General features: G+C 67.3%; 51 protein-coding genes and 2 tRNA genes (1 of these 53 running past the window's edge). 29 read left to right on the top strand and 24 right to left on the bottom strand.

All coding sequences use genetic code 11. The features are described from left to right. Positions 1-1,026 carry the 5' portion of a hypothetical protein gene (locus K7W42_RS09120; RefSeq protein ID WP_224574106.1) on the bottom strand. Its footprint begins 624 nt before the window's first position, so 1,026 of the gene's 1,650 nt are visible here — the first part of the coding sequence; its start codon is at positions 1,024-1,026; its stop codon lies off the left edge, out of view. A gap of 106 nt (positions 1,027-1,132) precedes the next feature. Then, complete coding sequence (locus tag K7W42_RS09115) at positions 1,133-1,681, bottom strand: DUF2721 domain-containing protein (RefSeq protein ID WP_224574102.1); 549 nt, start codon at positions 1,679-1,681, stop codon at positions 1,133-1,135. Positions 1,682-1,953: 272 nt separating this feature from the next. Between K7W42_RS09115 and K7W42_RS09110 the strand changes: the two genes are divergently transcribed. Together K7W42_RS09110 and K7W42_RS09105 are read left to right on the top strand one after the other, a co-directional pair. Beyond that, the gene (locus K7W42_RS09110) at positions 1,954-2,349 is read left to right on the top strand and encodes a hypothetical protein (protein ID WP_157459412.1); all 396 of its coding nucleotides are present in this window, start codon (positions 1,954-1,956) and stop codon (positions 2,347-2,349) included. Between the two features lie 79 nt (positions 2,350-2,428). Next, the gene (locus K7W42_RS09105; RefSeq protein WP_224574101.1) at positions 2,429-3,586 is read left to right on the top strand and encodes an aminotransferase class I/II-fold pyridoxal phosphate-dependent enzyme; all 1,158 of its coding nucleotides are present in this window, start codon (positions 2,429-2,431) and stop codon (positions 3,584-3,586) included. A gap of 46 nt (positions 3,587-3,632) precedes the next feature. Here the strand turns inward: K7W42_RS09105 and K7W42_RS09100 are convergent, their stop codons facing one another. Continuing rightward, a complete protein-coding gene (locus K7W42_RS09100; protein WP_224574097.1) occupies positions 3,633-3,941 on the bottom strand; it encodes a hypothetical protein in 309 nt (102 codons plus the stop codon). A 110-nt stretch (positions 3,942-4,051) separates the two neighbouring features. Here K7W42_RS09100 and K7W42_RS09095 point away from each other — a divergent pair, with 110 nt between their 5' ends. The 5 genes from K7W42_RS09095 (at position 4,052) to K7W42_RS09075 (ending at position 14,890) form a co-directional block, all read left to right on the top strand. Further along, on the top strand, positions 4,052-4,825 hold the full coding sequence (locus tag K7W42_RS09095) for an exodeoxyribonuclease III (protein ID WP_224574093.1): 774 nt from the start codon (positions 4,052-4,054) through the stop codon (positions 4,823-4,825). 239 nt (positions 4,826-5,064) lie between these two features. Then, positions 5,065-9,006 carry a ribonuclease R gene (rnr, locus tag K7W42_RS09090; protein WP_224574091.1) on the top strand — a complete coding sequence of 1,314 codons (3,942 nt, stop codon included), beginning with the start codon at positions 5,065-5,067 and terminating at the stop codon, positions 9,004-9,006. A gap of 466 nt (positions 9,007-9,472) precedes the next feature. Next, positions 9,473-11,293, top strand: coding sequence for a malto-oligosyltrehalose trehalohydrolase (gene treZ / locus K7W42_RS09085; protein WP_224574088.1), 1,821 nt, complete (start codon positions 9,473-9,475; stop codon positions 11,291-11,293). Continuing rightward, positions 11,290-14,103, top strand: coding sequence for a malto-oligosyltrehalose synthase (treY, locus tag K7W42_RS09080; protein ID WP_224574085.1), 2,814 nt, complete (start codon positions 11,290-11,292; stop codon positions 14,101-14,103). The genes treZ and treY overlap by 4 nt, the downstream gene beginning before the upstream one ends. A gap of 97 nt (positions 14,104-14,200) precedes the next feature. Next, the gene (locus K7W42_RS09075; protein ID WP_224574083.1) at positions 14,201-14,890 is read left to right on the top strand and encodes a Bax inhibitor-1/YccA family protein; all 690 of its coding nucleotides are present in this window, start codon (positions 14,201-14,203) and stop codon (positions 14,888-14,890) included. Positions 14,891-15,075: 185 nt separating this feature from the next. Here K7W42_RS09075 and K7W42_RS09070 read toward each other — a convergent pair whose 3' ends face one another. Both K7W42_RS09070 and K7W42_RS09065 read right to left on the bottom strand, forming a co-directional pair. Next, positions 15,076-16,152, bottom strand: coding sequence for a hypothetical protein (locus K7W42_RS09070; RefSeq protein WP_224574080.1), 1,077 nt, complete (start codon positions 16,150-16,152; stop codon positions 15,076-15,078). 18 nt (positions 16,153-16,170) lie between these two features. Beyond that, a complete protein-coding gene (locus tag K7W42_RS09065) occupies positions 16,171-16,923 on the bottom strand; it encodes a metallophosphoesterase family protein (RefSeq protein WP_224574078.1) in 753 nt (250 codons plus the stop codon). 170 nt (positions 16,924-17,093) lie between these two features. Here K7W42_RS09065 and K7W42_RS09060 point away from each other — a divergent pair, with 170 nt between their 5' ends. The 6 genes from K7W42_RS09060 to K7W42_RS09035 all read left to right on the top strand — a co-directional run bounded on the left by K7W42_RS09060 (position 17,094) and on the right by K7W42_RS09035 (position 21,060). Beyond that, positions 17,094-17,600 carry a GNAT family N-acetyltransferase gene (locus K7W42_RS09060; protein WP_224574075.1) on the top strand — a complete coding sequence of 169 codons (507 nt, stop codon included), beginning with the start codon at positions 17,094-17,096 and terminating at the stop codon, positions 17,598-17,600. A 74-nt stretch (positions 17,601-17,674) separates the two neighbouring features. Then, complete coding sequence (locus K7W42_RS09055) at positions 17,675-17,899, top strand: hypothetical protein (RefSeq protein WP_198170607.1); 225 nt, start codon at positions 17,675-17,677, stop codon at positions 17,897-17,899. Positions 17,900-18,156: 257 nt separating this feature from the next. Beyond that, positions 18,157-18,564, top strand: a complete 408-nt coding sequence (locus K7W42_RS09050; RefSeq protein WP_224574072.1) for a DoxX family protein — start codon at positions 18,157-18,159, stop codon at positions 18,562-18,564. Between the two features lie 9 nt (positions 18,565-18,573). Next, on the top strand, positions 18,574-19,743 hold the full coding sequence (locus K7W42_RS09045) for an acetyl-CoA C-acetyltransferase (RefSeq protein ID WP_224574069.1): 1,170 nt from the start codon (positions 18,574-18,576) through the stop codon (positions 19,741-19,743). 60 nt (positions 19,744-19,803) lie between these two features. Next, complete coding sequence (locus tag K7W42_RS09040) at positions 19,804-20,478, top strand: ankyrin repeat domain-containing protein (protein WP_224574067.1); 675 nt, start codon at positions 19,804-19,806, stop codon at positions 20,476-20,478. 69 nt (positions 20,479-20,547) lie between these two features. Then, positions 20,548-21,060, top strand: coding sequence for a hypothetical protein (locus tag K7W42_RS09035; RefSeq protein ID WP_224574065.1), 513 nt, complete (start codon positions 20,548-20,550; stop codon positions 21,058-21,060). 56 nt (positions 21,061-21,116) lie between these two features. On the opposite strand, the gene fabF is transcribed toward K7W42_RS09035, so the two are convergent. The 9 genes from fabF to K7W42_RS08990 all read right to left on the bottom strand — a co-directional run bounded on the left by fabF (position 21,117) and on the right by K7W42_RS08990 (position 28,165). Next, positions 21,117-22,361, bottom strand: a complete 1,245-nt coding sequence (gene fabF / locus K7W42_RS09030; RefSeq protein ID WP_224574063.1) for a beta-ketoacyl-ACP synthase II — start codon at positions 22,359-22,361, stop codon at positions 21,117-21,119. A gap of 102 nt (positions 22,362-22,463) precedes the next feature. Further along, on the bottom strand, positions 22,464-22,694 hold the full coding sequence (acpP, locus tag K7W42_RS09025; RefSeq protein ID WP_157459399.1) for an acyl carrier protein: 231 nt from the start codon (positions 22,692-22,694) through the stop codon (positions 22,464-22,466). Between the two features lie 265 nt (positions 22,695-22,959). Continuing rightward, positions 22,960-23,721, bottom strand: coding sequence for a 3-oxoacyl-[acyl-carrier-protein] reductase (fabG, locus tag K7W42_RS09020; RefSeq protein WP_157459398.1), 762 nt, complete (start codon positions 23,719-23,721; stop codon positions 22,960-22,962). Further along, complete coding sequence (locus K7W42_RS09015; RefSeq protein ID WP_224574061.1) at positions 23,718-24,242, bottom strand: DinB family protein; 525 nt, start codon at positions 24,240-24,242, stop codon at positions 23,718-23,720. The genes fabG and K7W42_RS09015 overlap by 4 nt, the downstream gene beginning before the upstream one ends. Continuing rightward, the gene (gene fabD, locus K7W42_RS09010; protein ID WP_224574059.1) at positions 24,239-25,156 is read right to left on the bottom strand and encodes an ACP S-malonyltransferase; all 918 of its coding nucleotides are present in this window, start codon (positions 25,154-25,156) and stop codon (positions 24,239-24,241) included. The genes K7W42_RS09015 and fabD overlap by 4 nt, the downstream gene beginning before the upstream one ends. Beyond that, the gene (locus K7W42_RS09005) at positions 25,153-26,211 is read right to left on the bottom strand and encodes a beta-ketoacyl-ACP synthase III (protein ID WP_224574056.1); all 1,059 of its coding nucleotides are present in this window, start codon (positions 26,209-26,211) and stop codon (positions 25,153-25,155) included. The genes fabD and K7W42_RS09005 overlap by 4 nt, the downstream gene beginning before the upstream one ends. Before the next feature lie 121 nt (positions 26,212-26,332). After that, complete coding sequence (gene tig, locus K7W42_RS09000) at positions 26,333-27,685, bottom strand: trigger factor (RefSeq protein ID WP_224574053.1); 1,353 nt, start codon at positions 27,683-27,685, stop codon at positions 26,333-26,335. A gap of 237 nt (positions 27,686-27,922) precedes the next feature. Then, positions 27,923-28,008, bottom strand: a tRNA-Leu gene (locus tag K7W42_RS08995). 80 nt (positions 28,009-28,088) lie between these two features. Then, positions 28,089-28,165: transfer RNA gene (locus K7W42_RS08990), tRNA-His, on the bottom strand. 105 nt (positions 28,166-28,270) lie between these two features. Between K7W42_RS08990 and K7W42_RS08985 the strand changes: the two genes are divergently transcribed. Next, positions 28,271-29,413: an acyl-CoA dehydrogenase family protein gene (locus tag K7W42_RS08985; protein ID WP_224574051.1), complete on the top strand. Its 1,143-nt coding sequence runs from the start codon at positions 28,271-28,273 to the stop codon at positions 29,411-29,413. A 4-nt stretch (positions 29,414-29,417) separates the two neighbouring features. Here the strand turns inward: K7W42_RS08985 and K7W42_RS08980 are convergent, their stop codons facing one another. Then, the gene (locus K7W42_RS08980; protein ID WP_224574048.1) at positions 29,418-30,254 is read right to left on the bottom strand and encodes a DUF72 domain-containing protein; all 837 of its coding nucleotides are present in this window, start codon (positions 30,252-30,254) and stop codon (positions 29,418-29,420) included. Positions 30,255-30,307: 53 nt separating this feature from the next. After that, entirely contained in the window at positions 30,308-30,733 is a 426-nt protein-coding gene (locus tag K7W42_RS08975; RefSeq protein ID WP_224574046.1) for a response regulator, read from the bottom strand. A 294-nt stretch (positions 30,734-31,027) separates the two neighbouring features. Between K7W42_RS08975 and hisF the strand changes: the two genes are divergently transcribed. The 6 genes from hisF (at position 31,028) to K7W42_RS08945 (ending at position 35,955) form a co-directional block, all read left to right on the top strand. Further along, positions 31,028-31,828: an imidazole glycerol phosphate synthase subunit HisF gene (gene hisF / locus K7W42_RS08970; protein ID WP_224574042.1), complete on the top strand. Its 801-nt coding sequence runs from the start codon at positions 31,028-31,030 to the stop codon at positions 31,826-31,828. Positions 31,829-32,049: 221 nt separating this feature from the next. Continuing rightward, positions 32,050-32,721, top strand: coding sequence for a bifunctional phosphoribosyl-AMP cyclohydrolase/phosphoribosyl-ATP diphosphatase HisIE (gene hisIE, locus K7W42_RS08965; protein ID WP_224574039.1), 672 nt, complete (start codon positions 32,050-32,052; stop codon positions 32,719-32,721). Between the two features lie 135 nt (positions 32,722-32,856). Next, entirely contained in the window at positions 32,857-33,732 is an 876-nt protein-coding gene (locus tag K7W42_RS08960) for a DUF4394 domain-containing protein (protein ID WP_224574037.1), read from the top strand. A 173-nt stretch (positions 33,733-33,905) separates the two neighbouring features. After that, entirely contained in the window at positions 33,906-34,697 is a 792-nt protein-coding gene (locus K7W42_RS08955) for a phosphodiesterase (RefSeq protein WP_224574034.1), read from the top strand. Positions 34,698-34,705: 8 nt separating this feature from the next. Then, complete coding sequence (locus tag K7W42_RS08950) at positions 34,706-35,254, top strand: 5-formyltetrahydrofolate cyclo-ligase (RefSeq protein ID WP_224574032.1); 549 nt, start codon at positions 34,706-34,708, stop codon at positions 35,252-35,254. Further along, positions 35,251-35,955, top strand: a complete 705-nt coding sequence (locus tag K7W42_RS08945; RefSeq protein WP_224574029.1) for a lysoplasmalogenase family protein — start codon at positions 35,251-35,253, stop codon at positions 35,953-35,955. The genes K7W42_RS08950 and K7W42_RS08945 overlap by 4 nt, the downstream gene beginning before the upstream one ends. Here K7W42_RS08945 and K7W42_RS08940 read toward each other — a convergent pair. The 3 genes from K7W42_RS08940 to K7W42_RS08930 are packed head-to-tail and all read right to left on the bottom strand — an operon-like array spanning position 35,928 to position 37,780. Next, positions 35,928-36,563 carry an SDR family NAD(P)-dependent oxidoreductase gene (locus K7W42_RS08940; protein ID WP_224574026.1) on the bottom strand — a complete coding sequence of 212 codons (636 nt, stop codon included), beginning with the start codon at positions 36,561-36,563 and terminating at the stop codon, positions 35,928-35,930. The genes K7W42_RS08945 and K7W42_RS08940 overlap by 28 nt on opposite strands. A 46-nt stretch (positions 36,564-36,609) precedes the next feature. Next, complete coding sequence (locus K7W42_RS08935; RefSeq protein ID WP_224574024.1) at positions 36,610-37,233, bottom strand: NUDIX hydrolase; 624 nt, start codon at positions 37,231-37,233, stop codon at positions 36,610-36,612. Positions 37,234-37,243: 10 nt separating this feature from the next. Next, on the bottom strand, positions 37,244-37,780 hold the full coding sequence (locus K7W42_RS08930; protein ID WP_224574021.1) for a 2'-5' RNA ligase family protein: 537 nt from the start codon (positions 37,778-37,780) through the stop codon (positions 37,244-37,246). 150 nt (positions 37,781-37,930) lie between these two features. On the opposite strand from K7W42_RS08930, the gene gcvT reads away from it, so the two are divergent. From gcvT to K7W42_RS08905, 5 genes are all read left to right on the top strand, one after another. Continuing rightward, positions 37,931-39,001, top strand: coding sequence for a glycine cleavage system aminomethyltransferase GcvT (gene gcvT / locus K7W42_RS08925; protein WP_224574019.1), 1,071 nt, complete (start codon positions 37,931-37,933; stop codon positions 38,999-39,001). Between the two features lie 107 nt (positions 39,002-39,108). After that, complete coding sequence (gcvH, locus tag K7W42_RS08920; RefSeq protein ID WP_224574018.1) at positions 39,109-39,471, top strand: glycine cleavage system protein GcvH; 363 nt, start codon at positions 39,109-39,111, stop codon at positions 39,469-39,471. 151 nt (positions 39,472-39,622) lie between these two features. Beyond that, positions 39,623-42,490, top strand: a complete 2,868-nt coding sequence (gcvP, locus tag K7W42_RS08915) for an aminomethyl-transferring glycine dehydrogenase (RefSeq protein ID WP_224574016.1) — start codon at positions 39,623-39,625, stop codon at positions 42,488-42,490. Positions 42,491-42,796: 306 nt separating this feature from the next. Continuing rightward, positions 42,797-43,246 (top strand): hypothetical protein, encoded by a 450-nt coding sequence (locus K7W42_RS08910; RefSeq protein ID WP_224574015.1) that lies wholly within the window; start codon positions 42,797-42,799, stop codon positions 43,244-43,246. Further along, entirely contained in the window at positions 43,243-43,422 is a 180-nt protein-coding gene (locus K7W42_RS08905; protein WP_224574014.1) for a hypothetical protein, read from the top strand. Before K7W42_RS08910 ends, K7W42_RS08905 begins: the two co-directional genes overlap by 4 nt. Before the next feature lie 209 nt (positions 43,423-43,631). Here the strand turns inward: K7W42_RS08905 and K7W42_RS08900 are convergent, their stop codons facing one another. Beyond that, complete coding sequence (locus K7W42_RS08900) at positions 43,632-44,207, bottom strand: type 1 glutamine amidotransferase domain-containing protein (protein ID WP_224574013.1); 576 nt, start codon at positions 44,205-44,207, stop codon at positions 43,632-43,634. Between the two features lie 127 nt (positions 44,208-44,334). Beyond that, positions 44,335-44,652 (bottom strand): cupin domain-containing protein, encoded by a 318-nt coding sequence (locus tag K7W42_RS08895; protein ID WP_224574012.1) that lies wholly within the window; start codon positions 44,650-44,652, stop codon positions 44,335-44,337. 218 nt (positions 44,653-44,870) lie between these two features. Here K7W42_RS08895 and dnaG point away from each other — a divergent pair, with 218 nt between their 5' ends. Beyond that, positions 44,871-46,646 (top strand): DNA primase, encoded by a 1,776-nt coding sequence (gene dnaG / locus K7W42_RS08890; protein ID WP_224574142.1) that lies wholly within the window; start codon positions 44,871-44,873, stop codon positions 46,644-46,646. Between the two features lie 560 nt (positions 46,647-47,206). Here the strand turns inward: dnaG and zapE are convergent. Together zapE and K7W42_RS08880 are read right to left on the bottom strand one after the other, a co-directional pair. Further along, positions 47,207-48,211, bottom strand: coding sequence for a cell division protein ZapE (zapE, locus tag K7W42_RS08885; RefSeq protein WP_224574011.1), 1,005 nt, complete (start codon positions 48,209-48,211; stop codon positions 47,207-47,209). Positions 48,212-48,213: 2 nt separating this feature from the next. Next, positions 48,214-48,912: a S4 domain-containing protein gene (locus tag K7W42_RS08880; RefSeq protein ID WP_224574010.1), complete on the bottom strand. Its 699-nt coding sequence runs from the start codon at positions 48,910-48,912 to the stop codon at positions 48,214-48,216. A 48-nt stretch (positions 48,913-48,960) separates the two neighbouring features. Here K7W42_RS08880 and K7W42_RS08875 point away from each other — a divergent pair, with 48 nt between their 5' ends. From K7W42_RS08875 to K7W42_RS08865, 3 genes are all read left to right on the top strand, one after another. After that, positions 48,961-49,359 (top strand): DUF3197 domain-containing protein, encoded by a 399-nt coding sequence (locus tag K7W42_RS08875; protein ID WP_224574009.1) that lies wholly within the window; start codon positions 48,961-48,963, stop codon positions 49,357-49,359. 134 nt (positions 49,360-49,493) lie between these two features. Continuing rightward, on the top strand, positions 49,494-52,130 hold the full coding sequence (locus K7W42_RS08870) for a sensor domain-containing protein (protein ID WP_224574007.1): 2,637 nt from the start codon (positions 49,494-49,496) through the stop codon (positions 52,128-52,130). A 236-nt stretch (positions 52,131-52,366) separates the two neighbouring features. Then, on the top strand, positions 52,367-53,383 hold the full coding sequence (locus tag K7W42_RS08865; protein ID WP_224574003.1) for an MBL fold metallo-hydrolase: 1,017 nt from the start codon (positions 52,367-52,369) through the stop codon (positions 53,381-53,383). Positions 53,384-53,440: 57 nt separating this feature from the next. Here K7W42_RS08865 and K7W42_RS08860 read toward each other — a convergent pair whose 3' ends face one another. Next, entirely contained in the window at positions 53,441-56,356 is a 2,916-nt protein-coding gene (locus K7W42_RS08860; RefSeq protein WP_224574002.1) for an insulinase family protein, read from the bottom strand. Positions 56,357-56,527: the final 171 nt, after the last annotated feature.

Raw genomic sequence — 56,527 nt, 5'->3', positions numbered from 1 at the left:
GGCCACATGGACGTTCGGGGCAGATTGCTCGCCCTGCACAGGGCAGTCAGCATCCAGAAATGGGAACAGTTGGCTGGTTTCCTGACCTTGCAGAGACAGATCAATGCTCCCTGTTGCCGCAACTGGAACGGTGCGCCGCCTGAGCCATCCAGACTCAGCCATATACTCCTCGCTGAGCTCATAGCCTGCGCCCCTCGTCCAGCCCTGCAGGGTGCCGCGCACCACCGCCGGGTCGGCGGGCAGGCCCACCTCACTGCTCGTCACGTCCTGCGCGGCGGTGAACATCAGACTGAAGCTGAACGCCTGCCCACGGGTATTGCTGCGGTCAATGGGCAGGTCCACGGCAAAGGTCACCGGCACGGTGGCCCCCTGCGCCAGCGTCTCTGCGGCCAGCCAGCCCTGATTTTGTACCGTCATGCTCAGGCCAGCGGGTGGGGTGGCCCCCAGACTCGCCACGTTCAGGCCCGACAAGAACAGGGTCGCGGCGGGGTTATCGGTGCTCTCGCCCGTCTGCACATTGACCTGCTGTCCCTGCACAGGACGGATAGAGGCGGCCTGACCTGAGGCGTCGCTGCCGTCAAACAGACGCACGCTGCGAAAGGGTGTCCCCGCCACGGTAGGCGCGGTGGCGTTGTTCTCCGGGTCGCCGTCGGTGTCGGTGAGGACCACCGGCAGCAAGGTCAGATTCTGCAGCGCCGAAGCCGTCACATTGGTCGCCGCAAAGGTCGTGCTGATGTGCCGGATATCCGCGCCGTTCTTCCGTGTGGTGAAGGTCTGGGTGGTGATGGCCTGCGCGCCCAGTTGCACCGGGTCGCCAGCAGCGATGAGTGCCTGGCCGCTCAACAGGCCGCCGGGGTCCACGCGGCGCAAGCTGGCCTGCCCCACGCCCTGATCGGTCACGCGCAGTTGAAGTTCGTACAGGCCCGCTGGGTGAGAAGCGGCCGGGGTGGGGGCAGCAGGAAGAGGCGTGGGAGCACAGGCCGCGAGCAGCGCCGTCAAGCCGGTCAGCAACATACGTTTGGTCATAGGGGTCCTCAGGAAAACTGGAGCAGAAAGAAAAACAGACGCCTCCACCCTAGCCCAGCGGCCAGGGCTGAGCACGCCAGTTTGCCAGCGCCGCCAGTGGGGGTTCCTACGCCCCTCTCCCCTCTTGCCCGATCTGCTCACTGACCTCGCGCAGCAGGCGTTCGTCGTACAGACCGGCGTAGTGGCCACCCAGCGTGACCAGAAACTTCATCTCTTCCCGAGTGGTGCGGGCCGAGAGCCGGGTTTCAAAACTTAGCAGCAGGGCACCGTAGGCCAGAGCGGCGGCTCCAGCAATCGCCAAGACCACCGGCACCGGCCCGGCCTCCTGATGAAGCAGGGCGCTGCCGCCGATTAGGATGCTAGTCAGCACCAGTAGGGCCACCGCGAGATACAGCGCGGTCATCGCCTGCACAATGATGCGGCTGCGGCGGGCCAGGCGCGGCAACTGCTTGACAATCAGGCGTTTTTCTTCGCGGGCCAGCGCTTCCTGCCGCCCCTCTTCGGTCACCAGCACCTTGAAGCGCGCTGTGAGGTGGCGCACGCGGTCAGTCACGCGGCCCAGGCGACTGCTGGTGCTCATCAGGAGGGTGCCGGCCCCGCTGATCAGGACCGCTGGCGTAATCATGGCGGTCAGAACCGCAGGGGCGTCGGCCATGCCCCCAGGCTACTGGGCCCAGGGACACCACACCGGTCTTCCGCAGCATTGAGCGCGGGACAGCGTCATCAGCCAGTCTTCTTCACCCATCCCTGACGGCCATCCCCCGCTCTGCGGCGCCTTGCACCTCCACCCGGTCCAGGGACCCCTCGTCAGAGAGGCTTCGAGAAATCTGCACATACCCTGCAAAGCCTCTACACAGCCGGGCCGCATCCTCTGGGCAGGAAAGGGAAGCGGCCACAGCGCCGCACCCCGGAACGAAGGAGAACCCCATGAAAAAGCTGCTGCTGACCGCCATTACCCTGCTGAGCTTCACCGTTTCCACCGCCTCGGCCACCCGCGCCTACGCCACGGACGGCAACGGTATGCAGTACGAAGGGCTTTACACCGAATCAAGCTGGCTGGCCATCGAAGTGCCGCTGACCGCCATGAACGGCACGCTGCCAGACGACCTGACGATTGCCGTGAGTGGTCTGCGTGACGGCACCACCATCACACTGGACAGCGTGGAGCGTCAGGGCGACACGGCCCTGCTGTACGTGACGGTGGCCCGCGACGACACTAGCGTCCTGGTCAACGAGGTGGCCAGCATTGCGGTCAAGTCCGGCGAACAGGTGCTGACCACCGTGAATATTCCGGTGTACGGCGGCGTGGACATGGGCAATTAAAGACAGCACCGACGCGCAGCGCCCCAGCCTTCTGGCCCGGGGCGCTGCTTCGTGCGGGCCATGCTCTACCCTGGGCAGCATGTGGGCTTCACAGCGGGCAGGAGCGGTGCCGGGCAGCGTCTTTGCACTCATGGACGCGGCCAAAGCGCGGGCGCGGGCAGCGGGCCGGGCCATCATTGACCTGAGTATCGGCAGCAGCGACCTGCGGCCCCCGGCCCCAGTGCTGAACGCGCTGCGCGAGGCCACACACGACCCGCTGAATGACCGTTATCCCCTCTTCAGCGACACGGCCCCGCTGCGGCAGGCGGCGGCGGCTTACCTGGCCCGGCGCTTTGGGGTGACGGTCAACCCCGACACCGAGGTGCTCCCGCTGATTGGCGCGCAGGAAGGGCTGGCCCACCTGCTGCTGGCCGTCACCGACCCCGGTGACACTCTGCTGCTGCCCGACCCCGGTTATCCCCCGTATCTGGGCGCGGCGGCCGTCGCCGGCCTGAAGGTGGTGCCGCTGCCGCTCCGTGCCGAGAACAGCTTTTTGCCTGACCTGAACGCCGTGCCCGCCAGCGTGCGCCCCCGCGCCCTGCTGCTGAATTACCCCAACAACCCGACTTCAGCGGTGGTGGACCCGGCCTTTTTTCCGGCGGTGGCCGCGTGGTGCCGTGAGCGCGGCACGCTGCTGATTCATGACCACCCCTACGCCGAACTGACCTTTGGTGCTTACCGCGCGCCCAGCGCCCTGCAAGCCGAGCTGACCGGCGTGGTCGAGCTGCATTCCCTGAGTAAGACGCACCACATGGGCGGCTTCCGGGTGGGCTTTGCGGCGGGGGACGCGGGCGCCATCGCCGCCCTGGCCCGCGTGAAGGGCAGCGTGGATTTTCACCCGTACCTGGGCATTCAGCGCGCGGCGGCCTGCGCCCTGACCCTGCCGGACGAGGTGGGCCGCGCGGGCGCCGCCGTGTTCGAGGCCCGGCGCGACGCGCTGGTGCCGGCCCTGCGTGACCTGGGCTGGACAGTGGCCTGGCCCCAGGCGAGCATGTACGCCTGGGCGCGCGTGCCCGGCCTGACCGACAGCGTGACGTTTGCTGTGCGCGCCGCCGAAGACACCGGCGTGGCCGTGAGTCCCGGCGCCGCCTTTGGCCGTCAGGGCGAGGGCTTCGTGCGGTTTGCCCTGGTGCAGCCGCCCGAGGTGCTGATTGAGGCAGCGGGGCGCTTAAAGAAAGTGGGAAGTGGGAAGTGGTAAGTGGAGGAAAAGCCCTGCCCACTCACCACTGCCCACACTCCACTCCCTATTTATCGAACTTCCCGTACCCCGCCGCACTCCGGCGCTGGGCGCCACGGGCGTAGTCCATCTGCATCTCGACGGTGTCGTGCTTGCCCTCGGTAAAGGTGCTGTCGTGAATCCAGTAGTTCAGGCGGTCGTCGCCCAGCTGCACCCAGAGCTTGTGGGCGTCTTCGGGGTCACGCCAGAACACCACGTGCTCGAAGGCGTTGAGCTGCGCCCAGGCCTGAATGTCGCTCAGGACGCGGGCCGCCTTGGGATGGGTCATCTCGAATTCCTGACCGTCACTCTCGTTGCGGAACTTGATCTCGACCATAGTGGCCGCAGCGTAACAGACCCCCCAGGCGCCGCATCTCTATGTTTCCTGAAGACATCCTCAGGAGGAGGTGAAGGTCCGGCGCACCCTGCTCTATGCTGCCCCCTGCCATGACACAGGCCGCAACACTCAAGGTCACCACCCTGAATCTCAATGGACTGCGCAGCGCCCTGCGCCGGGGCCTGCGCGACTGGCTGACCCAGGAAGCGCCGGACGTGCTGCTCCTTCAGGAGGTGCGCGCCGACCCCATGCCAGACGCCCTGGCGGACCTGGGCTACAGCGGGGCGTGGTTTCCGGCGCAGAAGGCCGGCTACAGCGGCGTGGCGATCCTGGCGCGCCAGCCGCTCAGTGACGTGCGCGTGGGCCTGCCCCACGCCGAGCTGGACGCCGAGGGCCGCGTGCTGAGTGCGGTGGTGGGCGGCGTGCGATTTGCCAGCGTATACCTGCCCAGCGGCAGCAGCCGCCCTGAGCGGCAGGGCTTCAAGGAGCGCATTCTGGAGGACTATCAGGCCTGGACGGCCGCCCTGCTGGCCGAGGGGCGGCCCCTCATTCTTGGCGGCGACTACAACATTGCCCACCAGAACCTCGACCTCAAGAACTGGCGCAGCAACGGCAAAAGCAGCGGCTTTCTGCCGCAGGAGCGCGAGTGGATGACCCGTCACCTGGCCTGCGGCCTGACCGACACCCACCGCGCCTGCCTGGGCGAGGCGGCGGCGTACACCTGGTGGAGCAACCGTGCAGGCGCCTATGCCAACGATGTCGGCTGGCGCATTGATTACCTGCTGGGCGCGGGGGTGGAGGTCAGCGGCGTTCAGGCGCACCGGGACGCCCGCCTGAGTGACCACGCGCCGCTGAGCGGCTGGGTCCACCTGCCTGAAGCGTAAACTTCACGTCAGACCTGCCCAGGGCACTCATGTTATGCTGAGCGGGCTGCCGGGTTCAGGACAGCGCCCCCAGACAACACGCGCGCAGACAGCGCCTGTTGCCGGGCCGGGCGCCACCCGAGGAAGCGAAAACACCAGTCCCCGTGGGCGGATGGCGCGCGCCAGATGCCGGGTAAAGGCCCAGCAGGCCGCGCACAGGTCACCCTCACGGGCACGTCTCTGAAGTACCAGGAACGTTCATGCCGAAACCGAAAAAAGCGGAAACGGTGCCGGGCACCGCGAATACCGGCACCGAGCAGAGTCAAACCACCCCGAAGCGGCGCAAGGCCGCGTCCCCCGCAGCAGATGCTGCCCCCACCCCGGCCAAGCGCCGGAAAACACCGGTCCAGCCGGCCGAAGTCGAGCAGGCGGCCCCAACCCGCACCCCCCGCGCGCCGCGCCGGACCACGAAACAGCCTGAGCCGGAAGCCGAAGTCCTTGCAGCGGCGCCGGCCGAGACGCTCCCTGCGGTCACCGAGCCGGCCCCGACCCCACGGGTCACCCCGCGCCGCGCCAAGCAAAAGACCGCTGTGGCCGAGGCGCAGCAGGTTGAACCTGTCGCCGAAGCCCAGCCTGAACCCCAGGCCGTGCTGCCCACGCCCGAACCCACCGAGTCAGAGCCGACCTCAACCCCCGTACCCCGCAAAACTCGGGGGCGGAAAGCAGCCCAGGCGGCTTCTGAGCCAGTGACGTTGACGGATGCGGAACCGGCCGTGTTGACCGAGCCAGACCCAGCGCCGCCAGCAGCTCTGCCCTTGACCCCACCAGCGCGCCGGGGGCGCCGCAAGGCCGCCGACCTAGCGACCGCCGCGCCAGCGGCGGAGACCCACCCAGACGCGGCCGAGACTCCCCAGGCCGAGGCCCCCAGCATCACCGAGGCGCTGGAGCCGCCGCCCGTGCCTGACCCCGTCATTCTGGCCGTGCCCAAGCGGCGCGGGGGGCGCAGGCCCAAGGCGGCCCTGCCCGACGCCCTGCTGGACGAGGTGCTCAGCGGCGTCGAAGCCGTCACCCCTGAGGCCGAGGCCCGCACGGAACCGGTCGTGGAGACGGTCCCCGTAACGCCCCTGGACCCCGAGCCCGTCACGCTGCCCACCAAGCCGCGCCGGGGCCGCCGTAAGGCTGCTGAGGCGGCCACAGACGTGGCCGAAGCCCCCGCCCGCCCGGCTGCTGAACCAGCTCTCCCCGAACCGCAGACCGATGAGCCTGCCAGCACCGCCGAAGCCTCAGAGGAGGCCACCGCCAACCCCGAGCGCGACATCGTGGTGGCACAGCTGCGCAAACTGGGCCGCCCGGTGCATGTCCGTGACCTGGAACGCACCTTTACTCGCCAGACCATTCAGCGTCTGGGGAACTGGCGTGACCTGACCGATCTGCTGGAAAACTTGGTGGACAGCGGCGAGGTCATCCGCACCCGCAAGAAAACTTATGGCCTACCGGAAGCCATGAGCCTGGTGCGCGGGCGCTTTCAGGCGTCATCGGCAGGCTTCGGCTTTGTGGTGCCCGACAGCGGCGGCGAGGACTTTTATATTCCGGCTGAGCAGACGCTGGAAGCCTGGAACGGCGACATCGTACTTGTGCGGATGGAAGGGCGCGGCGACAGCCGGGATGACCGGGGCCGAGGCAGTTCCCGCCGGGGCCAGCGCGGCGACGGCAACCCGCGGGCCAGCGTGGTGCGAATCGTACAGCGCGCCTACAAGCAGCTGGTGGGCACCCTGGAGTACCACCACGGCCACCCCATCCTGAAACCCGACGACCACCGTGCCCGCCACCGCATTCTGGTGCTGCCCGAGGGCCTGGACGGCCTGGAAGCCGGCGCCCGCGTGGTGACCGATCTGTTCTGGCCGGAAAACACCGGCGAAGACGAGGTCTTTGGCCAGGTCACGCGCGTGCTGGGCGAGCAGGACGACCCGGTCACCGAAACCGAAGCCGTGATCGTGAAGTTTGGCCTGCGCGGCGACTTCCCGGACGAAGTGGTGGAGCAGGCAGGCGCCATCCCCACTCAGATTCCCGAAGAAGCCCTGGTGGGCCGTCTGGACCTGCGCGGGTTCAACATCTTCACGGTGGACGGCCGCGACGCCAAAGACTTTGACGACGCCATTCACATTCAGCCCACGCCCGAAGGCACCTTTGTGGTCGGTGTGCATATCGCAGACGTCAGCCATTACGTGCAGGAAGGCACGCCGCTGGACGATGAAGCCTATGCCCGCGCCACCAGCGTCTACCTGCCGGGCCGTGTGCTGCCCATGCTGCCCGAACACCTGAGCAACGGCGTGTGCAGCCTGGTGCCCTACGAAGACCGCCTGACCATGACGGCGATGGTCGAGCTGTCCGCCGAGGGCGAGATTCTGAAGGTACAGCTGGCCCCCAGCGTCATCAATTCCAAGGCGCGGCTGACCTACGACGAGGTGCAGGCTTACAGCGAGGCCACCGCCACGCTGCCCGACCACGCCCGCCACCTAGAAGGCGACCTGCACCTGCTGCTGAAGATCACGACCAAGTTGCGTCAGAAGCGGCTGCGCGAAGGCGCGCTGGACTTTAAATTGCGGGAAGTCAAGGTGGATGTGGGCCCAGACGGGCGCATGGAACTCATTCCTATCCGCGAGGAAACGGCGCGCGGCATGATTGAGGACCTGATGCTGCTGGCCAACAAGGTCGTGGCTCACGAACTCCTCCAGCGCGAGATTCCGGCGCTGTTCCGCATCCACGAAGAGCCCACCCTGCAGCGCTTTCAGGAGGTCAGCGGCGCCATCGGACGGCTGGGCCTGGCCTTTCCGGGCGGCGAACCGACCCCGCAGGCCTACCAGGCAGTGCTCAAGCAGGTGCGCGGCACCCCCCGCGAGAGCGTGGTGAACACGCTGCTGCTGCGCTCGATGCAGCAGGCGAAGTACGCCGGAGAGAACCTGGGGCACTTCGGGCTGGCGTTTGAGGAGTACCTGCACTTCACCTCGCCCATTCGCCGTTATCCCGACTTGCTGGTTCACCGTGTCCTGAAAGGGATGCTGGGCGGCGAACTGAAAGCGGGAGGCCGCGAAGTCGCGCAGCTTCAGGCCCGCCTGCCCGGCATGGGCGACCACACCAGTGAGCGCGAGCGCGCCGCCAGCGAAGCCGAGCGCGACCTGACCAAGTACTACCAGGCCAAGTGGGCGCAGGAACACCTGGGCGAGTCGTTCTTCGGCAACGTGTCGGGTGTGGTCGCCAGCGGCCTGTTCGTGGCGCTGGACAACGGCGTGGAAGGCAAACTGCACATTTCCCACCTGGACGACGACTACTACGTCTATCTGGAAGACGCGCAGATTCTGCGTGGGCGCAGCCGGGGCCGCAGTTACCGCCTGGGCGACCCGGTTCACGTCACCATTCACGCCGTCAACCCCCTGGCCCGGCAAACCGACTTCACCCTGGCCGACCCCGAGAGCCCGGACTTCCGACCCGGCGACATTCATCAGGAGACCGATATGGATTCACCCGTTAAGCCGCGCGCCCGCCGCCGCGAGGACCGCGAGCAGGAAAAGCGCGAGAAGTTGCAGAGCGTGCCCGTCAGCGAGCCCAAGAAATTCACGCTGGACGACCCCTCACCCCGGCCCACCCTCTCGCCCTCAGCCGGTGGCGCGCGGCCCAGCCGGGGCCGCAGCCAGGGGCAAGGGCAGGGCGGCGCTGTCCAGGGTCAAGGAGGCCGCCCACAGGGCCGCACCTTCGGCGGGGTCGGCATGGGCGGGGGCCGGGGGCCCCGGCGCGTGATTACCCTGGAGCGCCCGCGTAACGAACATCTGCGCCCGGTGAACATCACCGTGCAGCGCATGTACTTTGGCGACTGGACCCTGGAGAACATGCCGCCCGAGGAAGGTCAGGGCGGCGGAGGCTACAGCCGCAGTGGGGGCCGTCCCCTGAGCGGCCGGACCGAACGCGGTGGGCGGGGCTACACGCGCGGCGGCAGTGACCGGGGCGCCGCAGGCCGGGTCAACGGGCGCACCCCGAACAGTGGGGGCCGGCCCCAGCAGGCCAACCGTGAGGAAGTGCGTGACGAGGCCCGCGCCCCTGTGCGCGAAGCCGCCGCCCCGCAGGACAGCGCCGCCCAGGCCAACAGCGAGGACGCCAAGCGCCGCCGCCGCCGCCGGGGCCGCCGGGGCAACACCAGCCAGGGCTAAAGAGACGGTGTGGGCGCCCACTCCCAGTTGGGGGTGGGCGTTTTTGTGATTCTGCCTGATGAGGAGTGGCCCAGCGCTCTGTCCAGAGGTTCGCTAGATGCGACTGAAGCGAAACCTGGTGGGAGCTGAACCCTCCAGAGCAGATTTTGTCAGCCCACCGATATTGCGTTGCCGAACAAGCCTCCCGTCTCGGCTGCTGGGAGGTACTGCGCTAAGACAGGTGGCTCTTGCGTTTCGGCGGAGCCCTCTGCGCCTGAATAGCCGTTCGCCGGGCACTTTCCCGCTACCGAACGAGGCATCTCTGCAACATGCAGTGCGGAAAGACTTCGCTTGAGCTGAACTGTTCCTGTCTCTCAGCGCTGTGGCCTCCCTGTCTTGAGGCTGCTCTCACAGGGAAACCGGGCCTGTTCCTTACCCTGACAGGGTTGCTGTGCCGACAGGTGCAGCGGTTCAAGGAGGGGGCTTCATGACGACCTCAGAGGTGCCGAACACGGCGAGGCAACGCTCCCGGTTGGGCGCACAGTTACTGCCAGATAAACACCGCACGCGCTTTAGGGTGTGGAGTACGCGGGCCAAGGACGTGCAGGTGCGCGTCGGCGGCCAGGACCACCCTCTGCAAGCTCTGCCGGACCACATGTTCGAGGCCGTTCTGCCCGTGGGGGCCGGCACCCGCTACCTGTTCATGCTGGACGGCCTGGCCCTGCCCGACCCCTACGCCCGCTTTCTGCCGGACGGGGTTCACGGCGAGGCCGAGGTGGTGGACCTGGATGCCTACGCCTGGCAGTACCCCAACTGGACCGGCCCGGAACTGGGCGACTGCGTGTTCTACGAACTGCATGTGGGCACCTTTACCCCGCAGGGCACCCTCCGGGCGGCGCAGGACCGCCTGCCCTACCTGCGTGACCTGGGCATAACGGCGGTGCAGGTCATGCCGGTCGCTGCCTTTCCGGGGGGGCGCGGCTGGGGCTACGACGGCGTGGCCATGTACGCCCCCTACGCCCCTTATGGCCGTCCAGAAGACCTGATGGCCTTTGTGGACGCCGCGCACGGCCTGGGACTGGCGGTGTTTTTAGACGTGGTGTATAACCACTTTGGCCCGGACGGCAATTATCTGAGCGCCTACAGCCCTTCGTATTTTACCGACCGCTTTCACACGGCCTGGGGCCAGGGCCTGGACTACGCCGAGGCCCACATGCGCCGCTACATCACCGGCAACGCGCGGATGTGGCTTCAGGATTACCGCTTTGACGGCCTGCGACTGGACGCCACCGCCAGCATGCAGGACGACAGCCCCGAGCACATCCTCTCGGAGCTGGCCCGCGAGGTGCATGCGCTGGGCGGCCACCACCTGATGCTGGCCGAGGACCACCGTAACCTCCCCGACCTGGTGACCGACTCTGGCCTGGACGGCATCTGGGTGGACGACTTTCACCATGAAGTGCGCGTGACCCTGACCGGCGAACATGAGGGGTACTACGGCGGCTACCGGGGCGGCGCGGCCGAACTGGCCCAGCTGCTCAACCGGGGCTGGCTGTACGAGGGCCAGTTCTGGAATGTCACGGGCGAGGAGCACGACCGGGGCCGCCCGGCTGACGGACTGGAGGCCCCCAGCTTCGTGTACTGCATTCAGAACCACGACCAGATTGGCAACCGCGCCCTGGGCGACCGCCTGCAAGACCACGAGGGCGTCACCGTAGCGGAGGTACGCGGGGCCAGCACGCTGCTGCTGTCGCTGCCCATGACGCCGCTGCTGTTTCAGGGCCAGGAATGGATGGCGGGTACGCCCTTTCCCTTTTTCAGCGACCACCACGGCGAACTCGGCCACATGGTCTCGGAGGGCCGGCGCAAGGAGTTCGCGTATTTCTCGGGATTCAGCACCCTGGACGTGCCCGACCCGCAGCAGGAGGCCACCTTTGTCAGCGCCAAGCTGAACTGGGCCGAGCGGGAGGAAGGTGACCACGCCCGCACCCTGGCGCTCTACCGCACGCTGCTGCGGCTGCGGCGCGAGGACCCGGTGCTGGCCTGGCGCTCGCGGCGGGGCCTGTCGGCCGGCACCTTTGGCGTCAGCGGCGCCGAGGCGCAGGGCCTGTGGGTGCGCTGGCAGACCCCGCAGGGCGAGCGGGTCTTGGCCTGGAACCTCACGCCGCAGCCCGTCCCCGCCCATCTGCTGGCGCTGCCGTTTAACCTGCCGGCCGGGGTGCTGCTGCACTCGGAAGGCGACCCGGCCAGACCCACGCCTCTAAGCGACCTGACGCTGCAGCCCGGTGAGGCGGCGCTGTTCGCATGACCAGCCCTGCACCGCACATCCCGCAGGCCACCTACCGCCTGCAACTGCATGCCGGGTTTGACTTCGCGGCGGCGCGCCGGGTTCTGCCGTACCTGAGGCGCCTGGGCATCACGGACATTTACCTCTCGCCCATCTGGACCAGCACGCCGGGCAGTCCTCACGGCTACGACGTCACCGACCACTCGCAGATTAACCCCGAGCTGGGCGGGCTAGCCGGGCTGCGGCGCCTGTCTGCGCGGGCGCGCGAGTTGGGCCTAGGCCTGATTGTGGACTTCGTGCCCAACCACATGGGCATTCAGGGCGGGCACAACCCGTACTGGGAAGACGTGCTGCGCCACGGGCAGGCCAGCCGTTACGCGCACTTCTTCGATATCTCCTGGCACCCCCTCAAGCGGGCGCTGGACGGCAAGGTGCTGCTGCCGGTGCTGGGCGACCAGTACGGCCGGATTCTGGAGCGCGGCGAATTGACGCTGGAGCGGTCCGGCGGCACCTTCTCTCTGCGCTACTGGGAGCGGCGGCTGCCGCTGTCACCGCGCAGTGTGGCGCTGCTGCTGGCCTGGGTGCAGGCGGCGCTGGACCCCGGTGTGGAGACCGCTACGCTGGGCGAACTCGCCAGCATTCGCCGCTCGGTGGACAACCTGCCGCGCAGCACCGAGCCGGCCCTGACCGATACCGACCGCGCCATCCGCGCCCAGGAGGTCGAGGTGATGACCCGGCGTGTGGACGCGCTGCTGGCCAGCAGCCCAGCGGTACGCGCCGCCGCCGACCGAATGCTGGAGGGCGTGAACAGCGACCAGACGCGGCTGGACGCCCTGGTCAGCGAGCAGAACTACCGCCTGGCTTCGTGGAAGGTGGCCGCCGAGGAGATCAATTACCGGCGCTTTTTTGACATCAACGACCTGGCCGCGCTGCGCGTGGAGGACCCGCGCGTCTTTGCCTGGGCGCACGCCACCCTGTTTGACCTGCTGCGCCAGGGCCTCGTGCAGGGGGTGCGGCTGGACCACACCGACGGCCTGTACGACCCCGCCGGTTACTTCCGGGCGCTTCAGGCGGGAGCGGCGCACGCGCTGGGCGTGGACCCCGCTGTGACCCTCACGGGCGAGCGGCCCCTGTACGTGGTGGCCGAAAAGATTCTGGAACCCGGCGAGACACTGCCCGCCAGCTGGGCCGTTCACGGCACCACCGGCTACGACTTTCTGGCGCAGCTGGGCGGCACCTTTGTGGACCAGAGCAGCGAGGAAGAACTGAGTGCCATCTACCGCCGCTTTACCGGCGACCGCACCAGTTACGGCGAGCACCTGTACCGGGGCAAGCACCTGATTCAGCGCGTCAGCCTGCCCGGCGAAGTCAACGTGCTGGCCGAACACCTGGAGCGCCTTTCGGAGGCCGACCTGCGCGCCCGCGACTTCACCCTCAGCACGCTGCGGGCGGCCATCCGCGAAGTCATCGCCAGCTTTCCGGTGTACCGCACCTACCTGCGGCCCGACGGCAGCCGTGAAAGCGGGGACAACGCCAAGATTGAGCGCGCCATCCGCGACGCCGCCGCCCACAACCGCCAGGAGGGCGCCGCGCTGGACCCCAGCGTCTTTGAGTACCTGCAAGCCGTGCTGACCCTGGACGCCCCCGATGAGGCCACCCGCGCCGCCTACGCCGAGTTCGCCCTGAAGTTTCAGCAGCTGACCGGCCCCGTGACGGCCAAAGGCGCCGAGGACACGGCCTTTTACCGCTACAGCCGCCTGGTCGCACTGAACGAGGTGGGCGGCGACCCTGCGCTGTACGGCACGCCGCTGACCACCTTTCACCAGGCCGCCCAGGCCCGTGCCCGCCACTGGCCACACGCCATGCTGGGCGGCAGCACCCACGACACCAAGCGCGGCGAGGACACCCGCGCCCGGATTTGCGTACTGTCCGAGATGCCCCAGACCTGGGCCGCCTACCTGAGCCGCTGGTCGCCCCTGATTCGCAGCCTGGAAACCGACCTGGACCTGGGCCGGGCGCCTACCTCTCTGGACACCTATACGCTGCTGCAAAACGCCCTGGGCGCGTACCCGCTGCGCGGTGACCTGGGGGGCTTTGCCGACCGTCTGAGCGCCTACATGCTCAAAGCGGCCCGCGAAGCCAAGCTGCGCACCAGCTGGGCCGCCCCTGACAGCGAGTACGAGGCCGCGCTGGAACGGCTGGTGCGGGGCCTGCTGGACCACAGTGACTTTCTGGCCTCGCTGCGCGAACTCCACGACCGCATCAGCCCCTATGGCGCGCACAATGGCCTCTCGGCAGCGCTGGTGCGCCTCACCGCCCCCGGCGTGCCCGACACCTATCAGGGCAGTGAGGGCTGGAACCAGAGCTTGGTGGACCCCGACAACCGCCGGCCGGTGGACTACCCGGCCCTGAGCCGCACCCTGGGCCGACTGGAACGCGGCGCCGACCCGGCGCGGTTGCTGGCCGCCTACCCCACAGGCGATGTGAAGGTCATGGTGACGCGCGCCGCCCTGCACGCCCGCGCCGAGCAGCCCGATCTGTTCCGGCACGGCAGTTACGCGCCGCTGGGCGGAGGCCGGCACATGCTGGGCTTCGTGCGCGAACACGCGGGCCAGCGGGCCATCACGGTTGCTCCCCGCCTGACCCTGACCCTGACCCGCGAGCGGGTGCCCTGGGCGGTGGGCGACGTGTGGGGCAACCGGCAACTGAGCCTGCCGGCCGGCACCTACCGCAACGCCCTGACCGGACAGCGCCTGCGTGTGCACGGCGACAAGACCCCGCTGGCCAAGATTCTGGAGGATTTTCCTCTGGCCCTGCTGCTGAGCGAGTAGTCCCGAGTTCTCCGCTCCCGACACGGGGCCCCAAGACTTCAGAATCTTGAGCAAATCTGGGGAACGCGCCGTCGTCTCACCCCGTATTCTGAGGTGTATGCAAACGTACCCCACCACTGCCCATACGACGGACATCGTCCGGACGTTCATGGCCCGCACCTATTCGTGGATGGCGGCCGGCCTGGCGCTAACGGCCGGCGTCGCCTTCCTGACGGCGCAGAACGACGCCCTGGCGTATCAGGTGTACCAACTGCGGATGCCGCTGTTTCTGGCCCAGCTGGCACTGGTGTTTGTGCTGAGCCTGTTTTCCGCCCGGCTGAACAGCGCGGTGGCCGGCGCCCTGTTTATCGGGTACGCCGCGCTGACTGGCCTGACCTTCTCGGGTCTGCTGCTGGCTTACGACGCCAGTGCGGTCACGGCGGCGTTCGCCACCACAGCCGGCACCTTCGGCCTGATGAGCGTGGCCGGCTTTATCATCAAGAAGGACCTGAGTGCGATGGGCCGCTTTTTCATGTTCGCGGTGCTGGGCCTGTTCGTGGCCATGATCGTCAACCTGTTTGTGGCCAGCACGGGCCTGACGCTGATCATCAGCATCGTGGGCGTCTTGCTGTTCGCTGGCCTGACTGCCTACGACACCCAGATGCTGCGCAACATGGCCCTGAGCGGCATTCAGGGCGAGATGGCCGAGCGGGCCGCCATCAACGGCGCCCTGGCGCTGTACCTGGACTTCATCAATATGTTCCTGTTCATCCTGCGTCTGTTCGGGATCGGCAGCAGCCGCGACTAAGCGGTTACCCACAGCCCGCCCCGTGAGCCCAGCGCTCGTGGGGTTCTTTCTTTGCCGTGGCTGGCTCCCGTCTGTCGCGCCAACACAGCGGAACGGGACTGGAGGACACCCTTCACGCCCGTCAGCCTGCTTTCCCTTCGCTTCGTTGGGATCGAACCGCTGCTCCAGGTGATTGAACCCGAGTCTTATCTGGCGTACAGGCTCTGGGCATAGACCGACGCCATGTTGGCTTCGGCGCGCAGGGTGGCGTAGGGCAAGGTGGCCGTCTCAGCACACGCCGCCACCACATGCGGCAGGCCCGAGGGGGTCAGGGCCAGGCCAGTTGCGGTCAGGTGGGCCGTGAAGGAGGGGCCGGCGCTTTGCAGCACCTCCAGACATTCAGGGTCCAGGCGACTGTTCAGGGCCTTCAGGTGCAGCACCTTTTGCCGGGCCGGGGTCAACGTGGGCCAGATGGCGCTGACAGGCACCGGCTGTCCAGTGGCGCGGTCCAGAATCAGCCCTTCGGTGTAGGCATCGGGATAGGCGCCGCCACAGTAGTACGACACCGATTCCTGCACGCTGACTAGCCGCGCGCCCTGCAGCGTCACAGCCGCCCCAAAGTCATAGCCCTCGGTGATTTGCAGGTCTTCAGGCAGGGCGGCGCGGCAGGCCAGGGCCGCCGCCGCGTGCTTCAGCTGCCGGTCTTGCAGGGCGGCATTCAGCCCCGCGCTGGCGCCGGGCAGGCGCGGGTAGGTCAGGCGGCTCAGGGGCTCACGGACGCTGCGGCCATCCGCTGACTTCACCCACGCGCGGTTCAGCTTCAGGAACGCCAGCGGGTCCTCGGCGCGCAGGGCCAGCAACCCAGGCGAGCTGGGCAGGTTGAGGGGCACCTTGCTCAGGTCTGCGCGCGTCAGCCTGACGGCAAGGGCCGCCTTGCCCGGCGCGCGCCAGGTGCCCTGCAATCCGCCGGCTGTAGGAGTCAGGGCGAAGCAGCCCGTGACCACGGCCGGCTCGGCCAGGGCCCGGCGCACCATTTCTTCCAGTATCAGCGTGGCGCCGCTGCGGCGCACCTCCAGCCACAGGTCGAGGTTTCGGCGCTCGTAGAAATACCCACTCTCGCCCGCTGGATTGAGGTGCAGCGCCACGGGTAGACCGCCCACCGTGCCCCGAAAGACGCCTGGCTTGACGCCGACAGGCAGGCCCTCTGTTCCGCCGCAGGTCTGCGCCCCAGCCCACCCCAGGGCCATGACCATTGCCACTGCCGCCCACTGCCGCATTCGCATGGTCCCAGCGTAGCGCGCTTAGCCCACGGCCTCACCGTCGCCGCGCCCGTCCATCGTGCCGGTGCGCAGCAACTTCGCCTCGCCCTCGCCAAAGGGGGTGTGGGCGCAGGACCAGGCCACCGCCGCTTCAATGTCATAGGCCACCGCGTGAAAACTGACCTGCCAGGCGCCGCCCACCTGGTCCAGCCGGGTCCAGCGGGCGCGGGGATCGCCGTCCACCTGATCGCTGACGGCGCCCGCATTAACGACCAGGGTGTCGCCGACCCGTGTCGCCCCGGCCCGGTGGGTGTGCCCGCACAGCACGACCTCGGCCCCCAGAGGCTCAACCAGTGCGCGCAGGTCTCGCGGTTCGCGGGCGCGGTAGAAGCCAGCCGGGTCCCAGACCCACAGCAGGCTTTCCCAGGCACTGTGCGGCGTGCCGTGACAGGCGTAGACAGCGCCGTCCAGGGCGCGGGCTTCCAGTGGCAGGCCCGCAATACGGGTCAGGGCTCCGGGCGGCGTCTGGGCGGCCAGCCACGCCCCGTAAGCCAGAGAGAGCGGCGAGCGCCGCCCACCCGGCCACAGTTTCTCCTCGTTGTTGCCGCGGACCTCTACGGCGCCCCCGGCCGCCAGCTCGGCCTGCAAAGCCAGGGCGCGGGCAGGGTCGGCGCTGCCCTCGGCCTGGTCGCCCAGATTGATGGTCAAGTCAGGCGCATGGCGCTGAATGTCGGCCAGCACTGCTGCCAGGGCAAAAGCGTTGCCATGCACGTCTCCTAGAATCGCTAGCCGCATCAACGAGCAGCGTAGCTCACCCCCGCAAACCTCGGAGAGAACCTAAGTGTCAATGGCCCTGACCTGGCACCAGTGACCCCGGGTCTCACCACAACCACTCTGCACCGGGGCGGCCTGCTGGACTCTGAAACCGCCCACCCTTAGGAGAGCAGAGGGGCTAGAGTGGCCGGGTGGTCTCCCCTGCCCTGACCTTGCGCCCCCGGCAAGACAGTGACCTGCCTGCACTCGCGTCGGCCCTGCGCGCCGTACACGAAGCCCAGGCCTACCCCTCGCTGTGGCCAGATGACCCTCAGGCTTTTGTGGCCGGGCGCGGCGACGGCTGGGTGGCGTGCCTGGGCGGGCACAGCGTGGGGCAGGTAGTGCTTTCTCCTCTGAGCAGTCCGGCCCCCGACTGGCTGGCGGCCGTCACCGTGCCGGGGCCGTATCTGGAGGTCAAACGGCTGTTCGTCACGCCAGCCGCTCAGGGGCTGGGGGTGGCCCGCGCGATGCTGGGGCACGCGGCGGCGCAGGCCCGGCAAGCCGGCGCCCAGGCCATCTTGCAGGTCAACGAGCGCAGCGCCCCGGCCGTTGCCCTGTACCAGCGCGGGGGCTGGGTGCAGCTGGGCAGCGCTCAGGGCGGCTGGCGGGAAGCAGACGGCACCTCGCCGCGCGTGCTGGTGTTCGCCGCGCCCGCTTGAGGCTCGCTTCATCTCTGAACAGCTGTTTACGTCATTCCGGGGTTTCTGTGTGGCCCGCCTGTCAGCCTGAAGCCATGCCAGACAAAGACGACAAGAACAAGGGCCACACCAGCCAGCCCCAGGACTACGACCGCAACAAGAAAGAGGTCCACGAGATCGAGCACGACAACCAGCCTTCGTTCAAAAGCGCCAACGACCGCGAGGCGATGGCCCCCCGCAACAACGACGACGGCCTGAGCGACAAGGAACTGCGCGACCGCGAAGAAGCGCGCCAAGTCCCAGCCACCAAGCAGGGCTAACCTGAGCAGAAAGGAGAAGGAGCCGACGCGCTCCTTCTTTTTTGGTCTAGCAGAAGGATTCGGTCCAAGCCACGCCGTCTCTAGCGCTTGCTCGTTGCCTCTCTGGGCTCCTCTCCGTTGGGGCGCCTCTCTCCACGAGTTCAGCGGACCTGAAGACCACCTAGAAAAGCAGTGGCGGCTCGCCAGAACCCGCGCTGGCCAGCAATCTCCCGCTTGGGTCACGAAACCGAGTCCCCTCGTGTGACAGGTTGAGGGGCATGAACGCCCGCCGAGTCTCTCCTGCGGTGCTGCTGCTGGCCACCGTTTTTATCGTGGCTGGAACGCTGCACTTTCTAGCCCCGAAGCCCTTTGACCGGATCGTGCCGCCGTGGGTGCCCCTCGGGCCACGCGCCGCCACACTGCTGAGTGGCGCGGCCGAGATCCTGGGCGGGCTGGGGCTGCTGCACCCGGCGACCCGGCCAGCGGCCCGCTGGTGGCTGCTGGCCCTGCTAATCGCGGTGTTTCCAGCCAACGTCTACATGGCGCAGGACAGTGACCGGTTTCAGGTCAGCTCGGCGGTGGCCTGGGGCCGCCTGCCCCTACAACCGCTGCTGATGTGGGCTGTCTGGCGGGCAGGCCGGCGGTCACCAGGCCAGTACACCCCGCCTGTGCCTAACGCCCGTTAGACTCCGGGCATGAGCAAACTGGTGATTGTGGCGGCGCGGCGCACGCCGATTGGCAACTTTATGGGCAGTCTGAAAGACGTATCGGCCGCTGACCTGGGCGTCACAGCAGCCAAGGCGGTGCTGGAGGGCGTGGACGGCGCAGACATTGCCGACGTGATTGTGGGCAACGTCCTTCAGGCCGGGCAGGGCATGAACGTGGCCCGCCAGATTGGCATTGGCGCGGGTCTGCCCCACGATGTGCCGGGCCTGACGGTCAACCGGGTGTGTGGCAGCGGCCTGCAAGCCGTGGTCAGCGCGGCGCAGGGCATCCGGGCCGGGGACGGGCAGCTGTATCTGGCCGGCGGCACCGAATCCATGAGCCGCGCACCGTACCTGCTGCCCCGCGCCCGCGAGGGCTACCGCCTGGGCCACGCCCAGGCCCTGGATTCCATCATCAGTGACGGCCTGACCGATGTGTTCGGCGGCTACCACATGGGCGTCACCGCCGAGACCATCGCCGCGCAGTGGCAGCTGAGCCGCGAGGACCAGGACGCTTTCGCCCTGGAGAGTCAGACCCGCGCCGCCGCCGCCCTGGCCGGCAACTTCTTTGCCGACGAACTGGTCAGCGTGGAAGTGCCGGGCAAGAAAGGCCCCACGACTTTTGCCAGCGACGAGTATCCCCGCGCCACCTCGGCCGAAGCGCTGGCGAAGCTGAAACCTGCCTTCAAAAAAGACGGCACCGTGACGGCCGGCAATGCCAGCGGCATCAACGACGGCGCGGCCATGCTGCTGATTGCCAGCGAGGCCTACGCCCAGGCCCATGGCCTGCCGGTGCTGGCTGAGGTCGCCAGTTACGCCGCCATCGGCGTGGACCCCGCCGTCATGGGCATTGGACCCGCCAAGGCGGTGCCGATTGCCCTGGACCGCGCCGGCCTGAGCGTCAGCGACGTGGACCTGTTCGAGCTGAACGAGGCCTTCGCCGCGCAGTCGCTGGCCGTGGTGCGCGACCTGGGGGCCGACCCCGCGCGGGTAAACGTGACGGGCGGCGCGGTGGCGCTGGGCCACCCCATCGGCGCCAGCGGGGCGCGCGTGCTGGTCACCCTGATTCACCAGCTGCGGCGCCTGGGCAAGGAAACCGGCGTGGCCAGCCTGTGCATCGGCGGCGGCATGGGCATTGCCGTGGTGGTGCGCGCCCAGTAACCCTGTGCTTCTCAGGCGGCCCCGCTTGGTCTTGACCGGGCGGGCCGTTAGCCTTGATCCATGACTGACCACGCCCCCACCGACCAGGAAGCGGCCCTGTTTCTGGCCATCAAGACCCAGGACGCCGCGCTGCTGCGTGAGCTGGTGCGCGCTGACCCGGCGCTGCTGACAGCCGCCAGTCCCATGGGTGTCTCGCCGGTGCTGTTCGCCACCTATTACGGCCGCCACGAGATGGCGCTGGTGCTGCTAGAGGAAGGCGCGCCGCTGACGGTGTTCGAGGCGGCGGCGGTGGGCAACGTCCCAGCGCTGCAAAACGCCCTGGACGCCGACCCCGAGGCCGCCCACCGGGTCAGTCCCGACGGCTTTTCGCCGCTGGGGCTGGCCGCATTTTTTGGCCGCGCCGAGGCCGCTGAGCTGCTGCTGACGCGCGGCGCCGACGTGAACGCTGTCAGTCAGAACGCTATGCGGGTCCAGCCGCTGCATTCGGCGGTGGCGGGACGCCACGCGGCCCTGGCCCGCGCGCTCGTCATGGCCGGGGCCGACGTGAACGCCGCGCAGCAGGATGACTTCACGCCCCTGATGGCCGCTGCCCAGAACGGGGACAGTGAGCTGGTGGCCTTCTTGCAGTCACACGGGGCCGACGCTGGGGTCACCACCGCCGATGGCCGCCGGGCCGCCGACTTTGCGCGCGAGGAAGGGCACGCGGCCCTGGCCGGGCGCCTGGCAGATTCCTGAAGATTCCTGCCGGAGTGCCTCAAGAAAGCCCGAAGGCAGGGGCAAGCGCCACAGGCGCACACTGGACGCATGAGCAACGACCGCCATGATCCCCCAAGCGAGCTGGCTGGCACGAACGTGCAGACCGGCTTCGAGACCCCTGACCCCAAGGACCATGCCCAGACGGTCTACACCACCACGCCGGCCGACGATCACGTCAGCAGCGCAGACGAGGGCAAGTACGTGCCCGTGGAGGTGCCCAGCGCGCGTGAAGTCACGGGACAATTTGACCACCTGGCCACGCGCGACGTGGTGGCCATGGAACACGAACCCCAGGACGCTGAATTTGCCGGCGCCCAGACGGTCGCAGGCCTGGGCGGCGAGAATCTAGACGCCTTGGTGCCTTCCTCTGGCCTGGGCATCAACGCTTCGACCGCCACGGCCACCGAAGCTCGCCTGAGCAGCATTGACCCCAACCCCGGCTACACGCCCCCCAGCGAGAAAGGCCCGCCCCACGTCAGCCAGCGCCCTGGCGACCTGCCTTCCGGCGAGACCAGCGAGTTACAGCATCAGGTGCACGGCGACGGTGACCGAGGCCTCTAAAGCCAGAACAGCACCGCCGCGCCCAGGTCGATCACTGGGCGCGGCTTTCTTGGTCCTTACACCCGCTTGAACAGCAGGGCCGCGTTCTGGCCGCCAAAGGCAAACGAGTTGCTTAGGGCGTACTCCACCTGGGCCTCGCGGGCCCCCTCGGGGATGTAATCCAGGTCCAGCGCGGGGTCTGGGTCGGTTAGGTTAATGGTGGGCGGCAAAATCCCATCTTTCAGGGCCTGCGCCACCGCAATCGCCTCAATGGCTCCCGCCGCGCCCAGCAGATGCCCGGTCATGCTCTTGGTGGAGCTGATGGCCAGTTTGGCCGCCTGATCGCCAAACACCGCCTTGATACCCTGGGTTTCGTGCAGGTCATTAAAGTATGTGCTGGTGCCGTGCGCGTTGATGTAGCCCACCTGATCAGGGTTTACGCCAGCGGTGGCCAGGGCCATACGCATGGCGACCTGGGCCCCCCGGCCTTCGGGCGCCGGCATGGTGATGTGGTAGGCGTCCGCGCTGGTGCCGTAACCCACCACCTCGGCGTAGATGGTCGCGCCGCGCGCCTTGGCCTTCTCGTACTCTTCAAGGATCACCACGCCCGCACCCTCGCCCAGCACGAAGCCGTCGCGGGTGGCGGAAAAGGGCCGGCTGGCAAGTTCGGGTTCGTCGTTGCGGGTGGACAGAGCCTTCATGTTGGAAAAGCCGCCGATGGCAATCGGCGTGATGGCCGCCTCGCTGCCGCCCGCAATCATGGTGTCGGCCAGGCCCAGTTGGATGTAGCGCGCCGCGTCGCCAATCGCGCCCGTGCCCGTGGCGCAGGCCGTGACCACCGTGCTGCTGGGGCCAGTGGCGCCGTACTGCATCGCCACATGCCCGGTGGCCATGTTGGCAATCTGCATGGGAATGAACATGGGGCTGATGCGCCCCGCGCCACGCGAATGCAGAATCCCGGCCTGGTCTTCAAAGGTCTTGACGCCGCCAATGCCGCTGCCCAGCAGGGTGCCGGTGCGTTCACCACGCAGTTCTTCTTCACTGAGCCCACTGTCCTGCACCGCCAGCGCCGCGCCAGCCAGGGCCAGCTGCACGTAGCGGTCAAGTTTGCGGGCCTCACGGGGGTCGACATAGGCCGCAAGGTCACCCTTGACCTCTCCGGCAATCTTGCTGGCCACGTCGGCCGGGTCAAAGCGCGTGATGGTCGCAATGCCGCTTTGGCCCGCGCGCTGGGCCTCTGCAAAGGCGCCCGCCCCCACCCCAATGGGCGTGACCGGTCCCAGCCCTGTAATCACCACCCGCTTGAGTCCTGAAACGCCCATCTGTGTGCCTCCTGATGAATCGGAGGCGGGAAACGGCACCCAAGCGCCGCGTCCCGCCTCACGTCCTCGCTGCTTGTCCCTGTTCAGGGAAAACAGGCGGGTTTACTGCTTGCTTTCGATGTACTCGACGGCTTTTTGCACCGTACGGATGCCCTCGGCGTCCTCGTCACTGATCGTAATCCCGAACTTGTCTTCCAGGCCCATGATCAGTTCCACGGTTTCCAGGCTGTCGGCGCCCAGGTCTTCCACAAAGCGCGCCTCGGGGCTTACCTTGTCGGCGTCCACACCCAGCTTGTCCACAATCACGTCTTTCACATCGTCAAAAGTCGCCATAAATTCATACCTCCTGCGTGCTGAAGTCTGCGCCAGTCTACACGTGGCGCGTCAAAAGGGGCCGGGGCTTTGAACGGAGTTCAAGGGAAGAGGGGTCAACAGGAAGAGGCAGTGGCTGGCCCGGCCCGGCCCTGACGGTCAATCCCGGTACACCAGAGGGCTTTCTGGCCGTCCTCGACGTAATTCTGAGGTATTGAAACGGCAAACGTCATCTTTGAAGCCGTCCTCTGGCCCTTCTCCATCAATCCTTCACTGTTCCATATGCTCAGTGGGGATTCAGGCCGCCGTCCACCCCGATCGTCTGCCCCGTGATGTACGCGGCGCCGTCGCTGGCCAGAAAAGCCACCAGGGACGCGACCTCTTCGGGCTGACCAAAGCGGGACAGGGGGATGCTGCCCAGGTACGCCTGCTGCACGTTGTCCGGCAGCTGCGCCGTCATGTCGCTCTGGATAAAGCCAGGGGCGATGGCGTTCACAGTAATGCCGCGCCCGCCGTACTCCTTGGCCAGCGCCTTGGTCAGGCCAATCAGGCCCGCCTTGCTGGCCACGTAGTTGGCCTGTCCCGGATTGCCCGTCAGGCCCACCACCGACGCCACATTGATAATCCGCCCGGCCCGCGCCCGCATCATGTGTTTAATGGCAGCGCGGCAGGCCACAAAGGCGCTGGAAAGGTTGGTCTGCAGCACCACGTCCCAGTCCTCGTCTTTCATGCGAATGGCCAGCGTATCGCGGGTGATGCCGGCGTTGTTGACCAGCACGTCCAGTCGGCCCATCTCCTTGATCACCGTTTCGACCAGTGTGCCAGCGTTGGCGGGGACGGTCAGGTCGGCGCCGTAGACCTCGGCGCGGGCGCCACTCTGACGGGCCTCGGCGGCCACCGCCTCGGCCTCAGCAGCATTGCGGCCGTAATGCACAGCCACGTCAAAGCCGGCACGGGCCAGGCCCAGGGCCATAGCGCGGCCAAGCCCCCGGCTGCTGCCCGTGACCAGGGCGACTTTGCGGGAAGGCGGGGTAGACAGGTCGGTCATAGAGGCTCCTGTGCGGTCAGGCCGCGAAGATGATGTTCGTTGTGGTACAGCGTAAAGAGGAGCATCTCACGCACACTCAGCTCTCCCAGCACCGGGTGGGGCAGGGTGGCCGTGTCCAGTTCAGCCTCGTTCACATAGGCCATAAGGTGATGGGCCAGCAAGTCGACGGACTGGCGGTACTGGTCTAGCTGCTCATACTGCGCGCCATGCGGCTGCGGCACAAAGCGGCCTGTGGCCTTGACGCCCTGCTCACGCAAGCGCCGCAGGTACTCGTCTCTGAGGGTGTCGTAGGCTTGCCCTGGCGTCCCTACCGGGCGGGTCCCCCACCCGAAACGGTCCCGCGGCATGGACAGCGCCATCGCCAGCACTTTATGCGACCGGGTCAGGTGGTCCAGGTGATGAGCGGGCGACCACTGGTCAGCTCTCCCACGGGAGAAAGCTTCCGTCTCCAGGGCTTCAACAACCGCCGCCACTTCCTCGGTGCGCGCCGCCAGAGCCTGCCGCAGCTCGTCGCGGCTCACAGAGAAAAGCTCTGGACCTGCTCCACCGTGCCCACGTTGAGCGTACGGGCGCCCGGCAGAATGCGCCCCACCAGACCAGTCAGAACCTTACCAGGGCCAAACTCGATAAAGACCTCGGCCCCGGCCGCCGCCAGCGCCTCAATCGTCTCGACCCAGCGCACAGCACCCGTGATCTGCCGGGTCAGCAAGTCTGGCAGCGGGGCCGCGTCGGTAGTGGGCTGAGCGGTCACGTTGGCGTACACCGGAAAAGCCGGCGGCGCGTACCGGACGGTGTGTAGGGCGGGCGCCAGGCCCTGCGCCGCCGGGTCCATCAGGGTGCAGTGAAAGGGCGCGCTGACCTTGAGCGGAATGGCTTTCAGGCCGCGCGCCTTCAGCTCGGCGCCGGCCGCCTCGACAGCCGCCCTGGTCCCCGAAATCACGGTCTGGGTGGGGGCATTGAAGTTGGCAGGCTGCACCCCAGCGTGTGCGGCGCAGACCTCCTGCACCACAGCCGGGTCGCCCATCACGGCGCTCATGGCGCCCTCGCCCACGGGCACCGCCGCCTGCATCAGCTCGCCTCGCTGACGGGTCAGGCGCAGGGCGTCTCCCAGACTCAGGGCGTCGGCCGCCACGAGCGCGGAATACTCGCCCAGCGAGTGCCCCGCCGCGAAGGCAGGGGTCAGGCCGGTGTGGGCCCGCCACGCCCGGTAGGCCGCCACCGACGCCGCCACCAGGGCCGGCTGCTGGTTGGCGGTCAGGGTCAGGTCGTCCAGCGGCCCGGTTTCTATCAGGGCGCGCAGGCCGGGCAGCACCGCGTCAGCCTGGGCGTAGACCTCGGCCGCCTCGGGGAAGGTGGCGGCCAGGTCAGCCCCCATGCCCACGGCGTGCGACCCCTGGCCCGGAAAGAGGGCGGCGATTCTCACGTCTGGCGTCATGCCCAGGCCCCCACTTCTTCAGGGGTGCGGGAATGCAGGCTGGGCGCCCCTGCCCACCACTTCATGGTGCCGGCCACCCACGACAGGCCGCCGCCGAAGGCAATCAGCAGCAGCTGCTGACCGTCCTGAATGCGGCCGTCGTCAATGGCCTCTCGCATCACCAGCGGCACCGTGGCCGAACTGGTGTTGCCGTAGCGGTCCAGGTTCACGGTGGCCTTGCTCATGGGCAGGCCAAAACGCTCCATCGCGGCCTCGATAATGCGCACGTTGGCCTGATGGGGAATCACCCAGTCCACGTCGGCACTCGTCAGGCCGCTCTTGGCCAGCGCCTGGGTGCCGCTTTCACCCAGCACCCGCACGGCGAACTTGAACACCTCACGGCCGTTCATGCCGACCGACTGGGACATCTCAAAGCCGCCCGGCAGGCGCGGCGCCACGCAGCGCAGGTACAGGCTGGCACCCCCATTGCCATCGGCCCCCAGCACAAATTCCTGAAAGCCGTAGCCGTCAGGCACCGGCCCGACCACCGCCGCGCCCGCGCCGTCCCCAAACAGAATGGCGGTGTTGCGGTCGTTCGGATCCACGATTTTGCTCAGGGCCTCGGCGCCCACCACCAGGACGCGCCGGGCGCTGCCCGCCAGGATCAGGCCCTGGGCCACGCTCAGGCCGTACACAAAGCCGCTGCACGCGGTACTCAGGTCAAAGGCCGCCGCGCCCACCAGGCCCACCTGCATGGCAATGAGGGCGGCCGTAGAGGGCATCAGGGCGTCGGGGCTGACGGTGGCGCAGATCACGGCGTCCACCTCGCGCAGGGCGTCCGGGTCACGCCGCAGCAAGTCGCGCACGGCCAGCACGCCCAGGTCGCTGGTGTACTGGTCGGGCCCAGCAAAGCGCCGCTCGCGGATGCCGGTGCGCGACTCGATCCACTCGGCCGTCGTGTCCATGCGGGTTTCGAATTCACTGTTGGGCACCACGCGTTCGGGGGCGTAGGTGCCCAGCGCCGTGACGCCCAGACTGGGCCGGGCCGTCAGGGCCGAGACAGAAGGATCACTCATGTCACCCACCGTAACATTCTTTGAACGCCTGTTCAATGAATCGAGTTCAGAGTTTGTGGGAAGGACCAAAAGAAACCGGGGAAGCGCCACCTGCACGCTTCCCCGGTCCGGCCACAGCCGCTTAGCTTTCGGTGATGTCCGCCTGCTCGGTCGCCTCGGTGCTGGCCGATTCAGGTGCAGTCGGCTCGGCGCTGTCTTCAGCCGTGTTGGCTTGGGCGGTGCTGGCCTGCTCGCTCTGGCCACCGGCCAGCTGCGTCATGGCCTGCTGAAGGCCCTTCTCGCGGGTCAGGCTGATGTAGTACGAGTTGATGCCATTCGGCCCCAGCTGCTTGCTCAACTCGGCGGCGCTCAGGCCGTTGGCCTGCGCCAGCGCGTTCATGGTCTGGTTGAACTCGGCGTCGCTGACCTGAACTTTCAGGTCCTCGGCCAGGCGCTCCAGTACCAGGTCGCGCTTCACGCGGGTCTCGGCGTTCTTGCCCAAGTCGGCCAGGAAGTCGTCCAGCTTGCCCTGCTCCTGCATGAAGCTCTCGTACTCGTCCCACTTGACGCCCTGGCGGCCCAGGTCGTCCTTGATTTCTTCCATCATAGACTCGCGGCGGCGGTCCAGCAGCGCCTGGGGAATATCGGCTTCCATGCCTTCCACCAGCGCCGTGATGAACTCTTCGCGGCGGCCAGCGTCGCCTTCCTGCTGCGCGCGGCGCTCCAGCTCGGCCTTCAGGTCGGTGCGCAGACGCTCCAGCGAATCAAAGTTCAGGCTGCTGGCGAACTCGTCGTTCAGCTCCTGCAGCTGCTTGGTCTTCACGTCCACCACCGTGACCGTGACCGTGTGCTCGGGGTGTTCATGGTCGCCGTGGCTGTGCGCGGGCACCGTGATGGTCACGGTGTCGCCCTTGGTCTTGCCCAGCAGGGCGTCACGCACATGCGCCTCGGCCACGTCGAGGTAGACGGGGTAGCTGCCGCCGTCCTCGCCCTCTTCTTCGATGGTGACCTGATCGCTGGCCTCGATGGGACGCTCGGCACTCTCGAAGGTGGCGTTGCGCTCGCGCAGGTCGCTGAGGGTGCGCTCCAGGACCTCGTCGGTAATTTCAGGAGCGGCGGCGCTGAGCTGCAGCCCGCTCCAGTCGGCCAGTTTGACTTCAGGGTAGGTTTCGCCCTTGACCATGAATTCAAAGGACTGACCGCTTTGCAGGGTCTGGGGGTCAATGGTGGCGTCCACCAGGCTCAGCTTCAGTTCGCGGGCGGCCTGGGTGTAGTGGGTCTGCAGCAGGCGGTCACGCACTTCCTGCTCGACGTAGCCCTTGCCCACGCGGCCTTCGATGACCTTGCGCGGCGCCTTGCCGGGGCGGAAGCCAGGCACGCGCACGTCGCGCGCCAGGCCGGCCCACACCTGGTCATATGCACGGTTCACTTCGGCGGCGGGCACCGTGACCTTGAATTCCACCTTGTTGCCTTCTCTGCTCATCAGCTCTGCCATTGGGTCTCCCGTCTGCGCCGCGTTCCGGCTGCCCAGACCCTCCTCCAGCTGGACGGAGGGCACCAGGCAGGGCCGGCAGGCGCATTACCTCTTGATTCTTCTGCCGTGCCGCGGCCATGCCCAGGGGAGGGACAGGCGCGCGGCATGCCGCCGAGCATCATAGTGCATTTGCAGCGGCAGGCGCAGACAGAGGCGCGGCCCTGAACAAAGGAGTTCAGGGCCGCCTCTTTTGCTGTGTGGTGCGAGGAAAGGGACTTGAACCCTCACTCCCTACGGGAACCAGATCCTAAGTCTGGTGCGTCTACCAATTCCGCCATCCCCGCACACGGTTGCCTGCCTGACACTTGTGGGTACCTGCTGAAGAAAGCGCCGGCCCCAGGCGCGAAACCTGGGGCCGGGCGGCTGGGGTGGATTATGGGATTTGAACCCACGACCTCCGCTTCCACAGAGCGGCGCTCTAACCGACTGAGCTAAACCCACCGCGCGCCCACGTCTTGCAGGCCCACACAGCTTAATGGGGAGGGCGCAGGGTGTCAATGGCTGCCGGCCGGTGGCCCTGGCCAGCAGGTCTACACTGGGCCGCACATGGACTTCGAGCTGCCCAGCGACCTGCGCGAGTTGCAGGCGACCATCCGCGACTTCATGCTGCGCCGGGTCGAGGCCCGCGCCCACGAGATCGAGGCCGACAACCGCGTGCCGCAGGAGCTGCTGCGCGAAGCCGCCGCACTGGGCCTGTTTGGCCTGAGCATTCCAGAAGAGTACGGCGGCGCCGGCCTGAACACCCTGGGCCGCTGCGCCGCCTACGAGGCGCTGGGCCAGGGCCATATGGGCTTTGGCGGGGTCATCAGCGCGCATGCCAGCATCGGCACGGGCGGGCTGGTGCGCCTGGGGACACCAGAGCAAAAAGCGCGGTTTTTGCCCCGCATGGCCAGTGGCGAGTGCCTTGCCGGCTTTGCCCTGACCGAGCCCAGCAGCGGCTCGGACGCCGCCAGCATCCGCACCCGCGCCCAGAAGCGGGGCGACACCTACGTCCTGAACGGCACCAAGCACTACATCAGCAACGCGCCCACTGCGGGCCTGCTGACCGTTATCGCCGTCACGGACCCCGACCAGGGCACGCGCGGCATGAGCGCTTTTCTGGTCGAGCCGCACGCCACGCCGGGGGTCAGCATCGGCAAAATTGACGAGAAGATGGGCCAGAAGGGCGCCCTGAGCGCCGAGGTCATCTTTCAGGACGCCGAAGTCCCGGCCGCCAACCTGCTGGGCCCCGAACATCAGGGCTACCGTGAGGCACTGGGCATCCTGACCGCGGGCCGGGTGGGCATTGCCGCGCGCGCCACCGGGGCCATGGCGCGCCTGCTGGCCCTCTCGGTGGCGCACGCCCAGACCCGCGAGCAGTTTGGCCAGCCGATCGCCAACTTTCAGGCGGTGCAGTTCATGCTGGCCGAGATGGACATTGCCGTGCAGACCAGCCGCGTGCTGTGGCAGAAGGTGGCCTGGCTGGCCGACCAGGGCCAGGACGTGCGCCGCATGGCGAGCGTGGCCAAGTACCACGCCACCGAGGCCCTGTCGAAAGTGGCCGATCAAGCGGTGCAGGTGGCCGGCGGCATGGGCTACATGAAAGACTCGCCCTTAGAGCGCTTTTACCGCGACCAACGCCTGCTGCGCATCTATGAAGGCACCAGCGAAATTCAGAAGCTGATTATCGCCCGCGACCTGCTGGCATGAGGCCTTAAAGCAGCCGGTCCTCGCCTGAGCGCTGCGCTGGGTCGGGTGTTGCCACCGGCACGCCGTGGGCGTTCAGGGCCTCGCGCAGCACCGGAATGTTTTTCAGGGCGTGGCCTTTGGTGGTGTTCTCGAAAAAGATGTACAGCTCCGAGAGGTCTTCGGCCACCAGGGCAATCTTTTGCGCCCACTCGTCCAGTTCAGCGCGGCTGTAGCGGTAGTCGTGGCGCTCGGCGGCGCTTTGCCCTTCCCACCAGCTGCCGGCGTTGCGGCCGTGCAGGCGCAAGTAGCCCACGTCGCCCGTGGCGTGCAGCTGCGGCTCGGGCAGGCCGCCCGCCGGTGGGTAATCGGGGCTGACCCACAACAGGCCGTGTTCGGCCATGCCTTCACGCACCTCGGGTTTGTCCCATTCGGTGTGCCGGAACTCGACGGCCAGTTCGTGCCCGGCAAAGCGCTCGGCTAGGCCCAGCAGGTATTTGCGGTTGGCCGCCGTGCGGTGAAAGGAATAGGGAAACTGCGCCAGATACGGCCCCATAAGCCCGGCCTCGCGCAGCGGCTCTGGGCTTTGCAGCATCCGGTCAAAGTCGGCGTCGGTGGGAGCGCGGTCGTGGGTAAAGACCTTGTTCAGCTTCACGGCAAAGCGGGTGTGACCGCCACTTTTGCGCGCCATGCCCTCAAAGGCCTTCAGCCCCGGAATGGCGTAGAAGGGACTGTTCAGCTCCACGGCGTCAAAGTGCGCGGCGTAGGTCGCCAGATAGTCGTCCTTGCGCACGCCTTCGTACAGCAGGCCAGGCGCGGCCCAGTCCTCGTTGCTGTACCCTCCACAGCCGATATACACACGCATAGCGTCAGGGTACGGGGTGGCGCCGGCAGACTGCCGGAAGTCTGAATGTTTGGTCAGGAGGGCCGGGGCACGCGGTTGAGCGTGGTCCAGAACGCCTGAATGGTGCGCAGGGCTTCCCGGAACTGCGTGAAGTCCAGCGGCTTGACCACGTAGCCGCTGGCGCCGTGGGCATACGACTCGCGGATGTCGCGGCCTTCGCCGCTGGTCGTGAGCATCACCACGGGCAGCGTTTCCAGGCCCGGTTCAGCGCGGATGGCGTCGAGCACCGCCAGGCCGTCCATCTGGGGCATCTTCAGGTCTAGCAGCACGAGGTCGGGCAGGGCGCCCTCGGTGCGGGCCCGGCGCAGCAGCCTCAGGGCTTCCTGGCCCCCCAGGGCCACACTCACCTGTGCGGGCGCCGTCTCCGTGTCCCCCAGGGCCGTCAGGGCCAGCTCGACATCGTTGGCGTTGTCGTCAATCAGCAGAATATGGCGGCTCACAAAACCCCCCAAACAACAGCTTTGAGTTGGAGCGGAATGCGCCGCCGACCAGGCAGAAGACGAGCGCAGTATCCACCGCAGAGAAGAAGAAAAGGAAAATGGTGGTGGCGTGAACAGCGGCAGGTCCACAAGGGAAAGCGGCCTGTGACCCAGAGTCTAGCAAAGACCATGAGGAAGCGTTAAAGATTGTTTAAGAAAGAGTGGTCCAGCGCTGCTGGATTCACGCCGCATGTGGGGGGCGTCTTCTTGACAGGCCCGGTCCGGGGCGCCGCCGCGCCGCGTAAACTGGTCCGCATGTTGACCAAGCGCATTATCCCCTGCCTGGACGTGCAAAACGGGCGGGTGGTCAAGAATGTCCGTTTTTTTGAGAACCACCGCGACGCCGGGGACCCCCTGGCGCTAGCCCAGGCCTACGAGGCGCAGCAGGCCGACGAACTGGTGTTCTACGACATCACCGCCACCCATGAGGGCCGCAGCCTGATGCTGGACGTGGCCGCGCGGGTCGCCGAGCAGGTCATGATGCCGCTGACGGTGGGCGGCGGCGTGAACCACCTCTCGGATTTCCGGCAGTTGCTCCTGGCTGGGGCCGACAAAATCAGCGTGAACAGCGGGGCCATCACCCGCCCCGACCTCATCCGGGAAGCCAGCGACCACCACGGCGCGCAGTGCGTGATGCTGAGTATTGACGCCAAGCGGCGTCCCGGCGGCGGCTGGAACGTCTACCGCGCGGGCGGACGGGTGGATACGGGGCTGGACCTGCTGGAGTGGGCCGCGCGTGGGCAGGCGCTGGGCGCGGGCGAGCTGTGCCTGAACATCATGGACGCCGACGGCACCCGCGCCGGCTTTGACCTGGAGGCCACCCGCGCCGTGGCCCGCGCCGTGGACATTCCTGTGATTGCCTCAGGCGGGGCGGGCCGCTTGGAGGACTTCCGGGACGTGCTGAGCGGCGGCCCAGCGGGCGGCCACGCCGACGCCGCCCTCGCCGCCAGCGTCTTTCATTTCGGCGAGCTGACGGTGCCGCAGGTCAAGACGTACCTGAAGGGTGAAGGGCTGGCTGTACGCCCGGAATGGCGAGAAGGGAGTGGTCAGTGGTGAGTGGGCGGAGGCCGTTAGCTTTTCCTCACTGCTCATACGGATTCCGTTTGTTTCGTTAACAAATCGGGAAGACGCCGATTTGCCAACTCCACGTCCGGAACCCGTTTTTCTCCTTCTCACTCTGCTGCGGAGCTTTGCAAGTCCGCTCGGATTTCATCGTTTTTGCAAACGATTCAATCGGAGTCCGTATCACTCTTTACTCCCTGCCCGGAGGGCACCCCATGACTGCTGAACTCCTCTCACCTGACACCCTGACCTTTGACCCCCAGAGCGGCCTGATTCCGGTCGTGACTCAGGACGCCCGCAGCGGCGCCGTGCTCATGCAGGCCTGGGCCGACCGCGCCGCCGTGGAACGCACACTGGCGACCCGCGAAGCCACCTACTACTCCCGCTCGCGCCAGGAACAGTGGGTCAAGGGCGCGACCAGCGGGCACACCCAGCAGGTCGTGTCCGTGCAAACCGACTGCGACGGTGACAGTCTGCTGTACCGCGTGCAGCAAAGCGGCCCTGCCTGCCACACTGGGGCGTACTCCTGCTTTCACCGGCCGCTGCTGGAGGGCCGCACCCCGGACACTGGCCTGGACGGCACCCTGGAGCGCGTTTACGCCACCATCACCGAGCGCCTGGCCACCCTGCCCGAACAGAGCTACGTGACCCGGCTGCACGCCGGCGGCCTGGACCGCGTGCTGAAAAAAATCAGCGAGGAGGCGGGCGAGGTGCTGCTAGCGGCCAAGAATGGGGACCGCGCCGAGCTGGCGACCGAGGCCGCTGACCTGCTGTTTCACACGCTGTTTGCCCTGGCTGAAGTAGGAGTCACGCCTGCTGATGTGGCAGCGGTGCTTCAGGAACGCGAAGGCAAAACCGGCCTTAAAGGCCCCAAAGAAGTGGGGTAGGATTCGCCGACCATGAAGAAGAAATGAACAGGAGCCGCAATCTAATGAGCTCCGGCCAGCTTAACTGTCTGCAGAGGAGCGCTCCGGTCGTCTGAGAAAAGGCTGGAGCATCCACCATCCTAGGAGGATTGAAAAATGAAAAAAACTGCTCTGTTGGCCCTGATTTCGGCCCTCGCTCTGGCATCCTGCACCCGCACCCCTACTCCTGTTGCGCCCGTCGCCCCTATCGGTCAACTGGTCTACGGCCTCACCGCAAGCGGCCAGCTGGTCACCTTCGGTCTGGACAACGCCAACGCCAGCCTGACCACTATGAGTGTGTCGGGAATAGGCAACGGCGAAACACTGGTCGATCTGGACGTCCGCAATACTGACAACCGCCTGTACGGCTTCAGCAACACGGGTACGGTGTACAGGTTCAACGTCACCGCTGGAACGACCACCGTGACTGGCACGGCCGTCGACGACAGCACCGTCGCCCTGAGCGGCGCTACCGTGGTCGCCGCCGACTTCAACCCAGTGGCCAACCGCCTGCGCGTGGTGGGGACCAGCGATCTGAACTTCCGTCATACGGTGTCCAGCGCGCCTGTGAATGCGACTGGCGGCACCACGGCGGACGGCACCTTCGCTTTCGTGGACGCCAACGCGACCAAGAACCCCAACATCGCGGCGGCGGCCTACACCAACTCGTTTAACAACAGTGCCAACCAGGCGGTCAATGCCGGCACCACGACCGACCTCTACACAGTGGACGCTGACCTAGACGTGCTGGTCAAGCACAGCGTTGGCCCGCAGTTCAACGCCATGACCGCCGTGGGCGCCCTGGGCCAGAATGTTTCGGTCGGCTCGACCGGCTTTGACATCGCCGGCGCCAGTGCCGCCTACCTGAGCTCCAACGCAGGCAGCAACACCACTTTCTACACGGTCAACCTGCAAACGGGCGCCGCCACCCTGAAAACCACCGTCAGCGGCGTGAGCCTCAAGAGCTTTGCCCTGGGCCTGGCCACCCAGTAATCTTCCCTTTCTTGAATCGCGCGCTCTGGCTGTCATGGCCGGGCGCGCGATTTTCTGGAGACGGCTCGCACCGGGCCTTCTGGGCTGGCACAATGCAGCCACGTTCCTGCCGACTCGTGGCCTGCCCTGTAGGCCCATCTCCCCCGTTTCGCCCCTGTCAGAGGTGTTCCGCCATGCTTCTTGCTCAGCTCAGTGATCCCCATGTCGACCGCACTCGGCCCCACAAGGCCGCCGCCCTGCGCCGCGCCGTGGCCTTCCTCCTGGCCCTGCCCCAGCCGCCCGACGCGGTGCTGATCACGGGCGACTGCACGGACCACGGCCACCCTGACGAGTACGACGAATTCGAGGCGGCATTAGAGCCGCTCCCTATGCCGGTCTTCGTGGTGCCGGGCAATCATGACGACCGCGCCGAACTGCTGTCGCGCCGGCCCCCGCCCGGCGAAGCTTGCGAGGGCTTCATGCAGTACGTCGTCGAGGACTTTCCGCTGCGGCTGATCGGTCTGGACACCCACTGGCCCGGTCAAGGCGGCGGCGAACTGTGTGCCCGCCGCCTGACCTGGTTGGACGAGGTGCTGACCCAGGCATCCGCGCGCCCCACGCTGCTGTTCATGCACCATCCGCCGGTTCAAACCGGCCTGCAGGTGCTGGATGACATTGGCCTGCGGGGTCACGCCGAGTTCTGCGCGGTGGTGGCGCAGCACCCCCAGGTGGTGCGGGTGGTGGCCGGCCACGTTCATCTGCCGCTGACCGCCAGTTTCGCCCACACTATCGTCATGACCTGCCCCGGCACCGACGCCACCTTTCAGCCGGACTGGGCGCAGCCAGACAAACTGGTGATTCAGTACCAGCCGCCGCTGACGCTGCTGCACCGCTGGACCGCAGCCGGGGGCCTGACCTCGTTCACGGCCGTGCCCGAGTCGGCACCTTGGGTGACGCTTCATGACGGGCAGAGGTGGGCCGACTGAGCGCTTCAGTGGTCCCTATCACCAAAGCCGAGTGGCGGGCCTGGGCCAGGCAGGTCCGCGCGGCGCAGCCAGACGTGTCGGCTACTATCACGGGTCACCTCCGCACTTTTCTGCGCGCCCACGGCGCCCAGCGGGTGCTGGCCTACCGCGCCCTAAGCGGCGAGCCGGATGTGGCAGGGCTGGCCGACGACTTCGAGCTTCTCACCACCCGCGCCCGCTTTCGGCCGCAGCCGCATCTGACCCTGCACCCCTGGGACACCGCCACCGAACTCAGCCGCTTTGGCGCCTGGCAACCGCCGGCCAACGCGCCGCAGGTGCCGCTGGCCAGCGTAGACGCGGTGCTGCTGCCCGCCCTGGCTTATGACCGGCGCGGCGTGCGCCTGGGCTACGGAGGCGGCTTCTATGACCGCCTGTTACCCAACTTTGCCGGTCTGACGGTGGGGGTCATCCCCGTTGCGCTGCTGGTGCCCGCGCTGCCCACCGAGCCACATGACCGCCCAGCGGCGTGGCTGGCCACCGAGCACGGCGTGCAGGCGGCTCAGGGACTCTCCCCATGACCAGCTGGCCTTTTCGCCTGAGCGCTGCTGCCACCGTGGCGGCGGGTGCACTCGACCAGGCGCGCGCTCATCAAGTGGCCGAGGTCAGCCTGATCCTGACTCTGGCCGCTGAGGTCCTAGCGCGCGCCCCTGAGCGACACCCCCGCGACACCGCCCTGCTGCTGGGCGCCCTGAGCGCGTCGGGGCTGGGCGGGTTCCAGATCGCTACCGCGACGCATCTGCCGGACCCGCAGGGCCACCCCGCCGGTTTCCAGCGCGGCGCGGCGTGGTACGCGCTGGCTCAAGCTCTGTATATCGGTCTGCTGTGGCGACGCGGTGCCCGGCCCCACACGGAGCACTGGCCGCTACGTGTGACCGCAGCTGGGGTCGGTTTAGCGCTGCTGTGGCGCCATGACCGCGCCAGCCTGCCGGTCCTCAGCGGCTACGGCGCCCTATTGTCGCTGATGGCGCTGCTGGCCGCTGACCCGCGCCTCCCCCCAGAGGCGAGCAGCCATCTGCGCGCGGGCGGTTGGCTGTTTGTGGCGTCGGACCTGCTGATTCTGGTGCGGCGCTATCTTCTGCGAGGTGGCCTGAGTCGCGCCCTGACCGAAGGGCTCATGCTGGCTCTGTATGCCGCTGCCCAGCGTCGTCTAGTGGACGGCCTGCTGATCCTAACGCACCAGGAACAGACCGCTCAGGATTCCACCCGCAGTTCAGCCTGAGGCGGCCCGGCGCGGTCGGCCACAATGGCCTGGGCCACGGCAGCCGGGGCCAGTGCTCCTTTGGGTACGCGGCCCACCTGCGTCCACAGCCCTGTGTCCACCGCTGGGGGCAGCACCAGCGTGAAGCCCAGGCTGCGGTGTTCCAATCGCGCTATATCAGCAGCGCGGGCCAGGGCCGCCTTGCTGGCGGCGTACTGGGCAAAGCCGCGGGCCGTAGTCAGTTCGGGGCGGGCGCCCAGGAGGTACACGCGCCCGCCGGTGTTCAGATGCCGCAGCCCATGCTTAAGCATCCATAGCGCTCCAAAGTAGTTGGCATTCCAGACCGCGCGCACCTGGGCAGGGTCAGCCTCGGCCAGCGGGCCAGGGAGGGCGGCGCCCGCCGCATAGACCAGCGTGTCCAGCGTTGCGGGCAGCCCTTCAAACAGGGCGCGCACATGGCTTTCGTAGCCCAGATCGGTGGCCCTGGCCTGCGCCCCCAGTTCACGGCTGAGGGTCAGCAGGCGCGCTTCATTCCGCCCCGAGAGAAAGAGGGTGTCCCCCGCCGCCGCAAACGCGCGGGCGGTTGCCGCGCCGATTCCGCCCGTTGCCCCCAGCACCATGACCGTCATGGGGTCAGTCAAGCCCAGACTGGCCCAGGAAACGGTACGCCTGCGCTCAGTCCACGTCCACTCCCAGCGCCGGATTCTGGACCAGCGTAACGGCGCGGCGCACTTGCTCGGGCAGGTTGCGGCTCAGGCTCAGAGGCGGCAGGGCGTCCAGCGGAAAAAACCCGCTGTCGGTGGTTTCGAGGTTGGCCTGATGCACGCCGGCCCCGGCGCCGACCAGCTCGCAGTGCAGGAACAATTTGTACACAGCCCACAGATCCGGCGGGTGCGGATGCTTGGCCTTGTCCACGACAGACAGCAGCCGCAGGGCCCGCACCTCCTGGCCCGTTTCCTCGCGGACCTCGCGCACCGCTATTTCACGGGGACTCTCGCCGGGGTCGGCCCAGCCGCCCGGTAAACTCCAGCGCCCGTCCGAAGCCTCACGGGTCAGCAGCACCTCACCTTGGTCGTTGAGTACGACGGCCCGAACATCCACCTTGGGTGTGAGATACCCCTCCTCAACCCGGAGCAGGCCCGCCACCGCCGCTGGGGTCTGCCCGGTCTGCTCGGCCAGCAGCTCAGCGGTCAGGTCGCGTAGGCGCGCGAAGCGTTCGCGGTCGTAGGGGTCTCGGGTGTAGGTCAGCCCCGCCTGGGCGATGCTCTGGAGTTCTCTCAGCTGGGCCAGGGTGGGCATAGACGCGACTTTACCCGCCGCCCAGCGGCCACGCCTCCACCGGAAGATAGACGGCGCCCGGCCCAGGCTTACGCAGCCAGACCAACTCAGAGGCGGTCCAGGTCAGCGACGTGGCTGCCAGATCGGCAAACTCGCGCTGAGCAGCCATGAACAGCGAATTGAGGTCCACGCCCCGCCGGCCCAGTGCCAGGGTGAGATGGGGCGTCATCCCCGGTCCTTCTGAACTGAATTGCTGCTCGGGCTTCAAGGCGGCCAGCAGCGCCAGGTGTAAGGCCAAGGCACTGGGACTCTGCACCGTCAGATAGAGCGCGCGTCCACCCCCGAACAGCCTCAGTCCGCCAAAGGTTAGGGACACCGGCACCGTTTCAGCTGCCACGGCACACGCCAGACCCAGCCAACTCGGGGGATCGCCCAGGCCACTGCGGGCCTTGACCGTGACATGCGGCACCGCCGCTGCGTCCTGAATCCCCTGTGCGGCGCGGAATGCCTTCACCCGCCCGGCTAGTTCGGTCGGGGGCAGCAGCGCCAGGAGGTGTGAGGCTGTCACGGCCCATCCGGCAGGCACAGAGGCGAGTTCAGAAAGAGCGTAAATTCTCTCTCTGGCTGCAGCTTTTCCACTCCTTGACTTGACATTGCCCGCCCTCCCGTCGTCCAGACGGCCCGGACGCCCAACCACCTCTTCCGGTACGATTTTCCCATGACCGACACCCCCCAAGAGCCGCTGAAGCGGACGCCTCTGCACGCCGCGCACCTGCGCGCCGGGGCCCGCATGGTGCCCTTTGGCGGCTGGGATATGCCGGTGCAGTACAGCGGCCTGAAAGCCGAACACGACGCCGTCCGGACCGGCGCGGGCGTCTTTGACGTGTCGCACATGGGCGAGTTCCGCGTTACCGGCGAAGGCGCCCTGGCCTTCTTGCAGAGCGTGACCACCAATGACGTCAGCAAATTGAAAGCCGGCCGCGCCCAGTACAACTGGCTGCCGGGCGTGCAGGGCGGCCTGGTGGACGACATCTACATCTACATGGTGCGGGACGGCGAGTACCTGATGGTGGTCAATGCGGGCAACATTGCCAAAGACTGGGCACACCTGAACGCCCACACCCAGGGCTTTGACGTCACCCTGACCGATGAAAGCGACCGCTGGGGGCTGCTGGCGGTGCAGGGGCCCAAAACCCCCGAACTGCTGCAACCCCACACCGACACCGATCTGAGCGCCAAGAAGAAGAACGCCTTCTTTCAGACCAAGCTGTTTGGCTTCGACGTCTGGCTGGCCCGCACCGGCTACACCGGCGAGGACGGCTTTGAGGTCTTTGCCGTCGCGAGCGAGGCTGAAACCGTCTGGGACAAGTTGCTGGCCATTGGCCTGACCCCGGCTGGCCTGGGCGCCCGCGATACCCTGCGCCTGGAAGCGGGTTTCCCGCTGTACGGCCACGAGTTCAGTGACACCATTCATCCCCTGTCGAGCACCTACGCCTGGGTGGTCAAAGACAAGGCCCATGTGGGCCGGAACCACATCAGCCTGGCGCCGTCGCAGAAGCTGGTCGGCCTACGGCTGGAGCGCGTGCCGGTGCGCGAAGGCTACCCCGTCAAGGTGGCCGGGCAGGTCGTGGGCCACGTGACCAGCGGTACCAGCAGCCCCACCCTGGGCCACCCGATTGCCATGGCGCTGGTCGAAGCCGCTTACGCCACCGCCGAGACCTTTGAAGTCGAGGTGCGCGGCAAAGACCATCCGGCCACGCGCATGGAATTGCCGTTTTATAAGGCGTAGTGGAGTGCGGGAGGCGGTGCGCGCTCAACACTCTGCGTCCCGCCTCTCCGATTCCTGCGCGCCCTTTCCCACACATTTCCCCTCCCAAACCCCGGAGAATACACATCATGACGAACACCCCCTCTGACCTGAAATACGCCGCCTCGCACGAATGGCTCTCTGCAGACGGCACCGTGGGCATCACCGACTTTGCGCAGGAACAGCTGGGCGACGTGGTGTATGTCGAGCTGCCCGAAGTGGGCCGTGTGATTGAAGCCGGCGAGACCATTGCGGTTGTAGAGAGCGTGAAGACGGCCAGCGATATTTATGCCCCGGCCAGCGGCACCGTGGTCGCCGTGAACGAGGACCTGAGAGGCACCCCCGAACTGGTCAACAGCGCGCCCTACGAAGGCGGCTGGCTGTTCAAGCTGGACGTGACCGGCGAAGGCGACCTGATGGACGCGGGCGCCTACACCAGCGCGAACAACTGAACGCCTGGGGAAGGTTCCCTAGCCGCGCGCTGGCCGACCTTCCCCTCAGCCTGGCCCTCCCCTCCAGAGCTCTCTGAGCTCTTTGCCCCGTGGGAGGGCGTGTCCTATTGCCCGCCGGGTCTCTGGTGGGCCACCCACCCCAGGAGTCCCTATGACCCCCAATCTTCAGAGAACCAGCCTCACCGACCTGCTGCAAACCGCCGACTTTACGGACCGCCACATTGGCCCCACCGACGCCGAACAGGACGAGATGCTTCAGGGGCTGGGTGTAGGCAGCCTGGATGAACTGAGCGATTCCACCCTGCCCGAAAGCATCCGCTTTGACGGCGAGCTGCAGGTGGGCGGCCCCGTGACCGAGGCCCAGGCGTTGGCCGACCTGAAAGCCGTGGCGCAGAAGAACAAGGTGTTCCGCAGCTACATCGGCATGGGCTACCACGGCACGCACACGCCGGGCGTCGTGCTGCGCAACCTGCTGGAAAACCCCGGCTGGTACACCGCCTACACCCCCTACCAGGCCGAGATTTCGCAGGGCCGCCTGGAAATGCTGCTGAACTTCCAGCAGGCCATCATGGACCTGACCGCCATGCCGGTGTGTAACGCTTCTCTGCTGGACGAGGCCACCGCCGCCGCCGAGGCCATGACCCTGGCCAAGCGCGCGGGCAAGAGCAAGGGCAACACCCTGTATGTGGCGCAGGACGTACACCCCCAGACGCTGGATGTCATCAAGACCCGCGCCGAATATTTTGGCTACGACATCGTGACCGGCCCCGCCGACGCCGAGCTGCCCGACGGCACCTTCGCCGCGCTGGTGCAGACCCCCGGCACCTACGGCGACCTGCACGACCTCTCCCCTATTGCCGAGCGCGTGCATGCGGCAGGCGGCCTGCTGATTGCCGCCACCGACCTGCTGGCGAGCGCGGCAGTCAAGCCCGTGGGCGAGATGGGCGCCGACATCGTGATTGGCAGCGCCCAGCGCTTTGGCGTGCCGATGGGCTTTGGTGGCCCTCACGCGGCGTTCCTGGCCTGCCAGAAGACCTTCGAGCGTTCCATGCCCGGCCGCGTGATTGGCGTCAGCAAGGACGCGCGCGGCCATACCGCCTACCGCATGGCGATGCAGACCCGCGAGCAGCACATCCGCCGCGAGAAGGCCACCAGCAACATCTGCACCGCGCAGGCGCTGCTGGCGAACATGGCCGCCGCCTACGCCGTGTACCACGGCCCGAAAGGCATTGGAACGATTGCCGAGCGCGTCAGCCGCCTGACCGGCATTCTGGCCAAGGCACTGACCGACGCGGGCCTGACGGTGAATGCCGCCTTCTTCGACACCCTGAGCTTTGAAGGTGACGCGGCCAGCATCCGCGAGCGGGCCGAGGCCAAGGGCCTGAACCTGCGTTACGAGGTCGGCCGCATCTCGGTCAGCCTGGATGAGACCGTGACGGTGACCGACCTGAGCGACCTGATCGAAGCCATTACCGGGCAGCAGGCCGACGTGCTGGCGCTGGACCCTCAGGCGGTAGACGGCATTCCTGGGGACCTCAAGCGCACCACGGACTACCTCACCCACCCGGTCTTCAACACTCACCACAGCGAACACGGCATGCTGCGCTACCTCAAGTCCCTGGAGAACAAGGACTACAGCCTGACGCACGGCATGATTCCGCTGGGCTCCTGCACCATGAAGCTGAACGCCACCACGGAAATGATTCCCGTGACCTGGCCGGAGTTTGGGCAGCTGCACCCCTTTGCCCCCGCCGACCAGACCGAGGGCTACGCCGAGATGCTGGCGGAACTGGAAGCGTGGCTGGCCGACATTACCGGCTACGACGCTGTGTCCCTGCAGCCCAATAGCGGCGCCCAGGGCGAGTACGCGGGTCTGCTGGTTATTCGCAAGTACCATGAGGCGCGCGGTGAGAGCCACCGCACCGTCTGCCTGATTCCGGCCAGCGCCCACGGCACCAACCCTGCCAGCGCCGCCATGATGGGTATGCAGGTGGTTGTGGTGAAAACGGACGCTGACGGCAACATCGACATGGACGACCTGAAGGCGCAGGCCGAGAAGCACAGCGCCAACCTGGGCGCCCTGATGATCACCTACCCCAGCACCCACGGCGTGTACGAGGAGCGCGTGACCGAAGCCTGCGAGCTGATTCACCAGCACGGCGGGCAGGTGTACCTGGACGGCGCGAACATGAACGCCCAGGTGGGCCTGACCAAGCCCGGCCTGATCGGCAGCGACGTGAGCCACCTGAACCTGCACAAGACGTTCGCCATTCCCCACGGCGGCGGCGGCCCCGGCATGGGCCCCATTGGCGTGAAGGCGCACCTGGCCCCCTACCTGCCCAACCACGTTGTGCGCGCTGTGAACGAGAGCGAGACGGGCGCCGTGAGCGCTGCGCCGTATGGCAGCGCCAGCATCCTGCCCATTTCTTACCTGTACATTCGCCTGCTGGGCGCGCAGGGGCTGAAGAAGGCCACGCAGGTCGCCCTGCTGAACGCCAACTACATTGCCCAGGGCCTCAAAGGCGCCTACCCCGTGCTGTACACCGGGCGCAACGAGCGCGTGGCGCACGAATGCATCATTGATCTGCGCCCACTAAAACAGGCCACGGGCGTGACCGAAGAAGACGTGGCCAAGCGCCTGATGGACTACGGCTTCCACGCCCCCACCATGAGCTTCCCCGTGCCCGGCACGCTGATGATTGAGCCGACGGAAAGCGAACCCAAGGCCGAGCTGGACCGCTTTATTCAGGCCATGCTGGGTATTCGCCGCGAGATTCAGGATGTGCAGGACGAACTGATTGCGGCGGCAGACAGCCCGCTGAAGCACGCGCCCCACACCCAAGCCGACCTGATCGCGGAGGACTGGAACCGCGTGTACAGCCGCGAGACGGCCGCCTACCCCACGAGCACGCAGAAGGCGTGGAAATACTGGCCCGCCGTAAACCGCGTAGACAACGTGTACGGCGATAGGAATTTTGTGTGCAGCTGCCCCCCCGTGGAGGAATACGTCGAGGCGTAAATCACCTCACGACTCTAGACCTGCAACGGCTTCCATCTGGGAGCCGTTGTTGTTCGTTGTGGCCCAGCCTTCAGGCCGCAGCATTTAACGGACTCTGAGCGTTTTCTCGCATTGCAGTCAGCTGATTGAGGACGCAAGCGATCTAGCCCCACTCCGTTTTTCACCCACCACACCAGTCATGCTCTATGAAGACGCCCTATCCCACGATCCCCTTGAACCGCTTCACCAAAATTCCTGGGCTACCCCAGCCTGAGCCTGGGCGGGCCGGACTCCAATAACGAACTGAGCCCGTTCTAAACTGAAGTCGTGACGCACCTCTCCGACGATTTCCGTGACTTTTTGGAAGCGCTGAATGGGCGCCAAGTGCGGTACCTGGTAGCAGGCGCATTTGCCTTAGCTGCCCACGGCCACCCGCGATACACCAAAGACTTGGACATCTGGTTAGAGATCAGCGTAGACAACGCACAGCGGCTTATAGCAGCTCTGCGTGACTTCGGTTTCAGTAGCCTGGGCCTGACTGAGCAGGACTTTCTGACAGAAAACATCGTGATTCAGCTCGGCTACGAACCGAACCGCATTGACCTCCTGACCTCGCTGGATGGTGTGACATTCAGCGAGGCTTACCCACGTCGCATGATGCTCTCGCTGGCAGGTTATCCAGCCCCTGTGCTGGATGTAGAGACACTTAAGACGAATAAACGCGCCACAGGCCGCTTGCGCGATCTGGCCGACATAGAAGAACTGGGAGATTCATGACCCGCAAAGCCACCGTCAAGATTTACCAGAAGGGCGCCGAGCCCCCGGCTTCAGCCGAATGGCGTGACCGCACGCCAGAGGAAAGGGTCATGGAAGTATTCCGCCTGCGCGCCATGTGGGGTGCCGACAAAGCGCCCATGGAGCGCGTCGTGACCATTCGCCCTCTGAAGAAGTAGAGCATGCGTTCAAAGGTAAACTCGCCCAAAATAAAAAACCCGCCTTCTTCGGCGGTGATAAAACCAAGATAGCCCGATATGCATCCGGCGTCAACCCTCACGTATCGAACCAATTTACGTCGTTCAGTACGTCATTTCTAGACTGCCGCGATTCCATGTATGCAAGACGGAGGCGGGTCGCCCATTCCACGGCGCCCGCCTCTCCCCTTTCACCGCTTGCTGCTGTGGTCCCCTTCCTGAAACTCTTCAATCATTTTTTTGATGAAAGCGGGAATGTCGTCCGGCTTCCGGCTGGTCACAATGCCCCGGTCCACCACGACTTCCTTGTCCACCCACTCCGCACCCGCCAGCCCCAGCTCGTGCTTCAGGCTGGGCCAACTGGTCATCTTCAGCCCCTTGGCAATGCCCGTTTCGCTCAGGCTCCAGGGTCCGTGACAGATAGCGGCAATGGGCTGGCCGTGGTCATAGAAGGCGCGCACAAACTGCATGGCGTAAGCGTCCAGCCGCAGCTTGTCGGGGTTGACGGTGCCGCCGGGCAGCAGCAGGCCGTCGTAGTCACTGGGGTTGGCCTGCGTGACCGTGTGGTCCACGTCGTATTTGTCTTTGGGCGTGATGTCGCCTTCCATACTCTGAATCTGGCCTGGCTTCAGGCTGATCAGGTGGGTGGTGGCCCCAGCGGCTTCCAGCGCCTCTCTGGGTTTCACCAATTCCACCTGCTCCACCCCGTCGGCGGCGAGAATGGCAATCACTTTGCCGGCCAGCGGCTTCCCTGTCTGGTCGCTCATGCGCCTTAGCGTGCAGGGAAAGGGGCCGGGCGGGGTGACGGCGCCCTGAAGGCGAGTTCATGAGGGCTTGGGCAAGAAAGAGCGCCGCGCCAGCGGTGGGCTGGGCGGCGCTGAAGTAGTGGGGTGCTTACTTCTCGGTGGGCGGGCTGGTGACTTCCACGGCCGTCAGCGTTTCCAGAATGCGGTAGGTGTGCGGCGCGTTCATGGGCACGCGGTAGGAATCGCCGGGCGCCAGCGCAATGGTCTGGCCGTCCACGGTCAGCTCGGCGCGGCCTTCAATGACGTAGCCCAGCGTCTCGTACTCGTTCATGGTTTCGGGCTTCTCGCCGCTGGGCTCCTCGCGGTGCCACAGGCGCATGCTGCTCTGCTCGCCGCGAATCAGGTGGTGCTCGCCCTCAGGGCCGTGGGTCGTGTCGCTCTGGCTGACTTTGTAGCTGCTGGTCATGCGCCCAGCCTCGCCTGTCCGGTTTCCGGGGGGATGAGGCGCACCTTCAGACGCGGTTATGTGGGCCAGAGGGAGCGGGAGGCCGGCCTGCACAGCATCCCCGTCTCTCATGCTTTTTTTGCTGTCCCAGAGGTCATTTTCTGGCTCTAGCCGGAACACGTAGGGGCAGAGTACACTGGCCGTCTATCGGGCCGCTGGGTCCAGGGGGGTGAGGACACATCGGCACCAAGGAGGACGTTCGTTCGCGGCTGAACATCGCGGACGTGGTGGGCGAATACGTGCGCCTCACCCCGGCCGGCAAGGGCCGCCTGAAGGGCCTGTGCCCCTTTCACAAGGAAAAGAGCCCCAGCTTCCAGGTGGACACCGAGCAGGGCTACTTCTACTGCTTTGGCTGCAAGGCGGGCGGCGACGTGTTTGCCTTTGTGCAGCGCACCGAGAACCTGAGTTTCGGGGACGCCCTGCGCAAACTGGCCGAGAAGGCGGGCGTGCAGGTAGAAGCCAAGTACGGCGAGCGCAGCAGCCGCGACCTGTACGACGTGAACGCCTTTGCCCTGGGCTATTTCCGCGACAGCCTGGCCGGACCCTTGGGCGCGGCGCCCCGCGACTACCTGGCCCGGCGTGGCCTGACCCCGGCGACCATTGACGCCTTTGAACTGGGCTTCGCGCCCGACGGCTGGGACGGCCTGCTCAAGCACGCCCGCGTGAAGGGCGTCAGCGAACGGCAACTGCTGGAGGCCGGCCTGCTGACCGAGAACCCGGAATCTGGCCGCGTGTACGACCGCTTTCGCGCCCGCGTCATGTTTCCTATCCGCGACCATCTGGGCCGGTTGGTGGGCTTTGGGGGCCGCGTACTGGACGACAGCAAACCCAAATACCTGAACACGCCAGAAACCGAGGCGTTCCGCAAGGGTGAACTGCTGTACGGCCTGGATAAAGCCCGCACGGGCCTGGGCAGTGGCGCTGATCTGGTGGTGGTTGAAGGCTACATGGACGTGATTACCATGCACCAGCACGGCTTTACGGGGGCCGTGGCGTCCTTGGGCACCGCCCTGACCGCCGAACACGCCGCGCTGCTGGAACGCCTGGGCGCCCAGAGCCTCGTGCTGCTGTTTGACCGCGACGAGGCGGGGCTGAAAGCCACCCTCTCGGGGCTGGATCAGGTGCTGGGGGCCAAATTCCGGGTGCGCGCCACCTCGGTGCCCAGCGGGAAAGACCCCGCCGACACCCTGCTGGCCGGCGATGACGAGAGCCTGCGCCGCGCCCTGGCCAGTGGCCTGGACGAGGTGCGTTACCGCGTGCAGGCTGCCATTGAAAAACACGGCACCGCCACCAGCGAGGGCAAGCGCCGCATTCTGATGGAACTGCTGCCCCGCATGCAGAACCTCGACCCCCTGGATGAGATTGCCGAGGGGGTGCGGGCGGCCGCCTGCGAAACGCTGGGCATCAAGCCCGACGCCCTGATGGAATGGATTGCCAGCAAGGCCAAACGCCGCACGCTGACCGACACCCACCTGGCGGGCATGAGCACCGCCCGCGCCGAGGAAGACCGCGAGCTGGCGCTGCTAAAGCAACTGCTGGTGGACCCGAGTCTGCTGGCCAAGCTGGACGGTTCCATGCCCTGGCGCAACGAGGCGGTGCGTAAGGTCATGCTGGCGGCGCGCGGCGCCCAGAGCCCCGACGACATTCTGGAAGTGTTCCGGGGACAGCCAGAGGAGCAACTGCTGATTCGCCTGATGTTTGAGGGGCGAGATGCGGGCACTATTGGCCGGGAGAACAGCCAGCAGTACGAGCAGAAGGTGGGGGCCTATGCGGCGGCGGCGGTGGACGACATTCAGGTGGGGCTGAGTATTGACGCGCTGCGGGCCGAGGTGGATTTGCTCAAGACGCAGGTGGCGGGGGCGGCGCCCACAGAGCAGCTGGGGCTGCTGCGGCAGATTCAGGATTTGCAGCGGGCGATTGAGGCGGAGAAGCGGATGCGGCGGGGGAGTGCGTAGAGACTTACGAAGCTGGTTAGATGTATTCGTTTACTGATTTGCCCCACCCCCCAGCCCCCTTCCCCAAAGGGGTAGGGGGAGCACCGCTGCGCTCGGCAGGGATAAGTGGCGCGGCGGAAAGGCCAGGCTTTTCAGCGCTGTGGACGCCGTGGCACACCTGCCGCCCATCGTCTCACGCCCGCGCGCTGCGCGCACGACGGCTTCCGTTGCTTGCCCTGTACGGCTGCAGAGTGGGACGCTTAAAACAAGATGTTCTACTTTTCAAAGACGCAAGAGCAAAGGCGCCTTTTTTTGCTGTTGAAAGTAGAACCTGCGGGCCGCGCCAAGGCTTCCTGCCCCGTTCCCGCCCAGGTCCAGGCGAGGCCATTGTGCGCGCAGCGCGCAGGCCCTTGCGGTGGGGCAGCGGATGGCGTCAAGGCCAGACACGAAAACGAACAGCGCAAGCTGGCCGACGCCAGTAGGAACTCTTGCCCAGTGCCAACGTCTGCTCCCCCTACCCCTCTGGGGAAGGGGGCTGGGGGGTGGGGCAATCGGAGCAAACGAATATGCACAAACCCCCTTCACCCCACCCGCGCCTCCTTCAACACCTCCGAAAGCCGAGACAAACACCGGCTGTACTTCTTCGCATACGCCCCATGCCGGTACGTATCGATAAACAGCCCCCCCAGACTCTGCCCCGTAAACGCCGCCGGCAGCCCCAGGTCATACAGCTTGTCAATAAAGTGCACGAATCTCAGCGCCACGTTCTGGTCAGGCATGGCCGCCAGGTCCGTGACCCCCACCGCCCCAACCCCGTGCAGCAACTGCGCGAACCGGCTGGGATGCACCTGCAGCAGATGCCGGCTCAGGTCCCGGTGACTGATACGGGCCAATGTGACCGGATTCTGCCGCGCTTCCCAGACGGCGTCTTCTCCGGCGCTTAGGGTGTCTTCAGGCCGCACACCGCGCTGCCGGTAGTCGGGGCCGTCAATACGCCAGGTGTCAAAGCGGCTGGCAATGCCCTGAATCTGCCGCTGGAAGTCGGTGGCGTTAAAGCGGCCCTGCCCCAGCGCACCAGGCTCGGTGTTGCTGGTGGCGATGACGCTGGTGCCGCCGGGCATCAGCTGGCCCAGAAAGGTATTGGCCATATGCGTATTACCAGGGTCATCCAGCTCGAACTCGTCAATCAGCAGCAGATCGTGCTGCCGGAAGGCGTCCACCGCGCGGATCATGCCCAGGGCACCGATGATGTACATCAGGTCCTGAAAGCTCATCAGGGCGGCGGTGCCCTGCGCGGCGTGCCAGGCGCTGGCCAGCAGGTGCGTCTTGCCCACGCCAAAGCCGCCGTCCAGGTATAGCCCCCGGCCCTCGGGCTTGGCGCGGCGAAACAGCCGAAACCCGCCGGGCCTCACCTGTGCGCCCTTCAAAAACGCCTGGAGGGCCGTGCGGGCCGCCGCCTGACTGGGGTAATCGGGGTTGGGATGGTAGGTCTCAAAGCGCACCTGCCGGTAGCGCGGACTGGGCACCAGTTCGGCCGTCAGGTCGCTGGGGTTGGGCACCGGATTGCGCGCGGTCAGGTCAATCACGGTTACTTGTGGACGTCCAGTTCGACCTTGTAATTGCCGCGCCGGGTTTCGTTGACCACACGCTTAAAGTCAATGCGGCCCAGGCCATCGGCGCTGAGACTGTCGCCTTCCCGAATCTCGCTGCTGGCACGCGCTGGTGCTCCATTTAAGCGCACCTTGCCGCCGTCAATGCCCTGCTGAAAGTACGCGCGGCTGACCCCAAAGCCCTTGGCGCCCACCACGTCCACCCGCATGGACGGCACCACGACCTCGCGCAGTTTGCTGCCTTTGCCGGCGCTCTCGCCGACCTCTTCAACCTCCACCGGGCGACCCCCCAATTCGCTTAGAGCACTCAGGGCCTGCGCGGCCTTGCCCGTGGCCGCCAGCAGAAAACCGCCGCGTTCCTCACGCAGGTCGCCCAACTGGTCTTCGTTCAGGCCCAGGCGCCGCAGCTGCACGCTGAAGTCCTGCAGGTCCCAGGGCGGGCCGCCCTCATCCGGGGTCACGCGGTAGACGGTCACGCCGCTGTCCACTTCGGGAATATGGGCGGGGTACAGGGTCAGGACCACGCGGCGGGCGTCGGGAAAGCCGCCGGCCAGCTTGTGTTTCAGGTCGTCGCCGGTCAGCAGGCGGCGGTCTATATCGTCGGCGTTCAGAAACGGCGTGCGCACGACGCGGCCGCCCCGTGCCTGGGCGATAAGAGTAGAGAGGGGGGCGCTCATGCCGCCCAGAATAGTGCGCGCCCAGGGGCACAGGGCTATGCTGCACCCATGAACATTACAGAGCCGCTGGGCGTGGGCGGCGCCCCACAGGAATCGTGGGCCGCGGTCCAGGCGCGCTTTGGCAGCGCCCACCTTTCGGGCGGGCAGCTGATTCTGGTTACCGACCGGCAGGGCGAACGGGAAAACGCGGCGTACGGCGCGCTGCTGCATCTGCCAGACGAAACGGTAGTGCTGGCGCGCGCTTTTGGGCCACGTTTTGGGCCAGCGGGCCGGCGCGCCCTGACGGAGCTGGTGCGCTGGGGCGTCTCGGCGGGGCTGGCCCTGCGAGAAGCGGTGGTGGGCGGCCCCGAGGCCGCTGAACTGCTGACCGAACCGGACGCGGCCAGTGTGGGGCGGGCGGTGGCGGCCAGCGCCCCGATTGACCCTGGCCTGTTTGGCGGGCAGTAGGGCCGCTGCCCCCGCCCCAGTGTCCGGAGTTTGCACGAAGGCGGTAAGACTTGACGTGACACGATGCCAGGTGTGCGCCCTGTCTGCGTTTTCTCACTTCCCGCGCCGCTGCGCGGCCTGAACCGAGGTTTAGCATGAGTCCTGCGGCAACCTTTTCTGCCGTGCAGTCGGCCCTGAGTGACCTGCTGCGCGTTCACGCCCCCCACGCCGTCCTGCTGGCCTCGCTGGGCGAGGAGGTGCTGCGCGTTCAGGCCGGCGCCCCGGCCCAGAGTGCTGGCCCCGACCTCGTGCCACCCGACGAGTGGTTCGAGCGCGGCGAGATGACCTGGCTGACCCGCGACGGCGCGCTGCTGGGGCTGCTGTGGTCCGATGGCCCGGCCGTCCCCGACGCCGCCGCGCAGGTGCTGACCATGCTGCTGGCCGCCGCGCGGGTGGACAGCCAGGGCCGCGAGACCGAGGTGCTGGTCACGCAGTTGCCGGTGGCGACGGCCTGGCTGACGGGCGACCTGGCGTTTCGCAAGGTCAGCCGGCCTTTTCTGGAACTGTTTGGGATCAGCGAGGCCGAGGTCACGGGCCGCCCCGCCACCGAGGTCTTTCAGGACCGGCCCGGCTGGCTGAGCGCCCTGGCGCAGGCCGGGGCCGGGCGGTCGGTGCGCCTCCCCGACGAACAGCTGGAACAGGGTGGGCAGACCCTGTGGGTGCGCGGCGAGGCGAGGCCCTACTACGGCGCGGCTTCCGCCGGGGTCATGCTCACCCTGCAGGATGTCAGCGGTGAATACGAACGCGCCGCGCGGGTCTCGGCGCTGCTGGACACCGAAACCCCGGCGGCGCTGCTGTCCGAATCAGGGGCAGTCTTGCAGGCCAGCCACGGCCTGACCGAACTGCTGCCGGCGGCGGCGCCCGTGACGACCGGGGCGCCGCTGTGGGTCTGGCCCTGCTTTGCCAACGTGCCGTCCGAGCCGGTGCGCGACCTCGTGCGCCTGGCGGCGATGGGCGGCGCGGCCCGCTCGGACGTCGAGCTGGCGGCGGGCGGCACCCTCAGCCTCAGCGTGCGCCGGACCTCGGAAGCGGGCCTGCTGGTCGCGCAGGGCGAGCTGAGCAGCCAGGCCGGGCGCGCGCCGCTGGGCGTGATGAATCAGGTGCTGTCGCTCTCGGAGGACGCCACCATTCTGGTGGATCACGCCGGCCGTGCCCAATTGGTCAGCGAGCGGGCCGCCGGCCTGCTGGGGGTGGACGCCGCGCGGCTGGTGGGCCTGGCGGTGTCGCGGGTCATGAGCGAGCTGGGCGTGCGCCTCTTTACCCCGGACGGCGAGCCGCTGACGGTGCCCGAATGGCGCGACCTGAAGCTGCCGCTGCGCCGCGAAATTCTGCTGGCCCTGCCCGACGGCACCGTGCGCCAGATGGAACTGCGCGCGGCGGGCGTGGGCGGCGAGGCCGGCGGGTCGCGCGGCAGCGTGCTGCTGACCCTGCGGGACCTGACGGCGCTGCGCCGCGCCCAGGCCAAGATTCGCCATGACGCCCGCCACGACGCCCTGACCGGCCTGCTCAACCGCACCGGCCTGCGTGAAGCCCTGGGCGGCGCGCAGCCCGCAGGCGAAGGTGCCACGGTGGTTTGCCTGGACCTAGACGGCTTTACCGAACTGAACGCGGCGCTGGGCCGCACCGCCTGCGACCGCCTGCTGATTCAGGTGGCCGCGCGCCTCAATGACCTGGCCGCCGAGACGCAGGGCCAGGCGGCCCGACTGGCCGACGACTCGTTTGCCGTGCTGCTGCCCGGTCTGGACGAGGCGGCGGCGCTGGCCCGCGTGCAGGGCGCGCTGGAGGTGCCGCTGCGCGCGGGGTCCCGCGACGTGGCCATCACGGGGGCGCTGGGGGCCGCCAGCCGGGTGGCGGGCGCCGCCGGGGACACGCCGCTGGCCGACGCCGAGGTGGCCATGCAGCACGCCAAGCGGCAGGGCCGCGACCAGCACAGCGTCTTTAATCCGGCCCTGCGCGCCCAGGTGGCCCGCGCCTTCGAGATGGAAGAGGCGCTGCGCGGCGCGCTGGACAAGGGCCAATTCACGCTGCTTTACCAACCGGCCGTGTCGCTGCGCAGCGGGCGGGCGCTCAGCGCCGAGGCCCTGCTGCGCTGGAATCACCCCACCCTGGGGATGCTGAGCCCCAGCACCTTTCTGGACTTGGCCAGCCGCAGCGAACTGATTACCCATATCAGCGAATGGGTCGTGCAGGAAGCCGTGCTGGGCCGCCAGGCGGTGCGCGGCGCCCTGGCGGGCGCCTACAGCGAGTGGGCGGTCAGCGTGAACCTGGGCCTGGAGGAACTGCGCCGCAGCGCGGGCCTGCGCCGGCTGCTGCCGCTGCTCTCGGCCGAGGGGGCACCCGACATCGAGGTGGCGGCCGGCAGCCTGCTCGACCACAGTCAGGAAACCCTGGGGCTGCTCGAACAGTTGCGTTCTCTGGGCGCCCGCCTGAGCGTGGACGATTTCGGCGAGGGCGCCAGCAGCCTGACCGCCCTGACCCGCTTTCCCCTGAGTGCCGTCAAGCTGCACCCCACCCTGACCGCCCGCCTGCCCGGCGACGAGAAATCGCTGACGCTGACCCAGGCCACCATCGACCTGGCGCACCGCCTGGGCCTGCAGGTAGTGGCGGTGGGGGTGGAGACCCAGGAGCAGCTGGATGTGCTGCGTGACCTGGGCTGTGACGCCGCGCAGGGGTACGCGATCACCCCGCCGCTGGCCGAGCCCGAGCTGCTGGCCTGGCTGCGCGCACACTGAGGCCGCCAGTCCCAAAGTTGGCGCCGCCTCGGCTGCGCGTCTCTGTCAGCTCACTCCACCTGAAGCGCCTCTTTTTACAGTGCACTCCAGCCCGCATGAGCTGAGGGTCAAGCAAGCCTGAAGGTCTTCAGGCAGAAAAGGCAGGCCCGGCAACACCTTGACGGTGGCCGGGCCATTTAACGTGAAGGCGTCCGACTTGCCGCCTGCCGCCGCCTTTCTTCTGGAGGTTTTCTGTCATGGCCCCTGACCCCGCTGCGCCCGCCCTTCCTGATCTTCAGCCCAACGCCCGCCGCGACACCCTGCGGCTGCTGGGGGCGGCCGGGGCCGTCCTGGCCGCCTCGCCGCTGGCCCGCGCCCAGACGACGCCGGCCACCCCAGCGACACCCGCCACACCCGCTGCGCCGGCCACCCCTGCTCTGCCCATGAACGGCAACGGTTTTTACCGGCAAAGGATTGGGGACATGACCCTCACGGTGGTTAGTGACGGCGCGGCGCCGCTGGCTGCGCTGCTGCCCACCTGGGGCGCCAATCCTGAGCGCCAGGCCGAGTTTGCCGCCACCCTGACCGAGTACAGCGTGGCCGCTGCGAACACGGTGAACCACTTCAATCCGGTGGTGCTGGAGATGGGCACGCAGCGCATCTTGGTGGACACCGGGCGCGGCGGCACGGGCGGGCAGCTGGCGGCCAATCTGGGCCGGGCAGGCATTGAGCCGGGCAGCATCACGGCCGTCTTCATCACGCACGGCCACGGCGACCACATCGGCGGGTTGACCACGAACGGCTCGCCCACCTTCGCCAACGCCCAGCACCTCATGGGGGAAGCCGAATACAACTTCTGGGCAACCCAGGCCAGCCCCAGCGCCGCCGTGCAGGCCAACCTGATCGCCCTGAAAGACAAGTTCACCCTGGTGCAGCCAGGGCAGACCATCCTGCCGGGCCTGACCACGGTGGCCACACCGGGCCACACCGCCGGGCACCTGAGCCTGCTGGCAGGCAGCGGCCCCAGTGGCGTCATGGTGCTGGGCGACGCCGGCGGACATTTCCTGCTGTCTCTGAAGCACGAAGGGGCGTACGTCAGCTTCGACACCGACGGCGCGCTGGCGGCCCGCACCCGGCAGACCATCTTTGACCGGATTGTCACTGAAGGGCTCTGGGTCACGGGCTACCACTTTCCCTTTCAGGCCCTCGGCCACCTGCGCCGCCTAGGCGTCGGGTCATACGAGTACGAGCCGACAGTGTGGAACTGGAGTTAAACCGCAGCAGAAGGGGGCCGCCCAACATCACGCTGGCGGCCCCTCGTCTTGCCCGGCTTAGATGCTCTGCACGTCGAACGTCAGGCCCAGGTCCTGCACACCCGTATCCTCGTTGGGGTCGCGGCCGGTAACCACGCCGTAAGCGGCGCGCTCTGGGGTCAGCCAGGCGGCCATGACGCGGCGCAGGTCGGCTAGGGTGACGGCCAGCAGGCTGGCCTTGTACGCCGCCTGCACGTCGGGGGTGTAGCCGGCACTGTCGCTGAACACCCGCGCCGAGCCTGCCGTGTCCGGGCTGGTCAGCGGGTCCAGCACCTTGCTGGCCGAGAGAATGGCCTCGGTCAGTTCACGGTCGCCCAGTTCGGTGTTCAGGAAGTCGCGGGCTGCCGCAAACACGCCGAAGGTGCGGGCAATGTGGGGATCGCGGTAGCTGCTCATGGCAAAGAGGCCGGTGCGGGGTTCAAAGCTGGCGCCGCCCCCGTAGGCCCCGCCCTTTTCCCGGATTTCCGAGAGCAGGTATTCGCCGCGCAGCAGCCGCGACAGAACCAGCAGCGCCGGACTGTCCGGGTGGGTGTAGGGCACCGTGGGCCAGGCCAGCGCGTTGTACGACACGGGCGTGTCGGTGGTGCGGGCCTGCGGCTGTCGGGGGGCCAACGCCGGGGCAGGCCGACCGACTGGGGCGCTGCCGGTCAGGGGCTCTGTCAGGGCGCTCACGTCCAGCCCCAGGTCGGCCTCGGTGGCCGTGACCGTCAGCAGGGCCTCACTGCTGAGCAGCAGGGCTTGCAAGCGGGCGAACTGCAGCAGCAGGGTTTCCAGACCGTCCTCTTCCACGGTGCGCTGCAGGGTGGCCAGCGCCGAGAGGCCGCCAAAGCGCTCGCTCAGCGCTCCCGACAGGCTGACCTGCGCGGTCGCCAGGCGCTCGGCGTACACGTTGCCACTGCTCACTACATTGGCTTTAAAGCCTGCCAGGCGCTGCTTGAGCAGCTGCTCCAGACGCTCGCGGGTAAACTCGGGGGCCACGAGCAGATCGCGCAGCACACCCACCAGTTCGGGAGCGTTACGGGACAGGGCTTTGCCGCTCACGGTCACGGCCAGGCGCAGGGCGTCCACATCGTCCGGCGGGTTGCCCACGCCCACACTCGCGCTGACGCCGCCAGTCACGGCCTCAATGCGGCGGGCCAGCTCAGCGTAGTCCTGACCGGCCGCGCCGCTGCGCGTGAGGGCGTAGGTGTACAGGGGCAGCGCGTCCAGCAGGTCATCCGGCAGGGCCGGCAGGCGCAGGCGCAGGTCCAGGTAGGTCAGGCCGCCGGTGGGCTGCGGCGCGCGGGCCACCTGAACGTGTGCCTCTCTCTGGGTGATATACGGCGCGGCCGGCACCTGAGCAGGCACATCGGCCAGGGTGAGGGTGGGCAGGATATTCGGGTCGCTGGGCTGGCCCTGCACTTCCTTCAGGCGGGCGCTGTCGGCCAGGATGCGCGCGCGGTCCTCGGGGGTAAAGTCGGCGCTCAGGCGGGCCACCATCGCGGCCTCGTCGGCTTCTACCTGGGCGGCCAGGGCGGGGTCAGGCACCAGTTCCAGGGTGACGCGGTGGGGGTTATCCAGCAGGGCGCGCAGCAGCGGCTCGAAGACGGGGCCAGCCGCCAGGTCGGCGCGCAGGGCGTCCAGGGCGTCGTCCAGGCGCAGGCCCGTCACGGGATCGCCGCCGTGCAGCCACGGTCCCAGCAGCCGGAACATCACCTGCAGGCCGTAAGGCTGCCCGCTGTTGCTGACCTCTTTTTGCATGATTTCAAACTGGTGCAGGCTGCTGCTAATCAGCTCCGGGTCCAGGCCCGCCCCGGCAATCTCGCGCAGAGTGTCCAGCACCAGGGTTTCCACCTCGGCGGCTTTGCCGGCGGGCAGGCCCTTGAGGCCCGCCGCAAAGGCGCCCTCGCGGAAGGAATCGCGGTAGCCGCTCAGGTCACTCAGGGCGCTGCCCAGGCCCGATTCAATCAGGGGGCGCGTCAGGGGCGCCGCCGGGTTGCCCAGCAGCACGTCGCTCAGCACACTCCAGCGCAGGTTCAGGTGCGGGTCGCTGCTGTGACCGAGTTTCCAGCCCACCAGCACCTGCGCGCCGCGCTCGGTGTCGCTGCTGGGGTAGCGCACGGCCTCGCGCTGGGGCGCCGAGAAGGGGGTCTGGTCAGGAATGCTGACATCCAGCACCTGCGGCGAGAAGCGGGACATGACGTGCGCTTCAATCTCCGCCAGGATGCGCTCCAGGGACAGGGCGCCGTAGGTGTAGAAAAAGGCGTTGCCGGGGTGATAGTGCGCGGCGTGAAAGGCCCGCAGCGCGTCGTAGGTCAGGCCCGGAATATCACCCGGCGCGCCGCCCGAGTTGTTGGCGTAGGTCAGGTCCGGGTACAGCGCCTTGCCGAACGCCCGCCACATCACCGAGCTAGGGCTGGCCATCGCGCCCTTCATCTCGTTGTAGACGACGCCCTGCATCTTCAGCGGCGTGGTGGGGTCGTCGGGCGTCTCGAATTCAAAGCGGTGGCCGTCCTGCCGGAAGCTCTCGTAGCGCATCAGCGGAAAGAACGCCGCGTCCAGATACACCGAGAGCAGGTTGAAAAAGTCCTTTTCGTTGCGGGTGGAAAAGGGATAGGTGGTCCAGTCGCTGGCCGTCATGGCATTCATGAAGGTGTTCAGCGAGCGCGGAATCATGGAGAAAAACGGGTCTGGGACGGGAAAGCGCTGGCTGCCCATCAGGACGACGTGCTCCAGGATGTGCGCCACGCCCGTGCTGTCCCTGGGCACCGTGGGGAAGGTGACGCCAAAGGTGGTGTTGTCGTCGGCGCGAATGACGTGGGCGTGCCGGGCGCCCAGGTCATGGGTCAGCAGCACCAGCGTGCCGCTCATCTCGGGGAGAGGTTCCACGCGCTGCACGGTGTAGCAGCCCAGGCGCTCGCCCACGCGGGGCGGGGCGGGAAGTGTCATGGTCATGGCGGGCAGTGTAATGCGACTGGGGACCGCTCAACTCTGTCAAAAGACTCAGAACATGGCCTGCGGTGCCGTGACCAGCTCAGAACACCCCTAGACCGTCGTGCCTGGCGGAGGCCCAAGCCGCAAGCTGCTCTGCTGGCTCTGGCCTGCGTTCACCCCCTGAGGCCAATA

This window comes from Deinococcus betulae (assembly GCF_020166395.1).
Taxonomy (GTDB): Bacteria; Deinococcota; Deinococci; order Deinococcales; family Deinococcaceae; genus Deinococcus; species Deinococcus betulae.
This window is presented reverse-complemented; position numbering and strand designations above follow the sequence as displayed.

Excerpts from the sequence above, each read along its gene's own strand:
- K7W42_RS09075 (WP_224574083.1), top strand. The coding sequence starts at position 14,201 with ATGCAAACGTACCCCACCACTGCCCATACGACGGACATCGTCCGGACG.
- tig (WP_224574053.1), bottom strand. The coding sequence starts at position 27,685 with ATGGCAGAGCTGATGAGCAGAGAAGGCAACAAGGTGGAATTCAAGGTC.
- K7W42_RS09040 (WP_224574067.1), top strand. The coding sequence starts at position 19,804 with ATGACTGACCACGCCCCCACCGACCAGGAAGCGGCCCTGTTTCTGGCC.
- K7W42_RS08945 (WP_224574029.1), top strand. The coding sequence starts at position 35,251 with ATGACCAGCTGGCCTTTTCGCCTGAGCGCTGCTGCCACCGTGGCGGCG.
- K7W42_RS08940 (WP_224574026.1), bottom strand. The coding sequence starts at position 36,563 with ATGACGGTCATGGTGCTGGGGGCAACGGGCGGAATCGGCGCGGCAACC.
- K7W42_RS09095 (WP_224574093.1), top strand. The coding sequence starts at position 4,052 with ATGACACAGGCCGCAACACTCAAGGTCACCACCCTGAATCTCAATGGA.
- rnr (WP_224574091.1), top strand. The coding sequence starts at position 5,065 with ATGCCGAAACCGAAAAAAGCGGAAACGGTGCCGGGCACCGCGAATACC.
- K7W42_RS09115 (WP_224574102.1), bottom strand. The coding sequence starts at position 1,681 with ATGGCCGACGCCCCTGCGGTTCTGACCGCCATGATTACGCCAGCGGTC.
- K7W42_RS08870 (WP_224574007.1), top strand. The coding sequence starts at position 49,494 with ATGAGTCCTGCGGCAACCTTTTCTGCCGTGCAGTCGGCCCTGAGTGAC.
- K7W42_RS08985 (WP_224574051.1), top strand. The coding sequence starts at position 28,271 with ATGGACTTCGAGCTGCCCAGCGACCTGCGCGAGTTGCAGGCGACCATC.
- K7W42_RS09055 (WP_198170607.1), top strand. The coding sequence starts at position 17,675 with ATGCCAGACAAAGACGACAAGAACAAGGGCCACACCAGCCAGCCCCAG.
- K7W42_RS09070 (WP_224574080.1), bottom strand. The coding sequence starts at position 16,152 with ATGCGAATGCGGCAGTGGGCGGCAGTGGCAATGGTCATGGCCCTGGGG.
- K7W42_RS08875 (WP_224574009.1), top strand. The coding sequence starts at position 48,961 with ATGAACATTACAGAGCCGCTGGGCGTGGGCGGCGCCCCACAGGAATCG.
- gcvH (WP_224574018.1), top strand. The coding sequence starts at position 39,109 with ATGACGAACACCCCCTCTGACCTGAAATACGCCGCCTCGCACGAATGG.
- K7W42_RS08900 (WP_224574013.1), bottom strand. The coding sequence starts at position 44,207 with ATGAGCGACCAGACAGGGAAGCCGCTGGCCGGCAAAGTGATTGCCATT.
- K7W42_RS08895 (WP_224574012.1), bottom strand. The coding sequence starts at position 44,652 with ATGACCAGCAGCTACAAAGTCAGCCAGAGCGACACGACCCACGGCCCT.
- K7W42_RS08960 (WP_224574037.1), top strand. The coding sequence starts at position 32,857 with ATGAAAAAAACTGCTCTGTTGGCCCTGATTTCGGCCCTCGCTCTGGCA.
- K7W42_RS08955 (WP_224574034.1), top strand. The coding sequence starts at position 33,906 with ATGCTTCTTGCTCAGCTCAGTGATCCCCATGTCGACCGCACTCGGCCC.
- fabD (WP_224574059.1), bottom strand. The coding sequence starts at position 25,156 with ATGACGCCAGACGTGAGAATCGCCGCCCTCTTTCCGGGCCAGGGGTCG.
- K7W42_RS09035 (WP_224574065.1), top strand. The coding sequence starts at position 20,548 with ATGAGCAACGACCGCCATGATCCCCCAAGCGAGCTGGCTGGCACGAAC.
- K7W42_RS09050 (WP_224574072.1), top strand. The coding sequence starts at position 18,157 with ATGAACGCCCGCCGAGTCTCTCCTGCGGTGCTGCTGCTGGCCACCGTT.
- K7W42_RS09110 (WP_157459412.1), top strand. The coding sequence starts at position 1,954 with ATGAAAAAGCTGCTGCTGACCGCCATTACCCTGCTGAGCTTCACCGTT.
- K7W42_RS09005 (WP_224574056.1), bottom strand. The coding sequence starts at position 26,211 with ATGAGTGATCCTTCTGTCTCGGCCCTGACGGCCCGGCCCAGTCTGGGC.
- K7W42_RS09105 (WP_224574101.1), top strand. The coding sequence starts at position 2,429 with ATGTGGGCTTCACAGCGGGCAGGAGCGGTGCCGGGCAGCGTCTTTGCA.
- treY (WP_224574085.1), top strand. The coding sequence starts at position 11,290 with ATGACCAGCCCTGCACCGCACATCCCGCAGGCCACCTACCGCCTGCAA.
- K7W42_RS09065 (WP_224574078.1), bottom strand. The coding sequence starts at position 16,923 with ATGCGGCTAGCGATTCTAGGAGACGTGCATGGCAACGCTTTTGCCCTG.
- K7W42_RS09100 (WP_224574097.1), bottom strand. The coding sequence starts at position 3,941 with ATGGTCGAGATCAAGTTCCGCAACGAGAGTGACGGTCAGGAATTCGAG.
- gcvT (WP_224574019.1), top strand. The coding sequence starts at position 37,931 with ATGACCGACACCCCCCAAGAGCCGCTGAAGCGGACGCCTCTGCACGCC.
- K7W42_RS08860 (WP_224574002.1), bottom strand. The coding sequence starts at position 56,356 with ATGACCATGACACTTCCCGCCCCGCCCCGCGTGGGCGAGCGCCTGGGC.
- K7W42_RS08880 (WP_224574010.1), bottom strand. The coding sequence starts at position 48,912 with ATGAGCGCCCCCCTCTCTACTCTTATCGCCCAGGCACGGGGCGGCCGC.
- hisF (WP_224574042.1), top strand. The coding sequence starts at position 31,028 with ATGTTGACCAAGCGCATTATCCCCTGCCTGGACGTGCAAAACGGGCGG.
- hisIE (WP_224574039.1), top strand. The coding sequence starts at position 32,050 with ATGACTGCTGAACTCCTCTCACCTGACACCCTGACCTTTGACCCCCAG.
- gcvP (WP_224574016.1), top strand. The coding sequence starts at position 39,623 with ATGACCCCCAATCTTCAGAGAACCAGCCTCACCGACCTGCTGCAAACC.
- fabG (WP_157459398.1), bottom strand. The coding sequence starts at position 23,721 with ATGACCGACCTGTCTACCCCGCCTTCCCGCAAAGTCGCCCTGGTCACG.
- K7W42_RS08865 (WP_224574003.1), top strand. The coding sequence starts at position 52,367 with ATGGCCCCTGACCCCGCTGCGCCCGCCCTTCCTGATCTTCAGCCCAAC.
- K7W42_RS08935 (WP_224574024.1), bottom strand. The coding sequence starts at position 37,233 with ATGCCCACCCTGGCCCAGCTGAGAGAACTCCAGAGCATCGCCCAGGCG.
- acpP (WP_157459399.1), bottom strand. The coding sequence starts at position 22,694 with ATGGCGACTTTTGACGATGTGAAAGACGTGATTGTGGACAAGCTGGGT.
- K7W42_RS08905 (WP_224574014.1), top strand. The coding sequence starts at position 43,243 with ATGACCCGCAAAGCCACCGTCAAGATTTACCAGAAGGGCGCCGAGCCC.
- K7W42_RS08980 (WP_224574048.1), bottom strand. The coding sequence starts at position 30,254 with ATGCGTGTGTATATCGGCTGTGGAGGGTACAGCAACGAGGACTGGGCC.
- treZ (WP_224574088.1), top strand. The coding sequence starts at position 9,473 with ATGACGACCTCAGAGGTGCCGAACACGGCGAGGCAACGCTCCCGGTTG.
- K7W42_RS09045 (WP_224574069.1), top strand. The coding sequence starts at position 18,574 with ATGAGCAAACTGGTGATTGTGGCGGCGCGGCGCACGCCGATTGGCAAC.
- fabF (WP_224574063.1), bottom strand. The coding sequence starts at position 22,361 with ATGGGCGTTTCAGGACTCAAGCGGGTGGTGATTACAGGGCTGGGACCG.